This window comes from Cellulosimicrobium sp. 72-3, from assembly GCF_013127315.1.
In the GTDB taxonomy this organism is placed as follows: Bacteria; Actinomycetota; Actinomycetes; order Actinomycetales; family Cellulomonadaceae; genus Cellulosimicrobium; species Cellulosimicrobium funkei.
In genome coordinates this window covers 1605764-1662445 of sequence record NZ_CP053419.1, presented here as the reverse complement: position 1 = coordinate 1662445, position 56682 = coordinate 1605764, and the positions used below count along the sequence as shown (strand labels likewise).

At 75.0% G+C, this 56682-nt stretch carries 51 protein-coding genes and 2 tRNA genes (2 of these 53 only partly in view); 24 read left to right on the top strand and 29 right to left on the bottom strand.

Annotated elements, in window-relative coordinates:
- A protein-coding gene (locus HKK73_RS07510) for an SDR family oxidoreductase (protein WP_253705840.1) crosses the window boundary here: on the bottom strand, positions 1–654 show its 5' portion. The gene continues 186 nt to the left of window position 1, outside the view; 654 of the gene's 840 nt are visible here — the first part of the coding sequence; the start codon lies at positions 652–654; its stop codon lies beyond the left edge, outside the window.
- 196 nt (positions 655–850) lie between these two features.
- Here HKK73_RS07510 and HKK73_RS07505 point away from each other — a divergent pair, with 196 nt between their 5' ends.
- The 3 genes from HKK73_RS07505 to HKK73_RS07495 are packed head-to-tail and all read left to right on the top strand — an operon-like array spanning position 851 to position 3815.
- Positions 851–1906 carry a putative F420-0 ABC transporter substrate-binding protein gene (locus HKK73_RS07505; RefSeq protein ID WP_171467744.1) on the top strand — a complete coding sequence of 352 codons (1056 nt, stop codon included), beginning with the start codon at positions 851–853 and terminating at the stop codon, positions 1904–1906.
- Complete coding sequence (locus HKK73_RS07500; protein ID WP_171467743.1) at positions 1903–2997, top strand: putative F420-0 ABC transporter permease subunit; 1095 nt, start codon at positions 1903–1905, stop codon at positions 2995–2997. The genes HKK73_RS07505 and HKK73_RS07500 overlap by 4 nt, the downstream gene beginning before the upstream one ends.
- Positions 2994–3815, top strand: a complete 822-nt coding sequence (locus HKK73_RS07495) for a putative F420-0 ABC transporter ATP-binding protein (RefSeq protein ID WP_171467742.1) — start codon at positions 2994–2996, stop codon at positions 3813–3815. The genes HKK73_RS07500 and HKK73_RS07495 overlap by 4 nt, the downstream gene beginning before the upstream one ends.
- Before the next feature lie 7 nt (positions 3816–3822).
- Here the strand turns inward: HKK73_RS07495 and HKK73_RS07490 are convergent, their stop codons facing one another.
- The 4 genes from HKK73_RS07490 to HKK73_RS07475 all read right to left on the bottom strand — a co-directional run bounded on the left by HKK73_RS07490 (position 3823) and on the right by HKK73_RS07475 (position 6158).
- Complete coding sequence (locus HKK73_RS07490) at positions 3823–4248, bottom strand: TIGR03667 family PPOX class F420-dependent oxidoreductase (RefSeq protein WP_043654780.1); 426 nt, start codon at positions 4246–4248, stop codon at positions 3823–3825.
- Positions 4248–4691 carry a CoA-binding protein gene (locus tag HKK73_RS07485; protein ID WP_021483339.1) on the bottom strand — a complete coding sequence of 148 codons (444 nt, stop codon included), beginning with the start codon at positions 4689–4691 and terminating at the stop codon, positions 4248–4250. Before HKK73_RS07485 ends, HKK73_RS07490 begins: the two co-directional genes overlap by 1 nt.
- A gap of 67 nt (positions 4692–4758) precedes the next feature.
- On the bottom strand, positions 4759–5226 hold the full coding sequence (locus HKK73_RS07480) for a DUF1772 domain-containing protein (protein WP_034655933.1): 468 nt from the start codon (positions 5224–5226) through the stop codon (positions 4759–4761).
- Positions 5223–6158, bottom strand: coding sequence for an NAD(P)H-binding protein (locus HKK73_RS07475; protein WP_253705838.1), 936 nt, complete (start codon positions 6156–6158; stop codon positions 5223–5225). Before HKK73_RS07475 ends, HKK73_RS07480 begins: the two co-directional genes overlap by 4 nt.
- A 131-nt stretch (positions 6159–6289) precedes the next feature.
- Between HKK73_RS07475 and HKK73_RS07470 the strand changes: the two genes are divergently transcribed.
- A complete protein-coding gene (locus HKK73_RS07470; RefSeq protein ID WP_034655931.1) occupies positions 6290–7240 on the top strand; it encodes an AraC family transcriptional regulator in 951 nt (316 codons plus the stop codon).
- A 4-nt stretch (positions 7241–7244) separates the two neighbouring features.
- Here the strand turns inward: HKK73_RS07470 and HKK73_RS07465 are convergent, their stop codons facing one another.
- The gene (locus tag HKK73_RS07465; RefSeq protein ID WP_137280289.1) at positions 7245–7748 is read right to left on the bottom strand and encodes a metallophosphoesterase; all 504 of its coding nucleotides are present in this window, start codon (positions 7746–7748) and stop codon (positions 7245–7247) included.
- 50 nt (positions 7749–7798) lie between these two features.
- On the opposite strand from HKK73_RS07465, the gene HKK73_RS07460 reads away from it, so the two are divergent.
- The 4 genes from HKK73_RS07460 to HKK73_RS07445 all read left to right on the top strand — a co-directional run bounded on the left by HKK73_RS07460 (position 7799) and on the right by HKK73_RS07445 (position 10563).
- Positions 7799–8221 carry a nitroreductase family deazaflavin-dependent oxidoreductase gene (locus HKK73_RS07460; RefSeq protein WP_171467741.1) on the top strand — a complete coding sequence of 141 codons (423 nt, stop codon included), beginning with the start codon at positions 7799–7801 and terminating at the stop codon, positions 8219–8221.
- A 7-nt stretch (positions 8222–8228) separates the two neighbouring features.
- Positions 8229–8822, top strand: a complete 594-nt coding sequence (locus tag HKK73_RS07455; protein WP_137280287.1) for an HhH-GPD-type base excision DNA repair protein — start codon at positions 8229–8231, stop codon at positions 8820–8822.
- Positions 8823–8883: 61 nt separating this feature from the next.
- Positions 8884–10095, top strand: coding sequence for an AI-2E family transporter (locus tag HKK73_RS07450; RefSeq protein ID WP_171467739.1), 1212 nt, complete (start codon positions 8884–8886; stop codon positions 10093–10095).
- A 102-nt stretch (positions 10096–10197) separates the two neighbouring features.
- The gene (locus tag HKK73_RS07445) at positions 10198–10563 is read left to right on the top strand and encodes a VOC family protein (protein WP_085388142.1); all 366 of its coding nucleotides are present in this window, start codon (positions 10198–10200) and stop codon (positions 10561–10563) included.
- A 28-nt stretch (positions 10564–10591) separates the two neighbouring features.
- Here HKK73_RS07445 and HKK73_RS07440 read toward each other — a convergent pair whose 3' ends face one another.
- The 4 genes from HKK73_RS07440 to HKK73_RS07425 all read right to left on the bottom strand — a co-directional run bounded on the left by HKK73_RS07440 (position 10592) and on the right by HKK73_RS07425 (position 14996).
- On the bottom strand, positions 10592–10981 hold the full coding sequence (locus HKK73_RS07440; protein WP_085388143.1) for a hypothetical protein: 390 nt from the start codon (positions 10979–10981) through the stop codon (positions 10592–10594).
- Between the two features lie 66 nt (positions 10982–11047).
- Positions 11048–11971, bottom strand: a complete 924-nt coding sequence (gene cofE, locus HKK73_RS07435; protein ID WP_085388144.1) for a coenzyme F420-0:L-glutamate ligase — start codon at positions 11969–11971, stop codon at positions 11048–11050.
- The gene (locus HKK73_RS07430) at positions 11968–12966 is read right to left on the bottom strand and encodes a TIGR03557 family F420-dependent LLM class oxidoreductase (protein ID WP_085388145.1); all 999 of its coding nucleotides are present in this window, start codon (positions 12964–12966) and stop codon (positions 11968–11970) included. Before HKK73_RS07430 ends, cofE begins: the two co-directional genes overlap by 4 nt.
- A 101-nt stretch (positions 12967–13067) precedes the next feature.
- Entirely contained in the window at positions 13068–14996 is a 1929-nt protein-coding gene (locus HKK73_RS07425; protein WP_171467738.1) for a DUF4914 family protein, read from the bottom strand.
- A 206-nt stretch (positions 14997–15202) separates the two neighbouring features.
- On the opposite strand from HKK73_RS07425, the gene valS reads away from it, so the two are divergent.
- A complete protein-coding gene (valS, locus tag HKK73_RS07420; protein ID WP_171467737.1) occupies positions 15203–18010 on the top strand; it encodes a valine--tRNA ligase in 2808 nt (935 codons plus the stop codon).
- A 73-nt stretch (positions 18011–18083) separates the two neighbouring features.
- Here valS and HKK73_RS07415 read toward each other — a convergent pair whose 3' ends face one another.
- Together HKK73_RS07415 and HKK73_RS07410 are read right to left on the bottom strand one after the other, a co-directional pair.
- Positions 18084–19283, bottom strand: coding sequence for a Vms1/Ankzf1 family peptidyl-tRNA hydrolase (locus HKK73_RS07415; RefSeq protein ID WP_114553103.1), 1200 nt, complete (start codon positions 19281–19283; stop codon positions 18084–18086).
- A gap of 185 nt (positions 19284–19468) precedes the next feature.
- Positions 19469–19819: a chorismate mutase gene (locus HKK73_RS07410; protein WP_021482739.1), complete on the bottom strand. Its 351-nt coding sequence runs from the start codon at positions 19817–19819 to the stop codon at positions 19469–19471.
- Positions 19820–19926: 107 nt separating this feature from the next.
- Between HKK73_RS07410 and HKK73_RS07405 the strand changes: the two genes are divergently transcribed.
- Positions 19927–21744 (top strand): long-chain fatty acid--CoA ligase, encoded by a 1818-nt coding sequence (locus tag HKK73_RS07405; protein ID WP_171467736.1) that lies wholly within the window; start codon positions 19927–19929, stop codon positions 21742–21744.
- 119 nt (positions 21745–21863) lie between these two features.
- On the opposite strand, the gene clpX is transcribed toward HKK73_RS07405, so the two are convergent.
- From clpX to HKK73_RS07375, 6 genes are all read right to left on the bottom strand, one after another.
- Positions 21864–23150 carry an ATP-dependent Clp protease ATP-binding subunit ClpX gene (clpX, locus tag HKK73_RS07400; protein WP_085388150.1) on the bottom strand — a complete coding sequence of 429 codons (1287 nt, stop codon included), beginning with the start codon at positions 23148–23150 and terminating at the stop codon, positions 21864–21866.
- A gap of 202 nt (positions 23151–23352) precedes the next feature.
- Entirely contained in the window at positions 23353–24069 is a 717-nt protein-coding gene (locus tag HKK73_RS07395; protein ID WP_021482022.1) for an ATP-dependent Clp protease proteolytic subunit, read from the bottom strand.
- A 37-nt stretch (positions 24070–24106) separates the two neighbouring features.
- Positions 24107–24754: an ATP-dependent Clp protease proteolytic subunit gene (locus HKK73_RS07390; RefSeq protein WP_044144211.1), complete on the bottom strand. Its 648-nt coding sequence runs from the start codon at positions 24752–24754 to the stop codon at positions 24107–24109.
- 242 nt (positions 24755–24996) lie between these two features.
- Complete coding sequence (gene tig / locus HKK73_RS07385) at positions 24997–26406, bottom strand: trigger factor (RefSeq protein ID WP_085388151.1); 1410 nt, start codon at positions 26404–26406, stop codon at positions 24997–24999.
- Positions 26407–26573: 167 nt separating this feature from the next.
- Positions 26574–27530, bottom strand: a complete 957-nt coding sequence (locus HKK73_RS07380) for a DMT family transporter (RefSeq protein WP_171467735.1) — start codon at positions 27528–27530, stop codon at positions 26574–26576.
- A gap of 83 nt (positions 27531–27613) precedes the next feature.
- Positions 27614–27687: transfer RNA gene (locus HKK73_RS07375), tRNA-Pro, on the bottom strand.
- A gap of 188 nt (positions 27688–27875) precedes the next feature.
- On the opposite strand from HKK73_RS07375, the gene HKK73_RS07370 reads away from it, so the two are divergent.
- The 4 genes from HKK73_RS07370 (at position 27876) to HKK73_RS07355 (ending at position 31197) form a co-directional block, all read left to right on the top strand.
- A tRNA-Gly gene (locus HKK73_RS07370) sits at positions 27876–27946 on the top strand.
- 453 nt (positions 27947–28399) lie between these two features.
- Positions 28400–29335: a cysteine synthase A gene (gene cysK, locus HKK73_RS07365; protein ID WP_021482934.1), complete on the top strand. Its 936-nt coding sequence runs from the start codon at positions 28400–28402 to the stop codon at positions 29333–29335.
- Position 29336: 1 nt separating this feature from the next.
- A complete protein-coding gene (gene epsC / locus HKK73_RS07360) occupies positions 29337–29966 on the top strand; it encodes a serine O-acetyltransferase EpsC (protein WP_051028395.1) in 630 nt (209 codons plus the stop codon).
- 181 nt (positions 29967–30147) lie between these two features.
- Positions 30148–31197 (top strand): LLM class F420-dependent oxidoreductase, encoded by a 1050-nt coding sequence (locus HKK73_RS07355; RefSeq protein WP_137280278.1) that lies wholly within the window; start codon positions 30148–30150, stop codon positions 31195–31197.
- Positions 31198–31216: 19 nt separating this feature from the next.
- On the opposite strand, the gene HKK73_RS07350 is transcribed toward HKK73_RS07355, so the two are convergent.
- Positions 31217–31606 (bottom strand): MGMT family protein, encoded by a 390-nt coding sequence (locus tag HKK73_RS07350; RefSeq protein ID WP_081600192.1) that lies wholly within the window; start codon positions 31604–31606, stop codon positions 31217–31219.
- Between the two features lie 67 nt (positions 31607–31673).
- Here HKK73_RS07350 and eis point away from each other — a divergent pair, with 67 nt between their 5' ends.
- A complete protein-coding gene (gene eis / locus HKK73_RS07345; protein WP_137280277.1) occupies positions 31674–33014 on the top strand; it encodes an enhanced intracellular survival protein Eis in 1341 nt (446 codons plus the stop codon).
- Positions 33015–33051: 37 nt separating this feature from the next.
- Here eis and HKK73_RS07340 read toward each other — a convergent pair whose 3' ends face one another.
- Complete coding sequence (locus HKK73_RS07340; RefSeq protein WP_171467734.1) at positions 33052–34062, bottom strand: Fpg/Nei family DNA glycosylase; 1011 nt, start codon at positions 34060–34062, stop codon at positions 33052–33054.
- A 1-nt stretch (position 34063) separates the two neighbouring features.
- The gene (locus HKK73_RS07335; RefSeq protein ID WP_074810546.1) at positions 34064–34525 is read right to left on the bottom strand and encodes a ribose-5-phosphate isomerase; all 462 of its coding nucleotides are present in this window, start codon (positions 34523–34525) and stop codon (positions 34064–34066) included.
- Positions 34526–34585: 60 nt separating this feature from the next.
- Here HKK73_RS07335 and HKK73_RS07330 point away from each other — a divergent pair, with 60 nt between their 5' ends.
- Positions 34586–36640: a M13 family metallopeptidase gene (locus HKK73_RS07330; protein WP_171467733.1), complete on the top strand. Its 2055-nt coding sequence runs from the start codon at positions 34586–34588 to the stop codon at positions 36638–36640.
- Positions 36641–36709: 69 nt separating this feature from the next.
- On the opposite strand, the gene HKK73_RS07325 is transcribed toward HKK73_RS07330, so the two are convergent.
- Entirely contained in the window at positions 36710–37654 is a 945-nt protein-coding gene (locus HKK73_RS07325; protein WP_216608059.1) for a hypothetical protein, read from the bottom strand.
- On the opposite strand from HKK73_RS07325, the gene HKK73_RS18925 reads away from it, so the two are divergent.
- Entirely contained in the window at positions 37641–37985 is a 345-nt protein-coding gene (locus HKK73_RS18925) for a hypothetical protein (RefSeq protein ID WP_085388159.1), read from the top strand. The two genes, HKK73_RS07325 and HKK73_RS18925, sit on opposite strands and share 14 nt — an antisense overlap.
- Before the next feature lie 119 nt (positions 37986–38104).
- Here HKK73_RS18925 and HKK73_RS07320 read toward each other — a convergent pair whose 3' ends face one another.
- A complete protein-coding gene (locus HKK73_RS07320; RefSeq protein ID WP_369824871.1) occupies positions 38105–38749 on the bottom strand; it encodes a DsbA family protein in 645 nt (214 codons plus the stop codon).
- Between the two features lie 207 nt (positions 38750–38956).
- Here HKK73_RS07320 and pepN point away from each other — a divergent pair, with 207 nt between their 5' ends.
- Entirely contained in the window at positions 38957–41536 is a 2580-nt protein-coding gene (pepN, locus tag HKK73_RS07315) for an aminopeptidase N (RefSeq protein ID WP_085388160.1), read from the top strand.
- A 169-nt stretch (positions 41537–41705) separates the two neighbouring features.
- On the opposite strand, the gene malQ is transcribed toward pepN, so the two are convergent.
- A complete protein-coding gene (malQ, locus tag HKK73_RS07310) occupies positions 41706–43883 on the bottom strand; it encodes a 4-alpha-glucanotransferase (protein ID WP_085388161.1) in 2178 nt (725 codons plus the stop codon).
- Between the two features lie 90 nt (positions 43884–43973).
- Between malQ and HKK73_RS07305 the strand changes: the two genes are divergently transcribed.
- Positions 43974–45116, top strand: a complete 1143-nt coding sequence (locus HKK73_RS07305; protein WP_171467731.1) for a mechanosensitive ion channel family protein — start codon at positions 43974–43976, stop codon at positions 45114–45116.
- Positions 45117–45184: 68 nt separating this feature from the next.
- Here HKK73_RS07305 and HKK73_RS07300 read toward each other — a convergent pair whose 3' ends face one another.
- A complete protein-coding gene (locus tag HKK73_RS07300) occupies positions 45185–45466 on the bottom strand; it encodes a glucose PTS transporter subunit EIIB (protein WP_255181276.1) in 282 nt (93 codons plus the stop codon).
- Positions 45467–45673: 207 nt separating this feature from the next.
- Between HKK73_RS07300 and ptsP the strand changes: the two genes are divergently transcribed.
- From ptsP to HKK73_RS07275, 5 genes are all read left to right on the top strand, one after another.
- Positions 45674–47377 (top strand): phosphoenolpyruvate--protein phosphotransferase, encoded by a 1704-nt coding sequence (gene ptsP, locus HKK73_RS07295; RefSeq protein WP_051028506.1) that lies wholly within the window; start codon positions 45674–45676, stop codon positions 47375–47377.
- Positions 47378–47494: 117 nt separating this feature from the next.
- Positions 47495–47926 (top strand): globin, encoded by a 432-nt coding sequence (locus tag HKK73_RS07290; RefSeq protein ID WP_171468705.1) that lies wholly within the window; start codon positions 47495–47497, stop codon positions 47924–47926.
- A 141-nt stretch (positions 47927–48067) separates the two neighbouring features.
- Positions 48068–48916 carry an acyl-CoA thioesterase II gene (locus HKK73_RS07285; RefSeq protein WP_253705916.1) on the top strand — a complete coding sequence of 283 codons (849 nt, stop codon included), beginning with the start codon at positions 48068–48070 and terminating at the stop codon, positions 48914–48916.
- 33 nt (positions 48917–48949) lie between these two features.
- Positions 48950–49939: a DNA topoisomerase IB gene (locus HKK73_RS07280; RefSeq protein WP_114553454.1), complete on the top strand. Its 990-nt coding sequence runs from the start codon at positions 48950–48952 to the stop codon at positions 49937–49939.
- The gene (locus tag HKK73_RS07275) at positions 49936–51516 is read left to right on the top strand and encodes an SDR family oxidoreductase (RefSeq protein WP_171467730.1); all 1581 of its coding nucleotides are present in this window, start codon (positions 49936–49938) and stop codon (positions 51514–51516) included. Before HKK73_RS07280 ends, HKK73_RS07275 begins: the two co-directional genes overlap by 4 nt.
- A gap of 34 nt (positions 51517–51550) precedes the next feature.
- Here HKK73_RS07275 and HKK73_RS07270 read toward each other — a convergent pair whose 3' ends face one another.
- From HKK73_RS07270 to HKK73_RS07255, 4 genes are all read right to left on the bottom strand, one after another.
- Positions 51551–52048 carry a thioesterase family protein gene (locus HKK73_RS07270; RefSeq protein WP_043658693.1) on the bottom strand — a complete coding sequence of 166 codons (498 nt, stop codon included), beginning with the start codon at positions 52046–52048 and terminating at the stop codon, positions 51551–51553.
- Positions 52049–52238: 190 nt separating this feature from the next.
- A complete protein-coding gene (locus HKK73_RS07265; RefSeq protein ID WP_171467729.1) occupies positions 52239–53993 on the bottom strand; it encodes a GTPase in 1755 nt (584 codons plus the stop codon).
- Positions 53990–56104, bottom strand: a complete 2115-nt coding sequence (locus HKK73_RS07260; protein WP_171467728.1) for a GTPase domain-containing protein — start codon at positions 56102–56104, stop codon at positions 53990–53992. Before HKK73_RS07260 ends, HKK73_RS07265 begins: the two co-directional genes overlap by 4 nt.
- Before the next feature lie 144 nt (positions 56105–56248).
- Positions 56249–56682, bottom strand: partial view of a phosphotransferase family protein gene (locus tag HKK73_RS07255; RefSeq protein ID WP_034650493.1) — the end only. Its footprint extends 520 nt past the window's final position; the window shows 434 of its 954 coding nt (coding positions 521–954); the start codon falls outside the window, past its right edge; its stop codon occupies positions 56249–56251.

Genomic DNA, 56682 nt, shown 5'->3' with positions numbered 1-56682 from the left:
CACGACGCCCGCGTAGACGGCGTCGGCCCCCGCCTGGTCCCCGTGGTAGCGGTTGAGCGAGAACTCGGGCGTGTGCACGAGGCCCGGCGCGATCTCGATGACGCGGATCGGCTCGCCCACGAGCTCGAGGCGGAGCGTCTTCGCGACGCCGAGCAGCGCGTGCTTGGACGCGACGTAGCCGGAGCCGCCGACGTAGGTGTCGTGGCCCGCGGTCGACGTCATGAGCACGATGTCGCCGCGACGCGACGCGCGCAGGAGCGGCAGGAACTCCCGGGTCACGCGCACGGTGCCGAGCACGTTCGTCTCGTACATCGCGCGCCACTCGTCGATCTTCGCCTCGTCGACCGGGTCGACGCCGAGGCCGAAGCCCGCGATGTTGAGCAGCGCGTGCACGGGCCCGCGTGCACCTGCCTCGGCGACGAGGCGCGCGACGTCGTCGTCGGAGGTCACGTCGCCGACCACGGGGTGGGCGCCCGTGCGCTCCGCGACCTCGGCGAGCCGGTCCGCGCGGCGCGCGAACGCCACGACGTCCCAGCCCCGTGCGCGCAGGAACCGCACGCACGCCTCCCCGATGCCCGACGACGCGCCGGTCACCACGGCGCGCAGGGGCGAGGTCGCAGGGGCGGGGGCGGGCAGGTACGACGTCTCGGTCACGACGCACACTCTGTCACGGTCGCGTGTGTAGGCTGGACGACGGACCGCGAACCCCTCGATCGTTCGCCGGAGCGACCTCGTCCTTGGGTCGCGGGTCCGCCCGACGCGAGATGGCGCGTCCGACCCTGGAGAGCCCGCGTCCCCGCCCGGGGGCCGCCGTCCGGCTCTCTCCCCGCCTCGCACCCGGAGCAGCTCCGTGCCCTCGCGCCTCACGCCGTCCCCCGTCTCCCGCCGACCCGTCCGCGCCGCCGTCGGCGCGTCGGCCGTCGCCCTCGTGCTCGCCGCCTGCTCGTCCGGCACGACGCCCGGGGGCGACCCGACCTCTGCGGGCGGCGCGACGTCGTCGAGCACGCCCGGGAGCACCGCGTACCCGCTCACGCTCGACGACTGCGGGTTCAAGGTGACGTTCGACGCCGCGCCCGAGCGCGTCGTGACGATCAAGTCGAGCACCACGGAGATGCTCCTGGCCCTCGGGCTCGGCGACCGGATCGTCGCGAGCGCGTTCGCCGACGGGCCGGTGCCCGACTCGCTGGCCGACGCCGCCGCGGACGTCCCCGCCGTCGTGGAGCCGCTCTCGGACCAGGTCCCGGGTGCCGAGGCGGTCCTGGAGACCGAGCCCGACCTCGTCTACGCGGGCTGGGAGTCCAACCTCACGGCCGACGGCGCCGGCGACCGCGAGACCCTCGCGCAGCTCGGCGTCGCGACCTACGTCTCCCCCGCCGCGTGCAAGGCGCCGGAGTACATGCCGGATCCGCTGACGTTCGACGACGTGTTCGCCGAGATCACCGAGGTCGGCACGATCTTCGACGCGCAGGACGCCGCGGCGGACCTCGTCGCGGAGCAGCGCGCGACGCTCGACGGCGTCGTCCGCGACGACCGCGGCCTGACCGCCCTGTGGTACTCGTCGGGCGACGACATCCCGTACGTCGGGGCGGGCATCGGCGCGCCGCAGATGATCATGGACGCCGTCGGGCTCGAGAACGTCGCGGGCGACGTGCACGACACCTGGACGTCGTACGCGTGGGAGGAGGCGGTCGCCGCCGACCCGGACGTGCTCGTCCTCGTCGACGCCGCCTGGAACACCGCCGAGGCGAAGATCGAGCGGCTCGAGTCCAACCCGGCCACGGCCGAGATGACCGCCGTCCGCGAGGGCCGCTACCTGACGATCCCGTTCCCGGCGACCGAGGCGGGCGTGCGCAACGTCGACGCCGTCGTCGACCTCGCCGCGCAGCTGGAGGCGCTCGACCTGTGACGACCCTGCGCACCCGGCCCGCGCCCGCCGCGGCCGACCGTCGCCCGGACGGCACCGGCCCGGCCGGTCGCGCGCGGCGCGGCGCGGCCTGGTGGGTGCCGGCCGGCGTCGTCGCGCTCGTCGCGACGGTGCTCGTCACGGTGACGATCGGGCCGGCGGACCTCGCCGTGGGCGAGGTGTGGCGCTCGGTCGCGACGCACCTCGGGCTCGGCGGGCCGCTGGGCCTGGAGCCGCTCGGCGCCCTGCAGGACGGCATGGTGTGGCAGCTGCGGCTCCCCCGCGTGCTCACGGCGGCGGCCGTGGGCGCCGGGCTCGCGGTGTGCGGCGTCGTCATGCAGTCGCTCACGCGCAACCCGCTCGCCGACCCCTACCTGCTCGGGCTGTCGTCCGGCGCGTCGCTCGGCGCGGTGCTCGTGCTGGTCGCGGGCTGGACGGTCCTGCTCCCGGTCGCGGCCTTCGGCGGCGCGGTGCTCGCGCTCGTCGCCGCGCTCGGGCTCGCGGGCGCGCTCGGCGCGCTCACGCCCACGCGGACCGTGCTCGCCGGGCTCGCGGTGAGCCAGCTCGCGGCGGCCGCGACGAGCTTCGTCATCTTCTGGTCCGCGACCGGCGACTCCTACCGCGAGATCCTGTCGTGGCTCATGGGCTCCGTCGCGGGCGCGACGTGGACCTCGGTCGCGGTCGCGGGCGGCGCGACGCTCGTGCTCGGGACGCTGCTCGCGTCGACCGGCTCGGTGCTCGACGCCTTCACCTTCGGCGACACGGCGGCCTCCGCGCTCGGGGTCGACGTCGCGCGCGTGCGCTGGACGCTCCTCGTGGGCGTCGCGCTGCTCACCGGCGCGCTCGTGTCCCAGTCGGGGTCCATCGGGTTCGTCGGCCTGATCCTGCCGCACGCGGTCCGGCTCCTCACCGGCGCGCGGCACCGGCTGCTCCTCCCGCTCTCCGCGCTGTTCGGCGCGACGTTCCTCGTCTGGGCCGACACGCTCGCGCGCACGATGTTCGCGCCGCGCGAGCTGCCCGTCGGCATCGTCACCGCCGCGATCGGCGCCCCGGTGTTCGCCCTGCTGCTGTGGCGCGGACGGAGGACCGCGTGAGCGCCCTCGCCGTCGTGGGCACGACCGGGCTCGACGCGGAGCGCGTGTCGTGGTCGGTCGACGGTCGCCTCGTCCTCGACGGCGTCGACTGCACCGCGCCTCCGGGTGCGGTGAGCGGGCTGCTCGGCCCGAACGGCTCCGGGAAGTCCACGCTCCTGCGCGTGCTCGCGGGCGTCCGGGCGCCGGCGGCGGACCCGGGCCGGGACGGCGCCCGCGTGCGGTTCGACGGCGCCGACCTGCTCGCGCTGCCGCGCCGCCAGCGGGCGCGGGTGCTCGCGCTCGTCGAGCAGGACGCGACGACCGACCTCCCGCTCTCCGTGCTCGACGCCGTGCTGCTCGGCCGCATCCCGCACCGGTCGCTCCTCGCGGGCGACTCCGCGACCGACCGCGACCTCGCCCGCGCGGCGCTCGCCCGCGTCGGGATGGCGGGGTTCGCGGACCGCGAGGTCGCGACGCTCTCCGGCGGCGAGCGCCAGCGCGTGCACCTCGCGCGCGCCCTCGCGCAGGAGCCCGCCCTCCTGCTGCTCGACGAGCCGACCAACCATCTCGACATCGCCGCGCAGCTCGACACGATGCGCGTCCTGCGCGACCTCGCGGACGACGGCGTCACCGTGCTCGCCGCGCTCCACGACCTCAACCTCGCGGCCCAGACGTGCGACCACGTCGTCGTGCTGGCGGACGGCCGCGTCCTGGCGGCAGGCGACGTCCACGACGTGCTCGTGCCCGCCGTGCTGGACCCCGTCTACGGCGTGCGGTGCGAGGTGCTCACGCACCCGCGCACCGGCAGGCCGGTGCTGACGTTCGAGCCCCCGGCCTGAGGAACCCTCAGAAGCCGCGCAGTCGTTCGAGGCGCACGCGCAGCGTCACGGCGTAGTCGTCGTGGAAGCCGTCGGGCGTCGTGCCGAGGCCGCGGATGCCGTCGTCGTACTTCGCGTCGTACGCCGCGCGCTCCGCGTCCGAGAGACCGTCGTCGTCGACCGACGCCGTGCCGGTGAGCACGACGACGTCGCCGCCCGACGGGGTGCTGTTGAGGTGCACCGCGACGCGGGGGTTCGCGCGGACGTTGCGCAGCTTGGCCGTGCGCGGCTGGGACTTCACGACGACCTCGTCGGCACCGTCCCAGCGGAACCAGACCGGCGTCGGCTGCGGCGTGCCGTGCGGGTCCACGGTGACGAGCCACACGACCTGCTCGTCGGCGAGCCGCGCCGCAGCGCGTGAGCCGAGGCGCGTCGTGGTGTCGACCGCCGGCATCAGGCCTCCTCGGCCGCGGCGAGGCGCGGCAGCTCGATCGCGGGGCAGCGGTCCATGACCATGTCGAGGCCCGCGTCGCGCACGCGCCGCGCGGCGTCCTCGTCGATCACGTCGAGCTGGAACCACACCGCCTTCGCGCCGATCGCGATCGCCTGGTCGGCGACGTCGCCCGCGAGCTCGGAGCGCACGAACACGTCGACGACGTCGACGGGGAACGGGACGTCCGCGAGGCTCGCGTACCCCTGCTCGCCGTGGACGGTCTCCGCCGACGGGTGGACGGGCACGACCCGCTTGCCGTGCTGCTGCAGCACGCGCGCGACCCCGTACGCGGCGCGCGCGGTGTTGTTCGACAGGCCGACGACGGCCCAGGTCTCGGTGCCCTCCAGGACCCGACGGACGGTGTCCTGCTCGTCGGCCGGCACGGCCGCTGTGACGTCGCTCATGTCGTGCGCAACCGGGTCCCGGCCGCGGCTATTCCGCGGCCGGACCCGGCGCGGGCAACCGCGCACCTCAGAGCAGCGCGAGGGCGAGCAGCGCGCTCGACGCCGCACCGGCCACCGTCCGCACGTGGTTCCACGCGAGCCAGCGCGGCAGGAACGCCGTCCACGCCGCCGCCAGGTCGCCCTCGCGGGCCGCGGCGTCGAGCCGCTCGTTGAGCGGGACGTTGCCCACGGCCGTCACGCCGAGGATCCCGACGACCGCGACAACCGCGCCCGCGAGCGCCCGTCCCGCCCCGGAGTCCCCGCCGACGAGTCCGACGACGGCCGCCGCCGCGGGGAGCAGGACGCTCGCGGCGAGCAGGAGCATCAGCGGCGGCCGGAGCGCGTCGCGGTTGATCGCGACCATCGCGGCGCCGCCCTCGCCCGGCGGGAGGCGGCGCAGCCCACCCATCACGAACGTCGAGAACGCGAAGAGCACGCCGCCCGCGAGCCCCGTCGCGACGGCGGCCGCCACGACGAGGGTCGCGAAGGCAGTCACGGCGTGGTCTCCACCGTGCGCGTGCCGGCGACGGTGCCCGCGACCCACGCGCCCGCCTCGCGCGCCGCGTACTCGCGGAAGTCCCGCGGCTCGCGGCCGAGCGCGACGCGGACGCCGTCGGTCACGGGGGTCCCGCGCCCGTCGAGCACCTCGGTGAAGAGGTACCGCATGAGGTCGACGACGTCATCGGGCAGCCCGGCCGCAGCAAGGCCCGCGACGAACGCCTCCATGGCGACGGGCTCGTAGCGGACGTCGCGCCCGCTCGCGGCGGCGATCTCCGCGACCGCTTCGTGGAACGTCAGCGCGCGCGGCCCGGTGAGCTCGAGGACGCGCCCCGCGAGGGCATCGTCCGTGAGGGCCGCGACCGCGACGTCGGCGACGTCCTCGAGGTCGACGAACGGCTCCGCGACGTCGTCGACCGGGAGCGCGAGGACGCCGTCGAGCACGGGCCCGAGGAGGAAGCTCTCGCTGAAGTTCTGGTCGAAGAACGCGCACCGCACGACCGTGCGCGCCGGGAACGCCGCGCCGACGAGCTCCTCCGCGCGCTGCGCCTCCTCCTCGCCGCGCCCGGAGAGCAGCACGAGGCGGCGGACGCCGGCGTCGTGCGCGCGGGCCGCGAGGCGGGCCACGGTCTCCGGGGCGCCGGGGACCGCGAGGTCGGGCGCGTACGCGACGTACACGGCCGCGGCGCCCGCGAGCGCGGGCTCCCACGTCGTGTCGTCGTCCCAGTCGAAGCGCACGTCGCCGGAGCGCGACGCCCGGCGCACGGGGACGCCGGCCGCGTCGAGCCGGTCCGCGACGCGGCGGCCGGTCTTGCCGGTCGCGCCGAGCACGAGGACGGTGCCGGGCGCAGGTGCCGGTGCGGCGGTCGGCGCCGTCGTGCGGGCGGGCGCCGCCGACGGGGCGGCGGTGGGCGGGGTCGAGGCAGGCATGGTGTCTCCCGAGGTGCGAGTGGTGGAGCGGTACGGGTCCCACCCAACCGCCGCGCCGCGAGACGTTCCATGGCCGACCGGCTCGCGCGCATACGTAATCGTCTCGCCACGCCCCGGCGTACGCTGGCGCGATGGACGTCGTCGCCGGGCTGCTCGACGGGCCGCGCGCCCGCGGGGCCTTCCTCCTGCGGAGCCACCTGCGCGCGCCGTGGGGCATGCGCATCGAGGACGAGGCGCCGCTGACGATCGTCCCCGTCCTGCGCGGGTCCGGGTGGGTCGGCCCCGGGGCCGGGGGCACGTCGTCCGACCCGGGCGAGCACGTCGCCGCGGGCGACGTCGTGCTCCTGCGCGGCCCGGACCACTACGTCGTCGCCGACGCGCCGACCACGGCGCCCCAGGTCGTCGTCGGCCCGGCGTCCGACATGTGCCGAGCGGTCGACGGCGGCCCCTCCCCCATGACCGTGCTCGGCGTGCGGTCGTGGGGCAACGACCCGGACGGCGAGACCGTCATCGTCACGGGCACGTACCCGCTCGACGGCGAGGTCGGGCGCCGGGTGCTGCGCGTCCTGCCCCAGCGCGTGGTCCTGCGCCGCGGGGACGTGGACGGGACGCTCGTCGAGATGCTCGCCCGGGAGGTCGTGCAGGACCTCCCCGGCCAGGAGGCGGTGCTCGACCGCCTCCTCGACCTCCTCCTCATCTCGTGCCTGCGCACGTGGCTCTCGCGCGACGACGCGCCGGGCTGGTACCGCGCCGATGCCGACCCCGTCGTCGGGGCCGCGCTGCGGCTCATCCACCACGACCCGGCGCGTGCCTGGACCCTCGACGCGCTCGCGCGGGAGGTGGGGCTGTCGCGCGCGGCGTTCTCGCGCCGCTTCACGGCGCTCGTCGGCGAGCCGCCGATGGGCTACCTCACCGGCTGGCGGCTCGACCTGGCCGCCGACCTCCTCCTCGAGCCGGACGCGACGCTCGCCGCGGTCGCGCGCGCCGTCGGGTACGCGACGCCGTTCGCGCTCAGCGCCGCGTTCAAGCGCGTGCGCGGCGTGAGCCCGGCGGAGCACCGGGCGCGCGCCGGCGCGGCGTGAGCACTCAGCGCGCGACGGGCACGAGCTCGACGTCCCGCAGCGCGCCGTCGTCGACGACGGCCGTGAGGAACGTCCCGACCGGCTGCCGACGGCGGTCCGTCGGCGAGCCGGGGTTGAGCAGGCGCAGGCCGCCCGGCGACGTCGTGTCCCAGGGGATGTGGCTGTGCCCGAACACGAGCACGTCCACGTCGGGGAACGCGGCGTCGGCGCGACGCTCGCGCCCGTCCTTCCCGCCCGTCTCGTGCACGACGGCGAGCCGCAGCCCCTCGACCGTGGCGCGCGCCACCTCGGGCAGGCGCGCGTGCAGGTCGGGGCCGTCGTTGTTCCCCGCGACCCCGACGAGGCGTGCCGCGCGCGCCTCCAGCGCGTCGAGCAGGTCGACGCTCACCCAGTCGCCTGCGTGCACGACGACGTCCGCGTCGTCGACCGCGCGCCACACCTGGTCCGGGAGCGCCCGGGCGCGGACCGGGACGTGCGTGTCGCTGAGCAGGAGGAGTCGGGTGGGCACGCCGCCACGATAGGTCGCGGTCCCGGGGCACGCCGGGTGACGATGGGCCCATGCCGATCCCGCGCTGGGTGACCCGCAGCAACAGGCGCTTCCTCAACCCCGTCATGCTCCACGTCGCGACGGGCGTCGGGCCGATGGCCGTCGTCCGCCACGTCGGGCGGCGCAGCGGGCGGGAGTACCGCACCCCGGTCTTCGCGTTCGCCTACCGCGACGACCCGACCGGTCCGGTCCGCGTCGCGTTCGCCCTCACGTACGGCCCCGACGTGGACTGGGTCCGCAACGTCGAGGCGGCCGGGGAGTTCGTCCTCGAGCGGCGCGGCGTGGAGTACGTCGTCGACGACGTGCGTCGCGTGACCGGCGCGGACGGCCTGCGGCTCCTGCCCGGCTGGACGAGCGCGATCCTGCGGCGCGCGGGCGTCGACGAGTTCCGGACCGGACGGCTGCGCCGGGCACCCGGCAGCCGGCTGCCATGATGGGGGCATGACCGACCAGCTCTGGATCACCGGCGACCCCGACGCGGACGCGCTGCTCAGCGACGACGCGTTCGCGCTCCTCGTGGGGATGCTGCTCGACCAGCAGTACCCGATGGAGCACGCGTTCGCCGGGCCCCGCAAGATCCGCGACCGCCTCGGCTCGATCGACCCGCGCACCGTGGCGGACACCGACCCCGACGCGTTCGTCACGCTCGCCACGACGCCGCCCGCGATCCACCGCTACGGGCGCTCGATGGCGGGCCGGGTGCAGGAGCTCGCGCGCGTCGTCGTCGACGAGTACGACGGCGACGCGACCCGGATCTGGACCGCACCGGGCGCGGACGGCGAGCCGACGGGCGCGGAGGTGCTCGCGCGCCTGCGGGCGCTGCCCGGGTTCGGCGACCAGAAGGCGCGCATCTTCCTCGCGCTCCTGGGCAAGCAGCGGGGCGTGCGTCCCGCGGGGTGGCGCGAGGCCGCCGGCCACTACGGGGACGAGGGCTCGCGCCGGTCCATCGCCGACGTCACGAGCCCCGAGTCGCTCGCCGAGGTCCGCACGTTCAAGAAGGCCCAGAAGGCCGCCGCCAAGGCCGCGAAGGGCTGACCCGCCGCGCCGCGCGCGGACGCCCGGGTGCGCGACGCACCCCGGCGGCTATCGTCGGCGCGTGACCACGACGACGCCTCCCGCCCCGGGGCTCCCTCCCGCCACGCGCACGCTCCTGGCCCTCGCCGCCGGCGTCGTCGTCCTCGCCGGGGTCCACGCCGCCCGCGAGGTCCTCGCCCCGATGTTCCTCGCGGCGGTCATCGTCATCATCTGCCACCCCGTGCGCTTCCCCCTGGAGCGCCGGGGCTGGCCGCGGTGGGCAGCGACGGCCGCCGTCGTCACGGTCGCGTACCTCATCCTCGCGGCGCTCGTCGCGATGCTCGCGTTCGCGGGCGTCCGGTTCGTGGACCTCGTCCGCGAGTACCTCCCGGCCCTCGTGCGCGCGGTCGACGACGTGGTGGACCAGCTCGCCGCGGTCGGCATCGACACGGACATCGCCGAGGCGGCCACGTCGTGGCTCGACCCGGGACGCGTCGTCAGCCTCGCGGGCAACGTGTCCGGCATGGCCCTGGGCATCGCGACCGCGTTCTTCTTCGTGCTCGCCTACGCGATCTTCATGGCCGCCGACGCCGCGCGGTACTCCACCGCCGGCTCGGTGTTCGGCGCCGAGCGCGCCGCGACGGTCGACCGGGCGACGCGGTTCAGCGGCGGGGTGCGCCGCTACTTCGTGGTCAACGCGTCGTTCGGCGCCGTCGTCGCCGTGATCGACGGCGTCGCCCTGTGGCTCCTGTCGGTCCCGGCCCCGACCGTGTGGGCGATCCTCGCGTTCGTCACGAACTTCATCCCGAACATCGGCTTCGTCCTGGGGCTCGTGCCGCCCGTCGTCATGGCGTTCGTCGTCGGGGGCTGGCAGCTCGCGCTCGCCGTCGTCGCGGTCTACTGCGTGGTGAACGTCGTGCTCCAGGTGCTCGTCCAGCCGAAGTTCGTCGCCGACGCGGTGAACCTCAGCCTCACGTTGAGCTTCGTCTCCGTCGTCTTCTGGACGTTCGTCATCGGGCCGCTCGGCGCGATCCTCGCCATCCCGCTCACGCTGCTCGTCCGGGCCCTCGTGCTGGAGCCCGACCCGGGCTCGGGCTGGCTGCGCTGGCTCTCCGGGGACGACGCGCCGCGGCCCGCCGAGGACCCGCGGGGCACGGGCTCCCCTCCCGCCGCCGACGCCGTGCCGGACGAGGACGACGCCGCCCCGGCGGAGCCCGCGGGCCCCGAGGCCGACCCTCAGGTGGAGCCTGAGGGTTCCGCCGTCGAGCGCTCCCCCGCGCCGGACGAGCGCTGATCCCCGCCGCACGGTCCGCCCCGGGCCCTGGTGCGCGCGCCACCGCCCTCCCTAGGCTGGTGCTCGGCGGGTGTCCGCCCGTCACCGGCACGGGGAGGAACCATGGCGCACGGAGACATCACGCACATCGACATCCCGGTGAGCGACAACGGCAGGGCCACGCAGTTCTACGGCGAGCTCTTCGGCTGGGAGATCGCGGAGGTGCCCGGCTTCGAGGGCTACCCCATGTGGCAGGCCCCGAACAAGATCAGCGGCGGCGGCCTCGCCCCGCGGTCCGAGGGGTTCACGAGCCCGCGCAGCTACGTCGAGGTCGACTCCATCGAGGAGACGCTCGCCAAGGTCCGTGAGCTCGGCGGGCGGGTCGTGCTGGAGAAGTCGGAGATCAGCCCCACCTCGTGGTGGGCCGCGTTCGAGGACGCCGACGGGAACCAGATCGGTCTCTACGAGGGCACGACGGACGCGGGCTGACCGCGCGCGGCGCGCAGCCGCACGGCCGTCAGGGTCGGGGCGACAGCACGCGGCCGTCCGGGTCGTCGGGCCGGCGCGGCCGCAGCGTGGGCGGGGGCGGCCACGGGAGGTCGTAGCGCTCGACGGGGACGTCGATCGCCCCGAAGTCGTCCGTCTGCACGACGACGCCGTCCGGCGTGACCTCGACGAGCCGGACCCGCAGCGGCGGCGCGTCGTCCTGCTCGAGCACCCAGACGTCGGCGAGCCACGCGAGGCTGCTCGCGTCGAGCGCCTCCTCCGCCTCGAGCCAGTCGACCGGGCCGGTGAGCTCGTGCCCGAGCAGCGACACGGCCACCCAGGCGTCGCCCTCGGGGCGGATCCAGCCCACGTGCTCGCGGTCGTCGGGGCGGCGGTGCGCGATCCAGTCGGAGGGGAGCATCCGGGCAGGCTAGCGGCGACGACGGGGCGCACGCCAGGGGTTTCGCCGCCGCGGGCGCGCCCCGCCTCAGTCCGCGACCGGCTCGTTCCCGGAGCCCTCGCGGTACCCCTCGGCGAACCCGGCCCGGTAGCCGTCGGCGTACGCGGCCTCCCGCGCGGCGTCGTCCCCCTGCTCGCGGCGCGCGTCGGCCTGCCCGCGGGCGTACGCCTCGGCGCTGCCCTCGCGGAACAGGTCGTCGCCCGAGCCGCGCACGAGCACGCGGGCGCCCGGACCGTCCTCGCTCCCGACGTACCGGCCGAGCCCGCGCACCACGGCGACGGGCCGCCCCGCCGCCTTGCCGCGCACGAGCTCGCTCGCGGCCGCCACCTCGTCGACGACGGCGGTCACGGTCACCGACAGCGGCCGCCCGTGGGAGTCCACGCCGCCGCGCAGGTCCTCCGCGACGACGACCCCCGCTGCCCCGATGCCGATGTCGACGAGGCCGTCGCGCCACGCCCGGCCGGAGGTGTCCGTCACGACGACGCCCAGCCGGTCGAGGCCGAACCGCTCGCGGAGCGCGCCGCGCAGCGCCCGCGCGGAGGCGTCGGGGTCGAGCGGGAGCAGCAGGACCGTGCCCTCCGGGGTGTTCGAGGCGTCGACACCCGCCGCGGCCATGACGAGGCCGAGCCGGTTCTCGACGATGCGCAGCGGCGGCTGGCCGGGACGCTCGCGCGTCGCGACGACGCGCACCGTCTCGTCCGTGATCGCCTGCTCGCGGTCCGCCGCGGCGACGACGCGGCCCTCGGCCTTCGAGACGATCTTGCTCGTCACGACGACGACGTCACCGTCCACGAGCGCCTCCCCCGCCAGCAGGTCACCCACGAGCGCGGCGAGGTCGTCGCCCGGCCGGACCTCGCCGAGGCCCTCGGGTGCACACACCGTGAGGCGCGCGGACCGATCGGGGCCCGCGCCGCCGTCGGGCCCGCCGGGTGCGGCGTCGTGCTCGCTCATCGCGCGAGCTTCGGGAGCACCTCGCGACCGAAGACCTCGATCCACTCGCGCTGGTTGCGGCCGACGTTGTGCAGGTAGATGCGGTCGAACCCGAGGTCGACGAACTTCTGGATGTACGCGCGGTGCTCGTCCGGGTCGGCGGAGATCACCATGCGACCCTCGAAGTCCTCCGGGCGCACGAGCTTGGCCATCTGCTCGAAGTCGTGCGGCGAGCGGATGTCCGCCTTGGGGAACTTCATGCCGCCGTTGGGCCACTCGGTCATCGCGTTGGCGAGCGCCTCCTCGTCGGTCGCGGCCCAGGAGAGGTGGAGCTGGAGCACCTTGGGCATCGCCTCGGGGTCGCGGCCGGACTCGCGCACGCCGTCGTCGAACTTGCCGAACAGCATGGAGATCTTCTCGAGCGGCGCCCCCACGGTGATGAGACCGTCGGCGTGACGCCCCGCGCGCTTCGCGGTCACCGGACCGGCGGTCGCGACGAGGATCTCCGGCGCCACCTCGGGCATGGTCCACAGCCGCGTGGACTCCATCTTGTAGAACTGCCCGGAGTGCTTGACGTCCTTGTTGTCGAGCCCGGACTGGAACAGCTTCTTGATGACGTCGATCGCCTCGAACATGCGGTTGATGCGCTCGGGCGCCTCGGGCCAGTAGCCCGCGACGACGTGCTCGTTGAGCGCCTCGCCCGAGCCGAGCCCGAGCCAGTGCCGGCCGGGGTACATCGCGGCGAGCGTCGCTGACGCCTGGGCGACCATCGCGGGGTGCCAGCGGAACGTCGGCGCGGTGACCCCGGGGCCCAGGTCGCCCCGGGTCCGCTCGCCGAGCGCCGTGAGCACGTTCCACACGAACGACGACTCGCCCTGCGCCGGGACCCACGGCTGGAAGTGGTCGGCCGCCATGGTCCCGGAGAAGCCGTGCTCCTCCGCGTAGGCCGAGAGCGCGACGGCCTCGGTCGGGTGGAACTGCTCGAGCATGGCGGCGTAGCCGATCGTCAGACCCATGGGCCGACCTTAACCCTCCGCGGACCGTCCTGGGCGAGCGGGCGCCGGCGCCCGTCCCGCACCGGTCCGGTCCTCGCCGGGCGAGGACCGGACGGGGCGCGTCAGACGTACAGCGGCGTCAGGTCCGCGTACTCCTCGACCGAGCCGCCGCGCAGGCAGACCTCGATGATCCGGCGACCCAGCGGGTCGAGGTCGTCGGTGAGGAACTGCCGGAGCTCGCTCGCGAAGAAGTCGGTGATGATCCGCGCCCCGGCGTCGTAGGCCTCGACCCCCACCTGGGACTGCAGCTCGGGCCGCAGGAAGGTCGGGCGCACGAGCTGGCCGTCGATCTTCATCTCCGTGAGCGTGTAGCCGAACAGGGGGCAGCGGGCGGGCGTCAGCTCGTCCGGCCGCAGCCGGCCCCCGCCGCGGCGCGCGAGGTACTCGCGCGTGAGCCACTCGGCCGCGAAGTCCACCCGGTAGGCGCCGATGTGCTGGTTGGGGGTGAGCACGTAGCGCGTCCGGCGAGTCTCCACGAGCTGGCGCAGCAGGAGGTTCGCCGCCGCGACCTTCGTCCCCGTCGCGAACGGCCAGTACGACCCGACGCCCTCGGCGACCATGCCGCCGTGGGCGAGCGCCTCCGTCGCCGTGCGGGACTCGCCGATCGACGGGTTCTTGTCGCCGCGCGGCGCGACGAGCCGCCAGATCCAGGCGAGCGCCGCGGGCACCACGTGGGTCATGCCCATGATCCCGTAGGTGGGGTGGTCGCGCGTGCAGGCAGGCATCCGGGCGCCGAACGTGCGCACGTCGACCTCGGCCGGCCCGGCGACGTCGGTGAGCAGGTGCCGCGGCACGACGACGCGCGGGTTGGGGCACCGCCGGCCGTCGGCGTCGAGCGAGTGCTCCCAGGGCAGCACGGTCGCGTCGGGGACGCCGTCGATGTTGAAGAACACGAGCGGCACGTCGGGGTGGATGCACGCACGCTCGAGGTGCGCGTCCTGCCCGTACCCGGTGAGGTTGTCGACGCGCACGAACCAGCCCTCCTCGGCGTCGGTCACCACGAGGCGGCCGTCGCCGGTCTGGAGCGCGGCGTGGCACAGGGTCATGTCGTCGGTGACGGGGGCGAGCGCGCTCGTCTCCCCCAGCGTGATGACGTAGGGCTCGCGCGTGACGACGTTCGTGCCGAGCAGGATCCTGCCGTCCTCCTGGCGCCGCAGGTCCTGGCACATCTCCGACTTGCCGCCGCCCGAGGCCCCCTCGTGCATGATCACGGTCTCGTTCTCGTACGGCGTGGTGACGCGGACCGACGACGCGTGCGCCGTGACCCAGCCCTCCCGCTCGCCCACGTCGAGCAGGACCGAGAACACGCCCTTCTTGGCGCTCGGCCCCGGGTAGAGGTTGTAGGCGAACACCTCGTGGAGCGTCTCGGAGCGGTCGTGCACGACGACCTGGCGCCCGCCGAACCGGGTGTGACGCAGCGGAGGCGCGACGTAGAGGATCGAGCGCGGCGCGAACGGGCCGAGCTCGTCGAACGTGGCCCAGCCCTGGAGGTCGACGAGGGCGAGCGCGAAGAACGCCGCGTTGACGGGGCAGACGGCGAGCGACGGGTAGCCGTGCGTGCGCCCGCCGGCGCGGAACGGCACGACGACGAGCTCCTGAGCGGCGAGCCACGCGAGCGTCTCGTCCTTGACCGGGCCGAACTCCGCACCGAAGACGTCCCGGTAGCGCGGCTTGTCGGTCGGCAGGTCGTCGGCGATCCGCATGCAGTCCGGGTCCCGGCGGCGCATGTAGTCCTCGGGGTAGTTCACCGCGATCCCGTTGCGGCACCGCACGACCTCCGCCTCGACGACGCGCTCGCCCCCGGCGTCGTACTCGACGGCGAACCGCGGGCCGCCGTCGGGCCCGAGCGCGAGGCGGTAGAGCTCCTCGCGCGACGCCGGGACGACGAGGCGCGGGCACGCCGCGAGGGCGGCGGCGAGGGCGGGCGGCAGGACGACGCCGGGCGGGATCGCCCCGTCGGCGCGCGTGCGGTCGGTGGTCGTGACGGTCATGGGTGCTCCAGGGGTCGGCGCGGGGATCGGGTCGAGGTGCGCCCACGAGCACCTGTCGCTTTGCGTGCAGATTACGACTCGATGACTATTCGACCCAGGGACCTTCGACCCGTCTCGGTCCGCACGCCGCGGACGGCCGCCTCGACGCCCGCCGGACGCCGAGACGGCGTCCGGCACGGCCGCGGGATCTGGGAGAATGGGCGACCATGAGCGACTTCCCGACGAACGCGCCGACGGGCGCGGCCGAACCCGCTGCAGCAACGACCTCCTCCGCCGGGCACGTAGCCGGTGACGTCGTCCGCGCGGTGGTCGCGGGAGTACCCGACCGGGTGAGCCTCGACGGGCTCGAGGACACCTACGACGCGCGCTGGGCCGAGCAGGGGACGTACGCGTTCGACCGCTCGAAGACCCGCGAGCAGGTCTTCTCCATCGACACCCCGCCGCCGACCGTCTCGGGCTCGCTGCACGTGGGCCACGTGTTCTCCTACACGCACACCGACGTCGTCGCGCGGTTCCAGCGCATGCGCGGCCTCGAGGTGTTCTACCCGATGGGCTGGGACGACAACGGCCTGCCCACCGAGCGGCGCGTCCAGAACTACTACGGCGTCCGCTGCGACCCCACGCTCCCCTACGTCGAGGGCTTCGAGCCCCCGCACGAGGGCGGCGAGGGCAAGTCCGTCAAGGCCGCCGACCAGGTACCGGTGAGCCGTCGCAACTTCATCGAGCTGTGCGAGCGGCTCACGGCCGAGGACGAGAAGCAGTTCGAGGCGCTGTGGCGCCGGCTCGGGCTCTCGGTCGACTGGGCGCAGCACTACCAGACGATCGACGCACGGTCCCGCACCGCGGCGCAGCGCGCGTTCCTGCGCAACCTCGCGCGCGGCGAGGCGTACCAGGCCGAGGCCCCCGGGCTGTGGGACGTGACGTTCCAGACCGCCGTCGCGCAGGCCGAGCTCGAGGCGCGCGACTACCCGGGCCACTTCCACAAGGTCGCGTTCCACCGGGTCGCGCCGGGCACCCCGGACGACGGCGCACCCGTCCTCATCGAGACCACGCGCCCCGAGCTGCTCGCGGCGTGCGTGGCGCTCGTCGCGCACCCCGACGACGAGCGGTACCAGCACCTGTTCGGCACCTCGGTGCGCTCGCCGCTGTTCGACGTCGAGCTGCCCGTCCTCGCCCACCCCGCCGCCGAGCGCGACAAGGGCGCGGGCATCGCGATGTGCTGCACGTTCGGCGACCTCACCGACGTGCAGTGGTGGCGCGAACTGCAGCTCCCGACGCGCTCGATCATCACGCGCGACGGCCGGATCACGCGCGAGACGCCGGACTGGATCACCTCGCACGCCGGCCAGGGCGTGTTCGCCGAGCTCGCGGGCAAGACGACGTTCTCGGCGCGCCAGGTCGTCGTCGACGCGCTGCGCGACGCGGGCGACCTCGACGGCGAGCCCGTGCCGACCCAGCGCAAGGCGAACTTCTTCGAGAAGGGCGACAAGCCCCTCGAGATCGTCACGTCGCGCCAGTGGTACATCCGCAACGGCGGCCGCGACTGGACGACGGCCGACGGCACGACCCGCGACCTGCGCCAGGAGCTGCTGAACCGCGGCAAGGAGCTCGCGTTCCACCCCGACTTCATGCGCGTGCGCTACGAGAACTGGGTCGGCGGTCTCAACGGCGACTGGCTCATCTCGCGCCAGCGCTTCTTCGGCGTCGCGATCCCGCTGTGGTACCCCGTGCTCGAGTCGGGCGAGGTCGACCACGACCACCCGATCGTGCCGTCCGAGGACGCGCTGCCCGTCGACCCGTCGTCCGACGTGCCGGCCGGGTACACCGAGGACCAGCGCGGCGTGCCGGGCGGGTTCGTCGGCGAGAACGACATCATGGACACGTGGGCGACGTCGTCGCTCACGCCGCAGATCGCGGGCGGCTGGGAGGTCGACCCCGACCTGTTCGAGCGCGTCTTCCCCATGGACCTGCGCCCGCAGGGCCAGGACATCATCCGCACGTGGCTCTTCTCCACGGTCGTGCGCTCGCACCTCGAGTTCGGCTCGCTGCCGTGGAAGAACGCCGCGATCTCCGGCTGGATCCTCGACCCCGACCGCAAGAAGATGTCGAAGTCCAAGGGCAACGTCGTCACGCCCATGGGCCTGCTCGAGGAGCACGGGTCGGACGCCGTGCGGTACTGGGCGGCGTCGGCCCGCCTCGGCACGGACGCGGCGTTCGAGGTCGGGCAGATGAAGATCGGCCGTCGCCTCGCGATCAAGATCCTCAACGCGTCGAAGTTCGCGCTGTCGTTCGGGATCGACGCCGAGACCGGGACGGGCGAGATCGTCCTCGACCCGGCGCTCGTCACCGAGACGCTCGACCGTGCGATGCTCGCGGGCCTCGCGACCGTCGTCGAGAAGGCGACCGAGGCGTTCGAGGCGTACGACCACACGCGCGCGCTCGAGGTCACCGAGACGTTCTTCTGGACGTTCTGCGACGACTACCTCGAGCTCGTCAAGGACCGCGCGTACGGCGCCGGCGCCGCGGCCTCCGACGTCTCCCCCGAGACCCGGTCCGCGCGCGTCGCGCTCGCCATCGCCCTCGACACGCTCCTGCGCCTGTTCGCGCCGTTCGTGCCGTTCGCGACGGAGGAGGTGTGGTCGTGGTGGCGCGCGTCGGAGGGCTCCGTCCACCGCGCGCCGTGGCCCACGCCCGACGTCGCGCGCGCGGCCGCCGGCGACGCCGACCCGGCCGTCCTCACCGCCGCGGGCCACGCGCTCGCGGCGCTGCGCAAGATCAAGTCGGAGGCGAAGGTGTCGATGCGCACCCCGATCCTCGCGGCGCAGGTCGCGGTGCCGGCGGCGTCGATCGCCGGCGTCGAGGCGTCGGTCGTCGACGTCCGCAACGGTGGGCGCGTCACCGGCACGCTCGACCTCGTCGCGGCGGCCGAGGGCCAGGGCGACCCGGCCGTCCAGGGCGGGATCGTCGTCGTCTCCTCCGAGCTCGGCGAGCCCGAGGCCCGCAAGAAGGGCTGACCCGCACGACGACAGCACCACGACGCCCTCCCCGGCCGCGGCCGGGAAGGGCGTCGTCGTCGGTGGCCGGGGCCTAGATGATCTCGCCGCGCAGTCGCGAGTCGTCGCCGGACATCGTCGCCGCGACCTCGCGCGGCGTCCCCTCGTCCGCCCAGCGGAGCGTGGCGCCCACGCCCTCGATGAGCTCGACGCTGCCCTCGGGCGCGAACGTCAGCCCGGCGTCCTGCCCGACGGCGGCCCGCACGAGCGCGACCGTGGCAGGCAGCTTCTCCAGGCCGTCCGTCACGCCGAGGGACTCGATCTCCTCGCGGGTCGCCGCGATGTGCAGCGGGCTGGGCCCGATCCACAGCGAGCGGTCGTCGAGCGCGCCGTCCTGCCCGTACTCGTCGGCCAGCACGAGCTCCTTGACCTGGCCGCGCGCGAGCACCGCGACGACGTCCTCCACGGACGTCACCGCGCCGGACTCACGGCCCTGCTCCTGGCGGAACTCCGCGAGGACCTTCTCGCGGCGACGCTCCCGGTAGCTGTCGAGCGCGTCGGCCACGTTCGCCTCGAACGAGGCCTCGTTGATGCCCGCGCCCCGGCCGCCGCCCGGGACCTCGACCACGAGCTCGGAGATCGCGTGCCCGAGCGCGCCCCGCACGAGCGGCACGGCGCGCACGTCACCGGTGAGCAGCACGAGCTCGGGCCGGTACTCGGCCGCCTGGCGCTCCAGCTCCGCGGCGACCGCCTCGGCGTTGCGCTCCCAGGAGTCCTCCGCGCGGGACTCGATGCGCTTGTGCGAGAGCCCGCCCGTGCGGACCTTGTTGATGACGTCGTGGCCGCCCTCGACCGTCTCCGGCTCCGAGTAGGGCAGGTGGCCGCCCGCGACGGACCACGTGAGGTCCGCGCCCTGCCGGTCGACGACGACGCGCACGTAGTCGACCGACTCGTCCGCCGCGCGGGCCGCCTGCAGCAGCGCGGGCACAGGCCCCCAGGAGCCCTTCGTGAGCGCCGGCGGGTCCTTGACGACCCGGTCGACGAGCACGCCCGTGTCGTCGGCGATCAGCACGCGCCCGTGGGTGCCCCCGACCCGCGTCGGCCGCAGCACCACCTCCTCGAGGTCGTCGAGGACCGCGTCCGGCGCGCCCTCCTGGTGCAGCTGGCGCCGCACTCCCTTCCAGCGGTTCTCGACCTCGCGGTCCCCGGCCTCGTTGGCGCGCGTCGCGTCGATGTACACCGTCGCGAAGGGGCCAGGATGGCCGAGGAGGGGCTTGAGCCAATCGATCTTCATGCGAACACCTCATGACGTCCGTCGGCGTGGCGGGAGGGCCGCCCGACGCGGCGGTGCCGACGCCGGGGGCCCGCCCTGGGTCCCCACCAGGGTCCGTCAGATCGACGGGGGTCGCCACCGCGCGTCGGGCCCGGGAGGCGCCTCGCGCCGGCCTCCGGACCCTCGCCCGGCCCGCTGCCGGGCCGTCAGGAGTAGGTGTCGAGGACCGGGGTCCCCTCGCCCGAGGCGGCGTGCTCGGCGGCGATGCGCTCGTGGTGGCGGATGACCTCGTGGACGATGAACGCGCGGAACTGCTCGGCGAACTCCGGGTCGAGACCGGCGGAGCTCGCGATGCCCGTGAGCCGGGCGATCTGCTGGCGGTCCCGGTCCGGGTCCGCGGGCGGCAGCCCGCCCTGCGCCTTGAGCTCGCCCACGCGGCGCGTGAACTTGAACCGCTCCGCGAGCAGGTGCATGAGCGCCGCGTCGATGTTGTCGATGCTGTCGCGCAGGCGGAGGATCTCGTCGGGGACGGCGGGCTGCCCGGGGTCGTTCGTCACCCACCGATCCTAGGGGTGCCCGTCGGGCGTCGAGGAACTCGATACTCGGAGTACGGAGTAAAGTGGCTCGCCGTCCCTCCCTACCGTCCCACTCAGCGGAGAGTTTCATGACGGAACACACGTCGCCGAGCCTCGTCGAGGTCTCCCCCACGGCGACCATCAGCACCCTCCTCACCGACCGTGTCGCGCGCGACGCCCGGGCGACGCTCGTCGAGCGCCGCACCACCGCCGACGGTCCGTGGGAGCGCGTCACCGCGCAGGAGTTCGAGGACGACGTCGTCGCGGTCGCCCGCGGCCTCCTCGCGCGCGGCATCGAGCCCGGCGACCACGTCGCCATCATGTCGCGCACCCGCTACGAGTGGACCCTCCTCGACTTCGCCGCCTGGGCCGTGGGTGCCGTGCCCGTCCCCGTCTACGAGACGTCGTCCGCCGAGCAGGTGCACTGGATCCTGTCGGACGCGGGCGTCCGGCTCGCCGTCGTCGAGACGGCCGCCCACGCGGCCGAGGTCGCGACCGTGCGCGACCGCCTGCCCGGCCTGGAGGACGTCCTCGTCGTCGAGGACGGCGCCGTCGACGCCCTGCGCGCCGCCGGGGCCGACGTCCCGGCCGCGGAGGTCGAGCGCCGTCGGGCCGCGCAGCGCGTCGACGACCTCGCGACGGTCATCTACACGTCCGGGTCGACCGGGCGCCCCAAGGGCGTCGAGCTCACCCACCGCAACTTCGTGCACCTCGCGCTCAACGGCCGGGCCGGCCTCGCCGAGATCCTCGACGCCGACGGCGCACGCACCCTGCTGTTCCTGCCGCTCGCGCACGTGTTCGCCCGGTTCATCCAGGTCGTCGTCGTCGCGTCGAACGCGGTCCTCGCGCACTCCTGGGACACGAAGAACCTCGTCGCGGACCTCGGCTCGTTCCACCCGACGTTCCTGCTCGCCGTGCCGCGCGTGTTCGAGAAGGTCTACAACACCGCCGAGCAGAAGACCGGGACCGGCGCCAAGCGCAAGATCTTCCACTGGGCGGCCAAGGTCGCCATCACCTGGTCCCGGGCGCTCGACGCCCCGGGCGGCCCCGCGCTCGGGCTGCGCCTCCAGCACGCCGTCGCGGACCGGCTCGTCTACTCGACGCTGCGCGCCGCGATGGGCGGCCGGCTCACGTACTCCATCTCCGGCGGCGCGCCGCTCGGCGAGCGGCTCGGCCACTTCTACCGCGGTGTCGGGCTGCGCATCCTCGAGGGCTACGGCCTCACCGAGACCACGGCCCCCACGGCCGTGAACCTGCCCGGCCTGACGAAGATCGGGACGGTCGGGCCCGCGTTCCCCGGCACGTCGCTGCGCATCGACGCGGACGGCGAGCTCCTGGTCAAGGGCGACCACATCTTCCGCGGCTACCGCAACCAGCCCGAGCTCACCGCCGAGGCGCTCCAGGACGGCTGGTTCCGCACCGGCGACCTCGGCGCGTTCGACGACGACGGCTACCTGCGCATCACCGGCCGCAAGAAGGAGATCATCGTGACCGCCGGCGGCAAGAACGTCGCGCCGGCCGTGCTCGAGGACCGGCTGCGCGCGCACCCGCTCGTGAGCCAGGTCGTCGTCGTGGGCGACCAGCGCCCCTTCATCGGCGCCCTCGTCACGCTCGACGCCGAGATGCTGCCGGGCTGGCTCGCGACGCACGGCCTGCGTCCGATGGACGTCGAGACGGCCGCGCACGACGCCGACGTGCTCGCCGCGCTCGACCGCGCCGTCGCGCACGCCAACGAGGCCGTCTCCCGAGCCGAGTCGATCCGCAAGATCACCGTGCTCACGACGGACTTCACCGAGCAGAACGGCTACCTCACGCCGTCGCTCAAGGTGAAGCGCCGCCTGGTCATCGACGACTTCGCCGACACGATCGACACGCTCTACGGCTCGAAGGTCGCCGCCGACGCCTGAAGCCCCACCGTCGGCCCCGGTCACGGGCCGAGCAGGTGGTCCTGGTGCGTCCGGGTGACCGGACGGACCAGGACCACCTGCTCGGCCGAGCTACATCGCCTGGTCGGCGGTCGTCGGGGTCAGGCGGACTTCTCGCGCGGGGTGCGGGCGCGCGCGGTCGTGGTGCGCGGCACGATCGTGGGATTGACGTTGTCCAGCACGACCTCGCGCGTGATCACGACCCGCTCCACGTCATCACGCGACGGCACGTCGAACATCACCTGCTGCAACACCTCCTCCATGATCGCGCGCAACCCCCGCGCCCCCGTCCCACGCAACAACGCCTGCTCCGCGACCGCCTCGACCGCACCCTCGGTGAACTCCAGCTCCACCCCGTCGATCGCGAACATCCGCTGATACTGCTTCACCAACGCATTCCGCGGCTGGGTCAGGATCCGCACCAACGCCTCCCGGTCCAACGCCGCCACCGACGCGATCACCGGAAGGCGCCCGATGAACTCCGGGATCAACCCGAACCGGTGCAGATCCTCGGGGCGCACCTGCGCGAACAGGTCCTCCCCCGCACCCGTCTCGATCGGCGCACCAAAACCCACACCCCGCTTGCGCGCCCGCGCCGCCACGATGTCGTCCAACCCCGCAAAAGCCCCCGCCACGATGAACAGCACGTTCGAGGTGTCCACCTGGATGAACTCCTGGTGCGGGTGCTTACGACCACCCTGCGGCGGCACCGACGCCGACGTGCCCTCGATGATCTTCAACAACGCCTGCTGCACACCCTCACCCGACACGTCCCGCGTGATCGAGGGGTTCTCCGCCTTGCGCGCCACCTTGTCGATCTCATCGATGTAGATGATGCCCGTCTCAGCCTTCTTCACGTCGAAGTCCGCCGCCTGCACCAGCTTCAGCAGAATGTTCTCCACGTCCTCACCGACATACCCCGCCTCGGTGAGCGCCGTCGCGTCCGCGATCGCAAAAGGCACGTTCAACATCCGCGCCAACGTCTGCGCCAGATACGTCTTGCCCGTCCCCGTCGGACCGATCAACAAGATGTTCGACTTCGCCAGCTCCACGTAGTCCGCGTCGTCCGGGTTCGAGGGCTTGGCCTGCTCGCCCGCCTGCACGCGCTTGTAGTGGTTGTAGACGGCGACGGCCAGGGCCCGCTTCGCGGCGTCCTGGCCGATGACGTACTGCTCGAGGAACTCGAAGATCTCCTTGGGCTTGGGCAGCTCCGTGAGACCGAGCTCCGTCGCCTCGGCGAGCTCCTCCTCGATGATCTCGTTGCAGAGGTCGATGCACTCGTCGCAGATGTACACGCCGGGGCCCGCGATGAGCTTCTTGACCTGCTTCTGCGACTTGCCGCAGAACGAGCACTTCAGCAGGTCGGCACCGTCTGAGATACGAGCCACTACGCGTCTCCTTGTCCCGGTGACCGGTCCTCCGCCCGTCGGGTTCGACGGCGCGGGGCCCGGGCACGGCCGAGCGGGTCCTGCTCCCCATTCCACACCACGGGGCCCCCGTTGTCAGGTGGGCTCTCCGCACGGGGTGCAACGTGTCGCGCCGCCGACCCCGGCGGGGACGGCGGCGCGGCGCGTGGTCAGGCGGACCGGGTCACGGCTTGTTGACCGCGACAGCCTTGCGGCTCTCGAGGACCTGGTCCACGAGGCCGTACTCCTTCGCCTGCTCGGCGGTGAGGATCTTGTCGCGCTCGATGTCCTGGCGGACCTGCTCGACCGACTTGCCCGAGTGCAGCGCGAGGGTGTCCTCGAGCCACTCGCGCATGCGGATGAGCTCGTTCGCGTGGATCTCGATGTCGGACGCCTGCGCGTAGCCGCCACCTTCCATCGCGGGCTGGTGGATGAGCACGCGCGCGTTGGGGAGCGCGAGCCGCTTGCCCGGCTGGCCCGCGGCGAGCAGCACGGCCGCGGCGGAGGCCGCCTGGCCGAGGCAGACCGTCTGGATCTGGGGCTTGATGTACTGCATCGTGTCGTAGAGCGCGGTCATCGCAGTGAACGACCCGCCCGGCGAGTTGATGTAGAGGATGACGTCGCGGTCCGGGTCCTGGCTCTCGAGCACGAGGAGCTGGGCCATGACGTCGTCCGCGGACGCGTCGTCGACCTGGACGCCCAGGAAGATGATGCGGTCCTCGAACAGCTTGGTGTAGGGGTCCTGGCGCTTGAAGCCGTAGGCGGTGCGCTCCTCGAACTGCGGGAGCACGTAGCGGGCGGATGGCGCACCGCCCGGCAGGGCGATGCCGCCGGGGCGGGCCGCAGGGCCGGCGAGGCGCTGGGCGGTGGACAGGTACTGGGACTCGGCGCTGAAGCTCACGGGTTCTCCTCGGTGAAGTCTGGTGTCCGGTGCGGGGTCAGGAACCCGTGGTGCCGCCGCCGCCGGTCACGGACGACGCGTTGGTGACGACGTGGTCGATGAAGCCGTACTCCAGCGCCTCCTGCGCGGTGAACCAGCTGTCCCGGTCGTTGTCCTTGAGGATCTGCTCGAGCGGCTTGCCGGTCTGCTCGGCCGTGAGCTCGGAGAGCACCTGCTTCATGTGCATGATCAGCTGCGCGTTGATGCGCACGTCGGTCGCCGTGCCGCCGATGCCGCCGGACGGCTGGTGCATCATGACGCGCGCGTGCGGCGTCGCGTACCGCTTGCCCTTGGTGCCGGACGAGAGCAGGAACTGCCCCATCGACGCCGCCATGCCCATGGCGATCGTCGCGACGTCGGGCTGGATGTACTGCATCGTGTCGTAGATCGCCATGCCGGCCGTGATCGAGCCGCCGGGCGAGTTGATGTAGAGCCAGATGTCCTTGTCCGGGTCCTCCGCGGCGAGCAGCATCATCTGGGCGCAGATGGCGTTCGCGTTCTCGTCGCGCACCTCCGAGCCGAGCCAGATGATGCGCTCCTTGAGGAGCCGGTTGTAGATGGAGTCGTTGAGTCCGAGGCCCGGACCCTCGGCGCGGTTCACCGGGGCCGTCGCGTCGGACGGCAGGTACAGCTCGTTCACATCCATCTCCTTCGTCGCTCCCGCGGGTCGCCCCCGCCTGCGCTGCCCTGGCCGGCCGGGACGGCGTCCCGGTCCAGCCGTGCTGCAGTGACCCTAACGCGGTCCGTGCCCGCCGTTCGTCCCGGCAGGCCGCGTTTTCGCTGACGGCGCACCAGGCACCACGCCCTTCGCCGACGACGACGGCCCGCACCCTCGCGCGGAGGGTGCGGGCCGTCGTGGGGACCGTCCGGCCGGGGGCCGGCGACGCGTCAGGCCTTCGTCGCGTCCTTCTCGTCGTCCTCGACCGGGGCGTCGGCGGCGGGGGCGGCCGAGTCGTCCACGAGCGCCTCCTCGACCGGCTCGCCCGCGACGTCCTCGACGGGCTCGTCCGCGGCGGCGTCCTCGTCGTCCGAGCCGATGAACTCGGTCAGGTCGACGACGTTGCCGGCGGTGTCCTTGACCTCGATCTGGCGCAGCGCGACGGCGAGCGACTTGGAGCGCGCGACCTCGCCGACCATCGCGGGGATCTGCCCGCCCTGGTCGAGCGACTGGATGAACTGGTTCGGGTCCATCCCGTACTGGCGCGAGGCGCTCACGAGGTACTCGAGGAGCTCGTTCTGCGCGACCTTGATCTCGAGCTGCTCGGCGAGGGTGTCGAGCAGGATCTGGTTGCGCAGGGCGTCGGTCGCCTCGACCGTGACCTCGGCGCGGTGCGTGTCGTCCTCCAGGCGGCCCTCGGACTCGAGGTGGCGGTGCACCTCCGCCTCGACGGCGCCCGCGGGGACGGGGATCTCGACGGCGTCGTTGAGCGCCTTGAGGAGCTCGTCGCGCGCGGCGACGGCCTGGTTCGACGTCTTGATGCTCGCGACCTGCTCGCGCAGGTCCGCCGTGAGCTCCTCGAGCGTGTCGAACTCGGAGGCGAGCTGGGCGAAGTCGTCGTCGGCCTCGGGGAGGTCGCGCTGCTTCACGGAGGTGGCGGTGACGGTGACCGCGGCCTCCTTGCCCTCGTGCTCGCCGCCGGCCAGCGGCGCGTTGAACGTGGTCGTCTCCTCGGCCGACAGGCCGGTGAGCGCCTCGTCGAGGCCCTCGAGCATGTTGCCCGAGCCGATCTGGTAGCTCACGCCGGAGACGGAGTCGACCTCCTCGCCGTCGATCTCGGCCTTCAGGTCGAGCACGACGAAGTCACCCTCGGCCGCGGGACGGTCGACGCCGACGAGGGTGCCGAAGCGCTCGCGCAGCGCGTCGAGGCGCTCGGTGACGTCCTCGTCCGTGACCTCGGCGGGCTCGACGGTGATCGCGAGCGAGTCGAGCGCGGGCAGCGTGATCTCGGGGCGGACCTCGACCTCGGCGGTGAAGACCAGCTGGCCCTCGCCGGCCTTCGCCGGGATCTCGGTGACCTCGACCTCGGGCTGGCCGAGGGGGCGCAGGTTCTCCTCGCTCGCGGCCTGGCGGTAGAAGCCGGAGAGCGCGTCGTTGACGGCGTGCTCGATCACGGCGCCCCAGCCGACGCGCTGGTCGATGACGCGGGGCGGGACCTTGCCCTTGCGGAAGCCGGGGATGTTCACCTGCTCCGCGATGTGCTTGTAGGCGTGGTCGATGCTCGGCTTGAGCTCGTCGTACTCCACCTCGACGGTCAGCTTGACCTTGGTGGGGTCCAGGGTCTCGACGGCGCTCTTCACTTCGATGATCTCCAACTGATCGGGGCGGGCCGCGGGCGGCCGGGGACGGCACCGCACGCGGGCGTACGGGCAACCGTCCCATCGTACGCGAGCGGTCAAGCGCGCCCGACGCGCGGACCCGACCTCGATCCTGACCCCGACCCTGCCCTCGATCCCGACCTCGATCCTCACCCCGATCCGGGCCGTGGTCCCGGCCGGGGCACGACGAGCAGCACCGCGAGCGCGACGACCGCGGTCGCGACGACGGTCGGCCAGCGCAGCCCCACGACGCCGAGCACGTCGAGCAGGACCGCCATGACCATCTGGCCCCCGACGACGGTCAGCGTCAGGACGAACGTGCCGAGGTGGCGCACGGCGAACGCGGCCGCGACGGTGACGACCGTCCCGAGCGGCCCGCCCAGGTAGAGCCACCACTGCGGGGGCAGCACGACGCCGTCGAGCACGCCGAACGGGACGCCGAGCGCGCACACGAGCGTGATCCCGGCGAGCCCGCCCGTGACCGAGGTGAGGGTCGCCACGACCGGGTCGCCCGTGAGCTGCGTGACACGGCCGTTGCCCGCCTGCTGCCCGCACAGCACCGCGCCGCCCACGAAGAGCGCCGCACCGGCCGCGACGACCGCCCACCCGGGACCGCCGGCGCTGCTCCCGAGCACCGCGATGCCCAGACCGGCGAGCGCCGCGAGGCCGGCGCCCGCACGACGCGGCGTGAGCCGCAGCGGCGCGGGCAGGCCGACGCCCCGCGCGTCGAGCGCGAGCCCGGCGACGGTCTGGCCGGCCACGGAGCAGACGGACGCGACCGCGACCCCGACGAGGGGGATCCCGGCGGCCATCGCGACGACGATCGGCACGCTGCACAGCCCGACGGCGAACCACCACCACGAGGCGGACGAGCGCACGACGGTGAGCGTGGACCGGACGCGGCGGCGGGCGACCACCACGAGCACGGTCGCGAGGAGGGTGCCCACGTAGGAGAGCCACGCGGCGAGGACGGGCCCCGTGCCCGCGGCCCCGAGGTCGCCGTTGAGGCGTCCCTGGAGCGAGAGGACCGCACCGCTGCCCGCGGCGACGAGCGCGGCGAGGGTCACGCGGGCTGCCGGACCGGCGGTCGCGGAGGACGGGGTCAACGGGCACCTCCCGGGACGGGACCGCCACGGCGGCCCGGACGTCGACGACGTCCCGCGGCGCCCCGCAGGGCGCCGCGCGAAGGTCGGGGTGACAGGATTTGAACCTGCGACCTTCCGCTCCCAAAGCGGACGCGCTACCAACCTGCGCCACACCCCGTCGTCCGCCACGGCGGGCGGACCAGGGGCAAGTGTACTGGCGGGACGGGGCGCGACCGACGGGCCGCCGCGTGGGGAACGCCGCGGCACGGGCGGCCCGCCGACGTTTGCTAGGGTGGCGGCCGCAGGTCGGTGGCACGCCGTCCCGGGCAGCCGCACAGGCCGACCGCCGGGCGAGCCGAGGCCCGCGCGGGCGTAGCTCAATGGTAGAGCCCCAGTCTTCCAAACTGGCTACGCGGGTTCGATTCCCGTCGCCCGCTCCGTTCGTCCCACGACCCCACGGGCGCCCCGCCTCCCCGGCGAGGCGCCCGTCGTCGTTCCTGGGCCCCGCGGACGGCGTTGCAGGGCCGCGCCACGGACCGATAGCCTCGGGGCACGCGCGCCGTCGGCCCGCCCGGAGCTCCGGGCGACTCCCCCGGCGCGACCGACCAGGAGGAGCGAGGAATGACCGCGACGACCGCGCGTCCTGCATCGCTGCACCGCGCCGCGCCGCGCACCTCCTGTTGTCGCTGTCTCGGCTGCTGCTGACGACGGCCGTCCCCGCGCGCCCCGGCACGCCCGCGCACGCCCCTCGTCCCGCCCGAGCCCGTCCCGTCGCCCGCGCGCGCCCGCGCCGCCCCCGCGAGACGCTGGACCCCGGCCACCGGGCGCGCCCCGCTCCCCATCGGTACCCCCACCCGGCTCACCCCGAGCCGTCGACAGAAGAGGAAGACATGGCACGCATCTACGACGACGTCACGCAGCTCGTCGGCAACACCCCGCTGGTCCGGCTCAACAAGCTCACCGAGGGGCTCGGCGCCACCGTGGTGGGCAAGCTCGAGTTCTACAACCCCGCCAACTCGGTCAAGGACCGCATCGGCGTCGCGATCATCGACGCCGCCGAGGCGTCCGGCGAGCTGAAGCCGGGCGGGACGATCGTCGAGGCGACGTCCGGCAACACCGGCATCGCGCTCGCGATGGTGGGTGCGGCGCGCGGGTACGACGTCGTGCTGACCATGCCGGAGACGATGTCGAAGGAGCGCCGCGCGCTGCTGCGCGCGTTCGGTGCCGAGCTCATCCTCACGCCGGGCTCCGAGGGCATGAAGGGCGCGGTCAGCCGCGCGGACGAGATCGTCGCCGAGCGCGAGGGCGCGATCCTCGCCCGCCAGTTCGCGAACGAGGCGAACCCGGAGATCCACCGCCGCACGACGGCCGAGGAGATCTGGGCCGACACCGACGGCGCGGTCGACATCGTCGTCGCGGGCATCGGCACGGGCGGCACCATCACGGGCGTCGGCCAGGTGCTCAAGGAGCGCAAGCCCGGCGTGCAGATCGTCGCCGTCGAGCCGGAGGAGTCGGCCATCCTCAACGGCGGCCAGCCCGGCCCGCACAAGATCCAGGGCATCGGCGCGAACTTCGTGCCGGAGATCCTCGACACCTCGGTCTACGACGAGGTCATCGACGTCAACGCCGAGACCGCCGTCGAGTACGCGCGCCGCGCCGCCAAGGAGGAGGGTCTGCTCGTCGGGATCTCCTCGGGCGCCGCGATCGCGGCCGCGCTGCAGCTCGCCGCGCGTCCCGAGAACGCGGGCAAGCTCATCGTGACGATCATCCCGTCGTTCGGCGAGCGCTACCTGTCCTCCGTCCTCTACGCCGACCTGCTGGACTGACGTGACCGACCCCCACCCCCGCGCACGGACGGCCGGCCACCGGCTGCGCCGGTTCGTGCGCGTGCTCGGCGAGGACCTCGAGGCGGCCCGACGGCGGGACCCCGCCGCGCGCAGCCGCCTCGAGGTCGCTCTCGCGTACCCCGGCGTGCACGCCGTGTGGGCCTACCGGCTCGCGCACCGCATGTGGCGCGAGCCGCTGCTGCGCCTGCCGGCGCGGCTCGTGTCGCAGGCGGCGCGCGCGCTCACCGGCGTGGAGATCCATCCCGGCGCGCGCATCGGCCGACGGCTGTTCATCGACCACGGGATGGGCGTCGTCGTGGGCGAGACGGCCGTGGTCGGCGACGACGTCGTGCTGTTCCACACGTCGACGCTCGGCGGGCGCTCGATGAAGCGGGGCAAGCGGCACCCCACGCTCGGCGACCGGGTCGTCGTCGGCGCCGGGGCGAAGATCCTCGGGCCGGTGTGGGTCGGCGACGACGTCCAGGTCGGGGCCAACGCCGTCGTCGTCAAGGACGTGCCCGCGGGCGCGGTCGCCGTCGGCGTGCCGGCCACCGTCCGGATGCCGGCGGGCGCGCCCGCCGCGCGGGAGGCCGTCGAGGACCCCTCGCTCCTCATCGAGTACGTCATCTGAGGAGGACGCCGGGGGGCGGCCCCGGATCGGCTAGTGTGGTCGTGGGCGGTACCTGAGACCGCGCGTACCGGATACCCCCTGCCCGGTGCGCCCTCGGGTACCGCCCGCTCACCGCCGGCCGCAGCCGCCCGTCCGTGGCAGCCGGTCCCGGCACCACGACCCTCGACGAGGAGGAGCGCGCATGCGCCTCGGCATCCACACCGGCTACTGGTCCGCCGGTCCCCCCGACGGCATCCAGGACGCGGTCGTCGCGGCCGACCGCCTCGGCGTCGACTCGGTCTGGACCGCGGAGGCCTACGGCTCCGACGCGTTCACGCCGCTGGCGTGGTGGGGCTCGCGCACGACCCGCATCCGCCTCGGGACCGCCGTCGCGCAGGTCTCCGCGCGCACCCCGACCGCGACGGCGATGGCCGCGCTGACGATGGACCACCTCTCGGGCGGCCGGTTCGTCCTCGGCCTCGGCGTCTCCGGGCCGCAGGTGGTCGAGGGCTGGTACGGCCAGCCGTACGCGAAGCCGCTCGCACGGACCCGCGAATACGTGCAGGTCGTGCGCGACGTCCTGCGCCGGGAGGCGCCCGTGACGTCGTCCGGCCCGCACTACCCCCTCCCCCTTCCCGACGGCGTCGGGACCGGGCTGGGCAAGCCGCTGCGCTCGACCGTCCACCCGCTGCGCGCCGACCTTCCGATCCACCTCGCGGCCGAGGGGCCGAAGAACATCGCGCTCGCCGCCGAGATCGCGGACGGGTGGCTCCCGCTGTTCTACTCGCCGCGCATGGACGCGACGTTCCGCGAGCTCCTCGCGGACGGCTTCGCGCGCCGCTCGCCCGAGCGCTCGCCCGAGTCCGCGTTCGAGGTGAGCGCGACCGTCCCCGTCGTCGTGCGCGAGCACGTCGAGCAGGCCGCGGACCAGGTGCGCCCGTTCCTCGCGCTGTACGTCGGCGGGATGGGCGCCAAGGGGGCGAACTTCCACCGCGACGCGCTCGACCGCCTCGGGTACGCCGAGGCGTGCGACGAGATCCAGGCGCACTACCTCGCGGGACGCAAGGACCTCGCGGCGGCCGCCGTCCCGACGGCGATGGTCGAGGACGTCGCGCTCGTCGGCCCGCCCGAGAAGATCGCGAGCGACCTCGCGGCGTGGCGCGAGACGGCGGTGACGACGCTCCTCGTCCAGGGCGAGGCGACGGCCGTGCAGACGCTCGCCCCGCTCCTCGCGGCCCCGACCCCGGGCTGACCGGCCCGGCGCCGCGCGGTCAGCCGTCGGCGCGGGGGAACCACACCGCCCGGCGCAGGTCCACGCGACGCCCGTCGCGCGACAGCGGGCAGCCCTCGGCGCGGAGCTCCGCGAGCGCCGCGTCGAGGTGCTGCGCGGGCGGCGACCCCGCCGCGTTGACGATCCGCCACCACGGCACGGGGGTGCCGTCGTCGTCCACCCCGGACGACCCGGCGAGCACCTGCCCGACCTGGCGCGGGCCGCCCCGCCCCAGCGACTCCGCGACGATCTCCGCGACGAGCCCGTAGGTCATGGCCCGCGCGGGCGGGACGCGCCGCACGAGGTCGAGCACCGCGGTCGCGTACTCCTGGGCGAGGGCGCGAGGGTCGGCGCGGTCGTCGCCGCCGCGTCCGGGGGTGCGTCGTGCCATGGCGCCCGACCCTAGCCGTCGCGAATGTCCTGGCGCGAGCACGGCCCGGGACAGGAGGATCAGGGGCATGAGCGACCACCGACCCGCACGCCTCCCCGACGGCTACGAGCTCGTCCCCCTCACGTCCGCCGACCTGCGCGACGTGCTCGACCTCGACACCACGACGTTCCCCTCGCCGGTGGAGGTCGACGAGCTCGTCGACCTCCCGTTCCCGCTCACGTGGGAGCGCGCGCTCGGCGTGACGGTCGAGCGCGAGGACGCGGACGCGCCGCCCGTCGACGGCGCGCGTCCCGTGCGGCGCGAGCTCGTGGGGATGCACGCGTCGTACCCGTTCGCGCGCTTCCCGGTCCCCGGCGCGACCGCTCCGGTCGCGGGCCTCACCTGGGTGGGCGTCCACCCCGCGCACCGGCGGCGCGGCATCCTCAGCGCGATGATCGACACGCACCTCGCCCGGTGCCGCGAGCGGGGCGAGCCGGTCTCGGCGCTCTTCGCGGCGGAGGCCGCGATCTACGGCCGGTTCGGGTACGGCAAGGCGGCCGACGACGTGCGCCTCACCGTCCCGCGCGGCGTCGCGCTGCGCGACGTCCCGGGCGCGGAGCGGCACACCGTCCGCATCGAGCGCGCGGACCGCGCGCGGCACGGCGAGCTCGTCGCGACGATCCACGAGCGCGCGGGCGCCGACCCGACGGGCCAGGGCGCGGGCATCAACCGTCCGGGGTGGGCGACACGCGAGACCCCCGAGCTCCAGGCGACGTTCTGGGACGACGCCAAGGTCTGGCGCAAGGACCGCGAGCCCACGCGCATCGCGATCGTCGAGCTCGACGGCGAGCCGCGCGGGTACGCGCGCTTCCACCGCAAGCTCTCCTGGGAGGCGACGGGCCCGCGCGGCCCGGTGAGCACGGGCGAGGTCGTCGCGCTCGACGCCGCGGCCGCCCGCGCGCTGTGGGGCGTGCTCACCGACCTCGACCTCACGCACGAGGTGACGCCCTTCATGCTGCCGGTGGACGACGTCGTCACGAGCCTGCTCGTGGACCCGCGCTCCGCGTCGCCGCGCCTCGCGGACAACCTCTGGGTGCGGGTCGTGGACGTGCCCGGCGCGCTCGCCGCGCGCCGGTACGCGGCGGACGTCGACGTCGTGCTGCACGTGACCGACGAGCGCCTGCCCGACAACGCGGGGCGCTGGCGGCTGCGGGCGGAGGCCTTCGGCCCGGCGACGGCCGAGCGGACCGACGACGCGGCGGACGTCTCCCTCGACGTGCGCGAGCTCGGCGCCGCCTACCTCGGCGGGACGTCGCTCGCGGCCCTCGGCGCGGCAGGTCTCGTCACCGAGCACTCCCCCGGCGCGCTCGCGCGCACGAGCGCGGCCCTCGGCTGGCCCGTCGCCCCGGTGTGCAGCTGGGTGTTCTGACCGGTCGGGCGCACCCGGGTCCCGGGTGCGCCCGCCGTCACGTCTGGCAGACGCCGCACCAGAAGAGGTTGCGCCCCGCGAGCTCCTTGAGGAGCACCGGCGTGCCGCACACCCGGCACGGCAGCCCGTCGCGGTGGTACACGTAGAACGCCTCGTCCGCGGGCACGGCGTCGGGAGCGACGTCCGTGTTCTGCCGCACGCGCCGCCGCCCGGTCGCCGCCTCGTCGGGGGCCTGCCCCGCGCCGTCGTCGCGGTGCTCGGGGCGCGTCGTGACGATCGCGCCGGTGCGCGCGCCGTCGTGAATGAGCACGACGAGGTCGTCCCACAGGGTCCGCAGGTCCTCCGCGGGCACGTCGCGACCGGGGCGCATCGGGTCGAGCCCGGCCCGGAACAGCGCCTCCGCGCGGTAGATGTTCCCCACGCCCGCGACGACGTCCTGGTTCATGAGGAGCAGCCCGACGGGGCTGCGCGAGCGCCGCACCGCGGCGACGAACGCGTCGCGCGGGTCGGGCTCGCCCGGGCCCGGGTCGCGGATCGGGTCCGGCCCGAGCCGGTCCTCGACCGCGCGCTTCTCGTCGTCCGTGACGACCACGCACGCCGTCGGGCCGGTGAGGTCCGCGACCGCGTGCGCGCCGACGAGCCGGACGCGCACGGCGCCACGCGGCGGAGGGGGCGACCAGGCGTCGTCGGGCCTCTGCGACGGCGTACCACCCGGGGCCGCCGGGACGGTCTCGCGCTCGCCGATCCGGCGCCGGGGCGCGCCGATCGCGTGCACGACGGCGGTGCTGCCGTCGCCCGCGAACGTCCACGCCCCGTAGAGGCCGAGGTGCACGCGGAGCCAGCGGACGTCGTCGGACGCGCCGCCCGGCCCGGCGAAGCCGAGGAACATCTGCTTGCCCCACGCCTCGCTCGCGACGAGCACGCGGCCGTCGAGCAGGGCGGCTCCCGCGGCGAACCGGCCCTGCGGGCTGCTCACCGCGAGCGGCTCGCCCGCGAACAGCTCGCCGAAGGCGCGCGCGAGGCGGTGGACGGTGTGGCCCTCGGGCACGTCAGGCCGAGGTGCCGCGCGCCGCCTCGTACGCCGCGAGCTGGTCGATGCGGCGCTGGTGGCGCGGGTCGCCGCTGAACGGCTCCGCGAGGAACGCGTCGACGAGCTCGACCGCCTCGTCCACCGAGTGCTGGCGCGCGCCCACCGCGACGACGTTCGCGTCGTTGTGCTGGCGCCCGAGGCGCGCGGTCTCCAGGTTCCAGGCGAGCGCCGCGCGCACGCCGACGACCTTGTTCGCCGCGATCTGCTCGCCGTTGCCCGAGCCGCCGATGACGACGCCCAGCGAGCCGGGCTCCGCCGCCACCGCCTCGCCCGCCGCGAAGCAGAACGACGGGTAGTCGTCCTGCGCGTCGTAGGTGTGGGCACCGTGATCGACGACGTCGTGGCCCGCCGCCCCCAGGTGCTCGACGAGATGGGTCTTGAGCTCGTAGCCGGCGTGGTCCGCGGCGATGTGAACGCGCATGGGCTCATCATGCCCCAGCGGGCCCCCTCGCCGCCGGGGTGAGGCCGTAGCCTGAGACGCATGACACAGACCTCCCCGACGTCCACGCCTCCGTCCTCGTCCGGCCCGGCCGACGCGGCGCGCTCCGGCATCGACCTCGACGCGCTGGACCCCGCGGTCCTCCCGCAGGACGACCTGTACCGCCACGTCAACGGCCGCTGGCTCGCGACGCACGAGATCCCCGCCGACCGCGCGATGGACGGCGCGTTCCGGGCGCTCTACGACCAGGCCGAGGTGCACGTCCGCGAGATCATCACGGACCTCGGGGAGCAGGTCGCGGCGGGCGGCGCGGACGTCGGGCCGGACGCGGCGAAGGTCGGGGCCCTCTACGCGAGCTTCATGGACACCGAGCGGATCGAGGCGCTCGGCACCACGCCGCTGCAGCCCGACCTCGCGCTCATCGCGTCCGCCACGACGCAGGCCGAGCTCACCGGGGCGCTCGGCGCCCTCCAGCGCACGGGCGGCGCGGGCGCCGTCGGCTTCTGGGTCGACAACGACGCGAAGGACCCCGAGCGCTACGTCGCCTACCTCTACCAGTCCGGGCTCGGCCTGCCGGACGAGGCGTACTACCGCGAGGACCAGTACGCGCCCGTGCGCGAGAAGTACGTGCCGCACGTCGCGCGCATGCTCGCGCTCGCGGGCGTCACGTCCGAGACGTGGGGCGCGTCGCCCGAGGACGCCGCCGAGCGGATCATGGCGCTCGAGACGAGGCTCGCCGCGAAGCACTGGGACGTCGTGCGCGACCGCGACGCCGACCTCACGTACAACCCGCGCACGCTCGCCGCGCTCGTCGAGGAGGCCCCCGGGTTCGACTGGCGCGCGTGGGTCCTCGCGCTCGGCGCGCCGCAGGGCTCGCTCGACGACGTCGTGGTCCGCGAGCCGGACTTCGCGGCCGGGTTCGCCGAGCTCTGGGCGAGCGAGCCGCTCGAGGACTGGAAGCTGTGGATGGTGTACCACCTCGTCACCGCCCGGGCGCCCTACCTCTCCGAGGACCTCGTCGAGGCGAACTTCGACTTCTACGGGCGCACGCTGTCGGGCGCGCAAGAGGTGCGCGAGCGCTGGAAGCGCGCCGTCTCCGTCGTCGAGGGCGCGCTCGGCGAGGCCGTCGGCGCGCAGTACGTCGCGCGGCACTTCCCGCCCGCGCACAAGGCGCGCATGGAGGAGCTCGTCGCCTCCCTCGTGGCTGCCTACCGCGAGTCGATCACCACGCTCGACTGGATGACGGACGAGACGAAGGAGAAGGCGCTCGCCAAGCTCGAGGCGTTCACGCCGAAGATCGGCTACCCCGTGCGGTGGCGCGACTACTCGGCGCTCGTCGTCGACGCGCACGACCTCGTGGGCAACGTGCGCCGCGCCCACGCGTTCGAGCAGGACCGCGAGCTCGGCAAGATCGGGCGCCCGCTCGACCGCGACGAGTGGTTCATGACGCCGCAGACGGTCAACGCCTACTACAACCCGGGCATGAACGAGATCGTCTTCCCCGCCGCGATCCTGCAGCCCCCGTTCTTCGACCCCGAGGCCGACGACGCCGTGAACTACGGCGGCATCGGCGCGGTGATCGGCCACGAGATCGGTCACGGCTTCGACGACCAGGGCTCCAAGTACGACGGCGCGGGCCGCCTCGAGGACTGGTGGACGGCGCGCGACCGCGAGGAGTTCGAGAAGCGCACGACGGCGCTCGTCGCCCAGTACGACGCGTACCGCCCCGCCCAGCTCGGCGAGGACGGCCCGCACGTCAACGGCGCGCTGACCATCGGCGAGAACATCGGCGACCTCGGCGGCCTGTCGATCGCGCTCAAGGCCTACCGCATCGCGCTCGGCCGTCCGCTGGACGAGGCGCCCGTCGTCGACGGGCTCACGGGCATCGAGCGCGTGTTCCTCGGCTGGGCCCAGGTGTGGCAGTCGAAGGGCCGGGACGAGGAGGTCGTGCGCCGCATCGCGACGGACCCGCACTCGCCCAACGAGTTCCGCTGCAACGGGGTCGTGCGCAACGTGGACGAGTTCTACGACGCCTACGACGTGCAGCCGGGCGACGCGCTCTACCTCGCCCCCGAGGAGCGCGTGCGCATCTGGTGACGCCGGACGCACGAAGGGCCCGCGGCGGGTCGTCCCGCCGCGGGCCCTCCTGCGTGGTGGTCGGGCCGGTCAGAGCGTCCGGATGCCCGCGCGCGCGATCGTGAAGCCCTTGCCCGTGGCGTCGTCGCGGCACGTCATGCCGGTCTCGGCGCTGTCGCACGTGAAGGGGCCGACCGTCTTGGAGGTGCCGTAGTCGAGGATCGCGGTGTCCCCCGGCGCGGGCTGCGGCTGCTCGGCCGCGGGCACGCACGGCTGGTCGACGCTGCCGTCGGCGTCCAGGACGACCTTGTAGCCGACCGTGCCGTCGCACCCGTCGACCGGGGCGGGCTGCGTGCCGAGCTGGGCGATCACGCACGTCGCGCTGACGTCGGTCACCTCGCACGTGATGTTCCGCGACTCCGACGCGAACGTCTCGGACACCGTGGGCTCGGCCGGGGCCGGCTCCTCGGCGCCGTCCGTGGCGGTCGCCGCCGGGGACGTCGACGCCCCGCCGAGCGGTTCCTCGTCGCCCCCGCCGAGCAGCGAGATCGCGAAGACGATCGCCCCGAGGACGAGCAGCGCGTCGACGACGATGAACGCGATCCACCCCGCGCCCAGCCGGTTCGAGCCGCGACCGCCGCCGTCCCCGCTGCGCCGGTCGCGCCGGCCGGTCGACGGGCCGGACGGGGCGCCCGTCCCTCCCGACGTGGCGCGCGGGGCGGCGGCGGCCGGGGCTGCCGAGGCCGGCGGGTGGTAGGCGGGCTGCTGCGCGGGCGGCGTGGCGGCCGCGTAGGCGGGCTGGGCGGTCGGCTCGTACGCCGCCGTCCCGCCCGCGTACGGACCGGCCGCAGCGTGACCGGCCGCCGTGTCGCCCGGCGCGTAGCCGGGACGGCCCGCGGCCGTCCCGACCGGGGCCGCGACGCCGAACCCGTTCTGCTCGGTCGCGTAGCGCACGCGCTGCGGCGGCACCGGTGACGGCGAGGGCGCCGGGACCGCGGGCTGCGCGGCCGTCGGGAGCTGGGTGATCGGCGTCACGTGCTGGACCGTCGTCGCCTGGAAGGACGCCGCCGACGCGACGACGGTCGGCTGGCCGTCCGCGGGCGTCGCGCGCGGCGCCTGGGCCGTCGGGCCGCTCGTCGGGGCGAACGAGGGCGGCCCCGAGGTCGCGTGCGCGGGCACGGGGGCGAACGCCGTGGTCGGCTGGGCGTCGTCACGACCGACCGCGGCCCCCGGGACGCCGCCGGGGGGCGGCGGCGGCGGTGGCACGGGTGCGTTCGGGGACATGCTCGGCTCCTCGCGGGCTTCCTCGGCGGACTCGCCCGGCGCGACCGGGCGGCGGGCGCTCCTGACACCGCCCGCGAACTGACGAAGCATGGCACGAGCCACCCGCACCGGTCGAACCCCGGGAGCCCCACGACGCCCTCGCCCCCGGGGTCTGCACGACGTCCGCACGGCGTCCGCGCGACGGCGGCGCCGTGCCCGACGTCAGTCGAAGACCGGACCCTGGGTGCGCGTGCGCTTGAGCTCGAAGAAGCCCGGCGTGCTCGCGACCAGGACGCACCCGTCCCACAGCCGCCCGGCGGCCTCGCCCTTCGGCGCGGGCGTCACGACGGGACCGAAGAACGCCGTCCCGCCGAACGCGACGACGGGCGTCCCGACGTCCTCGCCGACGCGACCGATGCCCTCGGCGTGCGACGCGCGCAGCTGCTCGTCGTAGGCGTCGGAGCCCGCGGCGTCGGCGAGCGACGCGGGCAGGCCCACCTCCGCGAGCGCCTCGAGCAGCACCGCGTCGTAGTCGGTGCGGCCGCCCGGGTGCAGGCGCGTCCCGATCGCGTCGTAGAGGGGCTTGACGACATCCTCGCCGTGCTCGACGCGCGCGGCGGTGACCACGCGCACCGGGCCCCACGCCTTCGCCATGAGCTCGCGGTACTCCTCCGGCAGGTCGCGGCCCTCGTTGAGCACCGCGAGGCTCATCACGTGCCAGCGGACGGTGACGTCGCGCACCTGCTCGACCTCGCCCATCCAGCGGCTCGTCATCCACGCCCACGGGCACACGGGGTCGAACCAGAAGTCGGCGACGCGCAGGTCGTCCTCGGTAGCGGTGGGGTCGGTCGTCGCGGTGAGCGTCACGGGGCGGTCTCCTTCGTCGTCGGGCGCGCCCGGGGTCCGGGTCGCCGGGGCGCGGCGGCCGGGCCGACGGCGTCCCCACCCCGTTCCGACACCGCGCGACCGCAGCGTATTCCCGGGAGCGGGCGCGGGCACGCGTGGGATGATCGTCCGTGGCCCACAGGCCGCCGTCGAGGCCGACCGGCCCGACCACGAGACCGAGGAGATGCAGTGCCCGGAGAGAACCTCACCCGCGCCGAGGCGAGCGAGCGCGCGGCGATCGTCGACATCCAGTCCTACGAGGTCGACCTCGACCTCACGACGGGGGCGACGACGTTCGCGTCGACGACCGTGGTGCGGTTCACCGCGACCGAGGGCGCGAGCACGTTCGTCGACCTCGTCGCGCCGACCGTGCGCGAGGTCGTGCTCAACGGCCGTGCGCTCGACCCGGCGCAGGTGTTCGCCGACTCGCGCATCGCGCTCGACGGCCTCGCGGCCGACAACGAGCTGCGCGTCGTCGCCGACTGCGCGTACACCAACACGGGCGAGGGCCTGCACCGGTTCGTCGACCCGGTCGACGGCGAGGTCTACCTCTACACGCAGTTCGAGGTCCCGGACTCGCGGCGCGTGTTCGCCGTCTTCGAGCAGCCCGACCTCAAGGCGACGTTCGCGTTCACGGTCACCGCGCCCGCGGCGTGGGAGGTCGTGAGCAACCAGCCGACGCCCGCGCCCGAGGCGCTCGGCACGAAGGCCGACCCGACCGGCACGGGCGCCGGCGACGTCGAGGTCGCGCGCTGGGCGTTCGAGCCGACGCCGCGCATCTCGTCGTACATCACCGCGCTCGTCGCGGGGCCGTACGTCGTGGAGCGCAGCGAGCTCACGTCGTCCGACGGCCGCACGATCCCGCTCGGGGTCTTCTGCCGCGCGTCGCTCGCCGACCACATGGACGCCGACTACGTGTTCGACAAGACGCGCGAGGGCTTCGCGTTCTTCGAGTCCGCGTTCGAGCACCCGTACCCGTTCGACAAGTACGACCAGCTCTTCGTGCCCGAGTACAACATGGGCGCGATGGAGAACGCCGGGTGCGTGACGTTCACCGAGACGTACGTGTTCCGGTCCAAGGTCACCGACGCCGTCAAGGAGCGTCGCGTCGTGACCATCCTCCACGAGCTCGCGCACATGTGGTTCGGCGACCTCGTGACCATGAAGTGGTGGAACGACCTGTGGCTCAACGAGTCGTTCGCGGAGTACGCGTCGACGCTCGCGACCGCCGAGGCGACCGAGTGGCGCGAGGCGTGGACGACGTTCGCCGCGATGGAGAAGTCCTGGGCCTATCGCCAGGACCAGCTGCCCTCCACGCACCCCATCGTCGCGACGATCAACGACCTCGAGGACGTGTTCGTCAACTTCGACGGCATCACCTACGCCAAGGGCGCGTCGGTGCTCAAGCAGCTCGTCGCGTGGGTCGGCAAGGAGCAGTTCCTCGCCGGCGTCGCGGCGTACTTCCGCAAGCACGCGTGGGGCAACACCGAGCTGCGCGACCTGCTCGTCGAGCTCGAGGCCACGAGCGGCCGCGACCTCACCGAGTGGTCCGCGCTGTGGCTCGAGACCGCGGGCGTGAACACCCTGCGGCCCGAGTTCGACCTCGACGCCCACGGCCGCTTCACCACGTTCTCCGTGGTGCAGACGGCGGCGGCCGACCACCCGACGCTGCGTCCGCACCGGCTCGGGATCGGCTTCTACGACCTCGTTGACGGCGTGCTCACGCGCGTGCACCGCACCGAGGTCGACGTGGCCGGGCCGCGCACCGAGATCCCCGAGCTGCTCGGCCTCGACCGCCCGCAGCTCGTCCTGCTCAACGACGACGACCTCGCGTACGCGAAGATCCGCCTCGACCCCGCGTCCCTCCAGGTCGCGACCGAGCACCTCGCGGACCTCGCCGACCCGCTGGCCCGCTCGCTCGTCTGGGGCTCCGCGTGGGACGCGACGCGCGACGGCGAGACGCCGGCCAGCGACTACGTGCGCCTCGTGCTGGGCAACATCGCCCGCGAGACCGAGTCGACGACGATCCGCACCACCCTCAACCAGCTCGCGCTCGCCGCGAAGACGTACGTGGCCCCGGAGCGCCGCGAGGAGACGCTCGCGCACGTCGGCGACGTGCTCTGGTCGCTCGCGCAGGACGCGGCCCCCGGCTCGGACCTGCAGTTCCAGCTCGTGAAGTTCTTCGCGCACCTCGCGTCGACGCCCGCGCACGGCGAGGCGCTCCGGTCGCTGCTCGACGGCTCCGCTGCCCTCGACGGGCTCGAGATCGACACCGACCTGCGCTGGGAGATCCTCGAGGGGCTCGTCCTGCTCGACCTCGCGGACGACGCCGAGATCGAGGCGACGCTCGACGCCGACTCGACCGCGACGGGCCAGCAGTCCGCCGCGCGGGCCCGCGCGACGGTGCCCACCGCCGCGGCGAAGCGCGCCGCGTTCGACCGCCTCGTCGGCTCGGACGACGCCCCCAACGCGATCGTCCGCGCCACCACGCTCGGTTTCCAGCACGTCAACGACCCCGAGTCGCTCGCCCCGCTCGTCGGCGCGTACTTCGACGCGCTGCTCCCCCTGTGGGACCAGCGGTCGTACCACATCGCCGAGGCGCTCGTCACGGGCCTCTACCCGGCCCCGCTCGCGAGCACCGTGCTGCGCGACGCGACGCAGGAGTGGCTCGACGCCAACGCCGACGCCGCCCCGGCGCTGCGCCGGCTCGTGGTGGAGAACCTCGCCGGCGTCGAGCGCGCCCTCGCGGCCCAGGCCGCCGACGCCTGACCCCTCGGTCAGCACCCCTCACGACCGCGCGCCGGGTCGCTCCGTCCGACGGAGCGGCCCGGCGCTCGTCGTCCCGCGCGGGTCCGCGACCAGGTGGTACCGGCGCGGCGAGCAGGCGATCCCGGCGCGTGCGGCGAGCGGGACGGGCCAGGACGGCCTGCTCGGCCGGTCAGAGGGAGTCGTTCATCGCCTTGGCGAGAGAGCGCAGGCGGGCGGAGTCGAAAAGGTCCTCGAGCAGGACGAGGTTGCCCGACGAGTCGCCGAGGGGCACCTTCCAGTTCGGGTACTCCTGGTCCGTGCCCGGCTGGTTCTGCGAGCGGCGCTCCCCCACGGCGTCGGCCAGCGAGACGCCGAGCAGCACCGCCGGGGTGCTGCGGACGAGGCGGTGCAGGGCCTCGACGAGCTCGCGCTCGGACGGGTCCTCGCCCACGAGCGACCGCTCGCGCAGGAACGCGATCATCGCGTCCCGCTCGGCGCGCGCGGCCCGCCGCACGTCGGCGACGTCCTCCGTGAGCACGCCCAGACGGTCCCGCAGCTCGACGTGCTCGCCCGCGAGGTAACCCGCCGTGGGCGGCAGGTCGTGCGTCGTGACGGTCGCGAGCGCGAGGCGCCGGTAGTCCTCCGGGGGCAGCGGACGGCCGTCGTCGGTCTTCTCGAACCACAGGACGGACGTGCCGAGGACGCCGCGGTCCGCGAGGTAGTCACGGACCCAGGGTTCGAACACGCCGAGGTCCTCGCCGATGACCATCGCGCCCGCGCGGTGCGCCTCGAGGCACAGGATGCCGACGAGGGCCTCGTGGTCGTAGCGGACGTACGCGCCCGCGTCGGCACGCGCCCCGCCCGGGATCCACCACAGCCGGAACAGGCCGATGACGTGGTCGATCCGGATCGCGCCCGCGTGCCGCAGGACGGTGCGCAGCATGTCGCGGTACGGGGCGTACCCGGCCCGCGCGAGCGCCCGCGGGTGCCACGGCGGCTGGGACCAGTTCTGGCCCTGCTGGTTGTACATGTCCGGCGGCGCCCCGACGGACACCCCGGTGGCGAGCACGCCGCGGTGCGACCAGACGTCGGCGCCCTCGGGGTGCACGCCGACCGCGAGGTCGTGCATGATCCCCACCGACATGCCCGCCTCGCGCGCGGTGCGCTGCGCGACGCGGAGCTGCTCGTCGGCGACCCACTGGAGCCAGCAGTAGAACTCGACGCGGTCGGCGAGCTGCTCGCGCAGCGCCGCGACGGTCGGGCCGTTCGGGTCGGACGCGCCGGGCGGCCAGTCCCGGTCGCCGTAGTGGTCGGCGAGCGCGCACCACGTGGCGAAGTCCTCGAGCCCCTTGCCCTGCTCGGCGCGGAACGCGTCGAGCGACGCCTGGCGGGCGGTGGACCGGGGCGCGGTGAACACGACCTCCAGCGCCGCCTTCTTGGCCTCCCACGCGGCGTCGCGGTCGATGGGACCGGGGTCGGTGTCGAGGTCGCGCACCGGGTCGAACGCCCACTCGACCAGCGAGCGGTCGGCCGCGGACAGGTACCCCGTCTCGCGGATGTCCTCGACCCTGATGTACAGCGGGTTGACGAAGCGGCGGCTCGTCGGGAGGTAGGGCGAGGGCGTCATCGGCGTGCGCGGCTCGGCGGCGTGCAGCGGGTTGACGAGGACGAAGTCCGCGCCGGCCTCGTGCGCGGCGAGCCAGGCGAGGTCGGCGAGGTCGGCCAGGTCGCCGACGCCCCACGACGCGCGCGAGCGCACCGAGTACAGCTGGGCCATGAAGCCCCACGCGCGCCGTTCCGCGACGGCGGCGGGCAGCTCGAGCCGCTGCGGCGTCACGACGAGCGTCGCGCGCGCGTGGGCGCCGTCGCTCTCGGCGTGCAGGTCGTGCCACCCGAGGGGCAGGTCGGCCGGGATCTCGAACGTCGCGCGGCCGACGCGCCGGCCGTCGACGGTGCGCGGCTCGACGAACACGTCGAGCTGGCCGAGGTGGCGGCGCTCCCGGGGGGCGCGCGCGGCGTGGTGCCCGGCGACGCCGGAGCGGCCCTGCTCCGCCTCGAGCTCGACCCAGACGTCGACGGCGGCGCCGTCCTGCACGTGCACGGGGACCGGCACGGCGTCGCCCTGCCGCACGACGACGGTCGGGGGCAGCATCTGCCGCCACGCGTCGTCGCGCGAGTGCTCGAGGCTGACGGCGACCTTCTCCGGGGACGACGCGGGGACGCCGAGGGCCTCCAGCACGGCGACGAGGGTCGAGGCCCGGACCTGGCGGCGCGTCCCGTCGAAGTCCCAGAAGTCGGACGCGACGCCGTGGGCGTCGGCCAGCTGCACCAACGGCTCGGGCAGGTCCGTCTGCGGGGGTTCGCTCACGCCTGCATCCTGCCAGACCAGGGCCTTGCGGGCAGGACGATCGCCCGGCGTGCCCGGGTCGCTCTCATGTGCCCCGGGTACCCTGCCCGCATGTCCCTCCCCCTTCTCGCTCCTGCCGTGCGCGCGCCCGCGGAGGTCCCGGAGGAGCTCGCCAACGGCTTCGACGCGAGCAACCCCGACGACTGGTTCGAGTGGTTCGTCGGCCTCCCGTTGCGCGTGCTGCTCATCGTCGTGATCGGCGCGCTCGTCCTCGCGGTCGTGCGCCGGCTCATCCGCCGCGTCTCCGAGCACATCGCCGAGGGCACGCCCACGCTCCGCGGCAAGCGGCTCAAGGGCCTCGGCGGGTCCGAGGTCGGCACGGTGCTGCTGCGTGCGAACCCGCTCGCGAGCGCCCGCCGGGCCCAGCGGGCGCGGACCGTGGGCTCGGTCCTGCGTTCGACGGCGAACATCGTCATCGGCGCGACGATCGTGCTCATGGTGCTCACCGAGCTCGGCGTGAACATCGCGCCGTTCCTCGCGTCGGCCGGCATCGCGGGCGTCGCGCTGGGCTTCGGCGCGCAGAGCCTCGTGAAGGACTTCCTCTCGGGCACGTTCATGCTCCTCGAGGACCAGTACGGCGTCGGGGACACGGTCGACTTCGGCGAGGTCACGGGCACCGTCGAGGAGGTCGCGCTGCGCGTGACGAAGGTCCGCGACGGCAACGGCACGCTATGGTTCGTCCGCAACGGCGAGATCCTGCGGACGGGCAACAAGACCCAGGAGTGGGGTCGCGCGGTGGTGGACGTGCGCGTCGCGTACTGGGCCGACGTCGAGGCCGTGCGCGCGGCGCTGCTCGCGGCCGCGGAGGAGGTCGGGAGCGACCCGGTGCTCGGCACGTACTTCCTCGAGCCGCCCGAGGTCACGGGCATCGAGGCCATGACGGCCGAGGCGCTGCAGCTCAAGGTGCAGGTGAAGACGCAGGCCGCGATGCAGTGGGAGGTGGCGCGCGCGCTGCGCTCGCGCGTCCGGCAGGCGCTGTCCGACGCCCGCATCCCGCTGGCCGGGGCGCAGCAGGTGGTCGTCCTCGACCACTCGCCGTCGCTGCCCGACGACCGGGCCGACGACCGAACCGACGCGCGGCCCGACGACCGGCCCGACGACACGGGCGACCGGTCCGCGCAGGCGGCCCGCGAGAGGCGCGGCGCCGCCGCGGCGACCGTGGTGCAGGACGCGGCGGGCGGCCCGGCGTCCTGAGCCGCGCGGCGCCGTCGGGCACGACCACGACGGCGCCGGTCCCTCCGTACGGAGGGCCCCGGGGGGACTCAGCGCAGGCCGTCGAGCTCCGCGGCGAGGTTGTCGGCCTCCGGGCCGACGATCACCTGGACGACGCGGCCCGAGCGCACGACGCCGAACGCGCCCGTCGCCTTGAGGCGCGCCTCGTCGACGAGCTGGGGGTCCGTGACCTCGACGCGCAGGCGCGTGATGCACGGCTCGAGGTCGACCACGTTGCCCTGACCCCCGAGGGCGTCGAGGATGTTCTGTGCCTTCTGGTCCGAGGGGGTGCTCATCGAAAGTGTCTCCTGAGGCGAGTCGCGGGTGGGGATCCGCGCGGGGGATCCGGGGTGTCGGGGTGCCGAGCACCTGGGAACAGCCTAGTCTCCTGGCGAGGTTGTCACCGGATCGACGCGGCCCCGCAACGCCCCCGCAACAGGGACGTGCACGGCGCCTGGCGGTCGGACCGTGACGGGCACGCGTGCGCACCGGCCCGGGCACCCGGGTCGCACGCCCGAGGCGGACGAGGAGCGAGGGTCGTGACGGGCGGAACCGAGGACGAGGCACGGCAGGTCATCACGGGCATCGGCGTGTGCCCCGGCACGGTCGTCGGGCCGGTGGTGCTCATGCCGGAGGCCATCGACGAGCCGGCGCCCGGGCTGCGCATGGGCCCGCGCGAGGACCACGAGGCGCAGGCGCGGCGCGTCGACGCCGCGGCGGAGCAGGTCGCGGGCGACCTCCAGCGCGCCGCGGACGCCGCCGACGGCGACGCGCGCGACGTCCTCGAGGCGACGGCGGCCATGGCGGCCGACCCCACGCTCGCGGCCGACGCGCGGCGCCGCGTGCTCGACGAGCACCTCGTGCCCGAGCGCGCGGTGTGGGAGGCCGCGGAGGAGGTCGTGCGGCAGTTCACCGAGCTCGGCGGGTACTTCGCCGAGCGCGCCCGCGACGTCGCGGACGTCCGCGACCGGCTCGTCGCGGCCCTCACCGACCGTCCCGCGCCCGGGGTGCCCGAGCACACCGAGCCGTTCGTCCTCGTCGCGTACGACCTCGCGCCGTCGGCCACGGCCGCGCTCGACCCCGCGCGCGTGCTGGCGATCGTCACCGACGGCGCCGGGCCGACGTCGCACACCGCGATCGTCGCGAACGCCAAGGGCATCCCCGCGGTCGTCGCGGCCACGGGAGCGAGCGCGGCGCTCGCACCGGAGGACGTCGTGCTGGTCGACGGCGCGGCCGGGACGGTCGTCGTGCACCCGTCGCCCGAGCAGGTGGCCGCGGCGCGGGCCCGGTCGCAGCAGGTGCGCACGTTCGACGGCACCGGCCGCACGCGCGACGGGCACCGTGTGCAGCTCCTCGCGAACGTCGGCGACCCGGCGGGCGCCGCGGCGGCGGCCGCGTCCGGCGCCGAGGGCGTCGGGCTGTTCCGCTCCGAGTTCTGCTTCCTCGACCGCGAGCAGCCGCCGACCGTCGAGGAGCAGGTCGCCGCCTACCGCACCGTCTTCCGCGAGTTCGGCGGGCGCAAGGTCGTGATCCGCACCCTCGACTCCGGCGCGGACAAGCCGCTGCACTTCCTCACCGTCGACGACGAGGAGAACCCGGCGCTCGGCGTGCGCGGGCTGCGCACCGCCGCGCGCTGGCCGGAGCTGCTCGAGCAGCAGCTCGACGCGATCGCGCAGGCCGCCGCGGCCGAGGAGGCCGAGGTGTGGGTCATGGCGCCCATGGTCTCGACCGTCGGGGAGACCGAGTGGTTCGTCGAGCGCTGCCGCGCGCACGGCCTCGACGTGGCGGGCGTCATGGTCGAGGTCCCGAGCGCCGCCCTGCTCTCCGGGCCGATCCTGGCGCGCGCGGCGTTCGCGTCGATCGGCACCAACGACCTCACGCAGTACACGATGGCCGCGGACCGGCTCCTCGGGTCGCTCGCGGAGCTGAGCGACCCGTGGCAGCCCGCCGTGCTCCGGCTCGTCGAGGCGACGTGCGCGGGCGGAGCCCAGCAGGGCCGGCCCGTGGGCGTGTGCGGCGAGGCGGCGTCCCAGCCGGTGCTCGCCGTCGTGCTCGTCGGGCTCGGGGTGTCGTCGCTGTCCATGACGGCGCGCGCCATCCCCGACGTCGCGGCGCTCCTGCGCGAGGTCGACGTCGACGAGTGCCGACGGCTCGCGCGCCTCGCGGTCGACGCGGAGAGCGCGGCCCAGGCGCGCGCCGTCGTGCGCGAGAACCTGCCGGTGCTCGCCGAGCTCGGGCTGTGACGTGCGCCCGGACCGCCCCGGGCGGCGGCTCCGGGCTCGGGAGCGCGCCGCCGCCGGTGCGATGATGGGCCGGTGACGACCGAGCCCACCCCCCGCCCGACGCTGCCCGTCGCCGGACTGTCGAACGGCGCGCCGGCCGACCCCGCGGGCACGACCGCGCCGGTCCGCCCGAGCCGCACGTTCTACGACGAGGTCGGCGGGCACGAGACGTTCGTGCGCCTCGTCGACGCGTTCTACGAGGGCGTCGCGGACGACCCGGTCATGCGGCCCATGTACCCCGAGGAGGACCTCGGCCCGGCGCGCTGGCGGCTCACCGCGTTCCTCGAGCAGTACTGGGGCGGCCCGACGACGTACAGCGAGCAGCGCGGCCACCCGCGCCTGCGCATGCGGCACGCGCCCTTCAAGGTCAACCCCGACGCGCGCGACCGCTGGCTCGCGCACATGCGCGCCGCCGTCGACACCCTGGACCTGCCGCCGATCCAGGAGGCGACGCTGTGGGACTATCTGGAGCGCGCGGCGCACTCCCTCCTCAACACCTTCGAGGACTGACCGACCCGCCGCCCGAGCGAAGGAGCCCCAACCGTGACCCCCGAGCCCACCCCGCCGTCGACCTCCTCGGCCTCACCCGGCCCGACGTCGGACGCCGCCCCGCGCGAGCAGGTCCCGAACCCGCTGCACCACCTCCTCGACGTGCTGCGCCTCGAGCGGGTCGGCGACGGCGACGGGTCGGCCGCCGACCCGGAGCACTTCCGCGGGGTCTCCGTGCACCAGCCGACGGGCCGCGTCTACGGCGGGCAGGTGCTCGCGCAGGCGGTCCTCGCCGCGGGCCGCACGGTCCCCGAGGGCCGGCTCCCCCACTCCCTGCACGGGTACTTCCTGCGCCCCGGCGGCCTCGACGTGCCGATCGACCTCGCGGTCGAGCGGCTGCGCGACGGGCGCTCGTTCAGCGCCCGCCGGACGCACGCGATCCAGCACGGCAAGCCGATCCTGTCGATGATCTCCTCGTTCCAGGAGGAGCAGGGCGGCATCGAGCACGCGTCCGAGATGCCCGACGCCCCGGCCCCCGAGGAGGTGCCGTCCGCTCTCGACGTGCTCGGCGGCATCGACCACCCCATCGCGCGGTTCTGGTCGCACCACTCGGCGTTCGAGCTGCGGCACGTGGGCGGGTCGCTCTACCTGCACCCGGACCACGAGCCCAAGGACCACCAGATGGTGTGGATGCGGGCGCGGGGCGACGTCGGCGACGACCAGCTGCTGCACCGAGCGCTCATGGCGTACGCGTGTGACCAGGTCATGCTCGAGCCGATCCTGCGCCAGGCGGGCACGAGCTGGGTCACGCCCGACATGTCGATCGCGAGCCTCGACCACGCGATGTGGTGGCACCGCGACGTGCGCGTGGACGAGTGGCTGCTCTACGTGCAGTCGGCCCCGAGCGCCCAGGGCGGCCGCGGGCTCGGCGCCGCGCGGGTGTTCGCGCAGGACGGCACGCTCGTCGCGTCGATCGCCCAGGAGGGCATGGTCCGCCTCCCCGCGCTCTGACGGGCGACGGACGCGCGTCGGCCCGACACTGTCCTGGTGCGACTGCGCCGCGTGACCGTGACCTCGCCGGGGTACACCCGCCGCCCGAAGGGCGACGCGTGGGTGTTCCTCGACGTCGAGGGCCTGCCCCTGGCCGACGAGGAGGAGGTCGCGCGCTGCGAGCGCCTCGCCGTCCCGCCCGCGTGGTCCGACGTCTGGATCTGCCGGTACCCCAACGGGCACATCCAGGCGTTCGGCCGGGACGTCGCCGGGCGCGGCCAGTACCTCTACCACGAGCAGTGGCAGGTGCGGCGGGCCCGCCGCAAGCACGACCACGTGCTCGACGTCGGCCGTCGCCTGCCCGCCGCCCGGCGCCGGGTCGCGCGCGAGCTCGAGCTCCCCGGCATGCCGCGCGAGAAGGTGCTGGCGCTCGCGTTCCGGCTGCTCGACCTCGCGTACTTCCGGGCGGGCGGCGAGATCTACGCGAAGCAGAACAACAGCTACGGCCTCGCCACGATCCGCAAGGAGCACGCGCGCGTCCGCCGCGACGGGAGCGTGCACTTCCACTACCCGGCGAAGTCGGGCCAGGTGCGTGACGTGGTCGTCGAGGACCCGGTCGTCGCCGAGCTCGTGACGACGCTCAAGCGGCGCCGGGGCGGCGTCGAGCTGCTCGCGTGGCGCGACGTGGACGCGACCGGCAGCGCGGTGTGGCACGACGTCACGAGCGCCGACGTCCAGGCCGGCATCAAGGAGCGCCTGGGCGACGACGCGACGCCCAAGGACTTCCGCACGTGGCACGCGACGGTGCTCGCGGCGCGCGCCCTGGCCGACGCCGGCACGGCGCCCGCGTCCGAGCGCGCCCGGCGGCGGGTCGTCACGGGGATCGTCAAGGACGTCGCGGAGGAGCTCGGGAACACGCCCGCCGTGGCGCGCTCGTCGTACATCGACCCGCGGCTGTTCGACCTGTGGGAGCGGGGCGAGACCATCGGGTCGACGCGCTCGCAGACGCGCGCCGAGCGCGAGGTCCTGGAGCTCCTCGGATGAGGGCCGCGGTCACCGGGGTCACCGGGTACGTCGGCGGGCGTCTCGTGCCCGAGCTGCTCCGCGCCGGCTTCGATGTCCGCGCGCTCGCCCGGCACCCCGAGCGGCTCGCGGGCCGCGAGTGGGCGGACGACGTCGAGCTCGTCGAGGCGGACGCGAGCGACCTGGACCAGATCCGGGCGGCGCTCCAGGGCGCCGACGTGGCGTACTACCTCGTGCACTCGCTCGGCACCGGGCGCACGTTCGAGGTCCGCGACCGGCGCACCGCGCTGACGTTCGCGCGCGCGGCGCGCGAGGCCGGCGTGCGGCGCATCGTCTACCTCGGCGGGCTGTTCCCCGACGTCCCGGAGGGCGAGCTGTCGCCGCACCTCGCGTCGCGCAAGGAGGTCGGGGAGATCCTGCTCGCGTCGGGCGTCCCGACGACGGTCCTGCGCGCCGCGGTCATCCTCGGCTCGGGCTCGGCGTCGTTCGAGATGATGCGGTACCTCACCGAGCGGCTCCCGGCCATGACGACCCCGAAGTGGGTCGACAACCGCATCCAGCCGATCGCGGTGCGCGACGTGCTGCGCTACCTCGTCGGCTCGGCCTCGATGCCCGACGACGTGTCGCGCGGCTTCGACATCGGCGGCCCCGACGTGCTCACCTACCGCGACATGATGCAGCGGTACGCGCGCGTGGCGAACCTCCCCCGGCGGCGCATCGTCAGCGTGCCGGTGCTCACACCGCGGCTGTCGTCGCACTGGGTCGGCCTCGTCACGCCCGTGCCGAGCGGCATCGCCCGCCCCCTCGTCGAGTCGCTCCAGCACGAGGTCGTGTGCCACGAGCACGACATCGCGCAGTACGTCCCCGACCCGCCCGAGGGGCTCATCGGGTTCGACAGGGCCGTCGAGCTCGCGCTGGAGCGCATCCACGACGGCGAGGTCACGACGCGCTGGTCGTCCGCGTCGGTGCCCGGGGCGCCGTCGGACCCGCTGCCGAGCGACCCCGACTGGGCGGGCGGCTCGCTCTACGTGGACGAGCGCCGCACCGTCGTGGACGCGCCGCGCGAGGTGCTCTGGCGCGTGATCGAGGAGATCGGCGGGCAGGGCGGCTGGTACTCGTGGTCGCTCGCGTGGCGCGTGCGCGGCCTCATGGACCGGGTCGTCGGCGGGCCGGGCCTGCGCCGCGGCCGGCGCGACGAGCGCTACCTCCGCGTCGACGACGAGCTCGACTGGTGGCGCGTCGAGGCGATCGAGCCCGGGCGTCGGCTCCTGCTGCGCGCCGAGATGCGGCTCCCGGGCCTCGCGTGGCTCGAGCTGCGCGTCGACGAGGCGGCGGCCGAGCTCCCCGACGCGACGGACCCCGACGCCCCGGGGCCCTCGCCGGAGGACGCCAGCGGGCCGGGGCGGACCTACTTCGCGCAGCGCGCGCTGTTCCACCCGCACGGGCTCGCGGGCCAGCTCTACTGGTGGGCCGTCAAGCCGTTCCACGGCGTGGTGTTCGGCGGGATGCAGCGCAACGTCGCCGAGGCCGCCGAGCGCGCCGCGCGCAGCGGTCGCCCCTCCGCGGACCGGCCACGGGACGACCGAGAGCCGGGCTGACCGGAGCGGCGACGCACGCCGCCGCTCCGGGGGCTCAGCGGCGGCGGCGGAACGTCAGCGGCTCCTCGACGAACGGCTCCCACGCGGCGCGCTCGGCCTCGCTGATGCGCCGGGGCGAGCCCGTCGCGGCGTCGACCACGACGATCGTCGTCGCGGCCTTCGCGTACGGGGCGCCGCCCGAGGTGGGGCCGGTGCGCTCGAAGCGCGCTGCGCCGTCGTGCACCTCGTAGCAGACCTCCAGGCTGGCCCCGCCGAGGTGCCCGATCCACAGCTCGACGCGGACGGGCGTGCGCGTGAAGCCGAGCGGGCGCAGGTACTCGATCTCCTGGCGCGCGACGAGGGTGTGGCTCGTCGCGTGCGGGCCGGTCTCCAGGACGGCCGTCGGCCAGGCGTCCTCGCCCGCGTCCGGGTGGGTCCAGAACGCGGTGATGCGGGCGTCCTCCAGCAGGCGGAACATCTCGACGTTGTTGACGTGCGCGTACGCGTCGAGGTCCGACCACCGCAGGGAGACGGGGACGTGCAGACGGGTCATGGAGGGTCCTCTCGCTCGACGGTGCGGCCCGGCGCGACCGGCGGGACAGGTGCCCCGGTCACCGGACCGGGTCCATTCTCCACCGGCCCGCCGACCACGAGGCTCCTCCGCGCCGAGCACGAGTTTGCCGTCGTCCTGGCGCCCAGGGCGACGGCAACCTCGTGCTCGGCGCCAGGAGGGGGCGGGGCGGTCAGGACGCGGCGACGAGGGCCGCGGCGCGGCAGCTCGCGAGCGCGGAGAGCTCCTCGCCCACGGGGAGCCGCACGAGTCGGTCGGCCACCTGGCCGACGGCGTCGCGCAGCCGCCGTCGGGCGCGCGCCGCCCGCCGTCGTCCGCCCACCGCGGCCGCGGCGCGCGAGACGAGCGCGACGAGCACGCCCACGACGATCCCGCCGAGGGCGAGCAGCGTCGGCCACGGCAGCTCCGGGGCGCCCGGGCCGCCGAGCGTGAGGACCGGCGTCGGCGGCTCGGGCAGGCGCAGGTAGGTGAACCCCCACAGCGCGGCGAGCCACAGCAGGCCCACGACGAGCGCCGCGAGCACGAGCCACTGGAACGCGCCGACGACGCGCCACCACACCGGACGGCGGGCCGCCTCGAGCTCGGTCCCCGCGACGGCCTGGTCGAGCGCGTCGGCGAGGTCCGCCGCGCCCTCGGACGCCCGACGGCGCACGGCGAGCGCCCAGTCGTCCGGCACGCCCGCGGTGGCCTCGGCCGCGTAGTCGCGCACCGCCGTCTGCGCGCCGGCCCGCAGCGCGGCACCGACCGCCGGGAGCGAGGTCCGCGCGAGCTCGGGCCGGCTCGCGGTCTCGGCCGTGCCCAGCTCCTTCGCCGCCCGCGCGCGCGCCGAGCCCGGGGCGGGCCCGGTGCGCAGCCCGATGCGGCGCAGCGGGTCGGGCCGGAACCGGCCGACCCAGCGCGTCACGGGCCAGCCCGTCGCGGCGCGCGCGTCCCGCACGGCCGAGCCGCGCACGGCGGCGACGACCGTCGGGACGCCCGCCGCGGCCTCCAGGGCGTCGACGAGGCCGTCGCGAGCGCGGCGCGCCGCGCGCTCCGGGACGGGCTCGCCGCACGCCGCCACGACGCGGCGCGCGACCGCGCGCACGTCGGCCGCGAGCCGGTCGTTCGACGCACGCCGCCGGGCCGCGGCGTCCGCGAGCAGCCCCCGTAGCTCGTCCAGCCCTTGGCCGGTGCGGGCCGAGACGCCGAGCACGCGCGCGTCGGCGAGCCCGTCCTCGGCCGCGAGCCGGCGCAGGTCGGCGAGGCACGCGTCGGCGTCGGCGGGCGTGAGCCGGTCCACCTGGTTGAGCACGAGGACGACGACCGAGCCGTGCCCCGCGAGCGGGCGCAGGTAGCGCTCGTGCAGCGCGGCGTCCGCGTACTTCTGCGGGTCGACGACCCACACGAGCAGGTCGGCGCGCTCGACGAGGCGTTCCGCGCGCACGCGGTGCTCGACGACGACTGAGTCGTGGTCGGGCAGGTCGAGCAGCACGAGGCCGCTCGTCAGCTCGCCCGCGCGGCGACCGCGCAGGAGCGCGCGCAGGCCGCCGCCCGCGCGCGCGTCGCCCGGGTCCCCGGAGGTGAGCGGGGTGCCCATCTCGTGCCGTCGCCGCACCTCGAGCCAGTCGAGGAGGGCGGCCGGTCCCGCCGGGCCGGCGGCGGGTCCCGACGCGCCCCACACCGCGGCGAGCGGGTGGGACGTCGTGGGCCGCTGCACCCCGACCGTCGCGAGCTCGGTGCCCGCGAGCGCGTTGAACACCGACGACTTGCCGGAGCCGGTCGCACCCGCGAGCGCGACGACGGTGTGGTCGGCCGACAGCCCGGCCCGCTCGCGCGCGCGGGCGACGACGGTCCGCGCGTCGGCGAGCAGGTCGGCGTCGACGCGCCCCTCCCCCGCGCGCACGGCGGTCTCCAGCGCGGTCGTGCGCGCCGCGAGGTCGATCGTCATGCCTGCTCACCCCCCAGCAGGCGGCGCCAGAACCCCGGCCGCCGGGCCGGCTCTGCCGCCTCGTCCCCCGGCGCGACCGCGGACTCGTCCGGAGGCGGCGGGGTCCACCCCGCGCCGCGCAGGAGACGCGCGGCGTGCCGACCCACGGCGGTCCGGCCGCCGTCCGCACCGACCGCGACGGCGGGGCGTGCGGACCGCTCGACCCGGGCCGCGGCCTCGACCGCGCGCGCCGCCTCGAGGACCGAGCGGGCGGTCTCGTCGGCGTCGGCCGTCCCGAGGGCGTCGAGCTGCGCGGTGTAGCGCAGCGCCTCGTCGTCGAGCACCACGCGCACCCGCTCCGCGAGCCGCTCGCGCGCGGTCCGCGTGAGGCGCCGCACCGCGTCGTCGCCGAACACGGCCTCCAGGAGCTTCTGCGCGAGGATCGCCGTCCCGCCCGCGATCCCGACCTCGGCGCCCGTCAGGCCGCCGGTCGAGGCGAACACGACGACCATGAGGCTCAGCCCCAGCCCGTTGATCCCGAAGGACAGCGCCCGAGCGGCGCCGCGCTTGCCCGCACCCTGCTCGCGCACGAGGTCGAGGACGTCGGACTGCCAGCCCCGGATCTCCTCCGCGACGCGCGCCCGCACGCCCGCGGACGACCGCGCCAGGTCGAGCCCGTCGAGCAGGGCCGACCCCGCGGGGTCCGCGCGCCACCCGCCGTAGGCGCGCTCGGCCGCGACGTCCGTCGCGTCCAGGATCACCGCCTCCAGCCCGTGCGCGATCGCCTGCTCGACCTGCGGCGCCTGCGCCGGACGCCCGCGGAAGAACGCCGCGAGCGCGTCGCGGACCCGGCCGACGCTCTGCTCGACGGAGCGGAACAGCTCGCTCGTGCCCACGAAGTCCTGCCAGCGCGCGAGCACCTCGCCGCGCAGCAGCGCGCCGTCGCTCGTCGCGGCGTCCACGGTCGTCGCCGCCTCGTCGTACGCGCGCTCGACGACGCCGCGAAGGCGCGCGTCCGACGCCGCCTGCGCGTCGGCGGCGCCCGCCACGAGGACCGCCCGGCGCACGAGGTCGTCCACGACCCCGTCTCGCGTCGCGGTCGCGACCCGGTCCCGCTCGTCGCCGTCCGCACCCAGCGCGGAGAGCCACGACGCGACCGCGGCGACCGCCCGCTCGGGGAGGAAGCCGTCGACGAGCTCGGACTCCCCCACGACGAAGAGCGTCGCGGCGTCGAGGCCGTTCTCGTCCATCATCCGGCGCAGGTCGTCCGCCACGGCCTCGGTGCCCGGGTCGACCCGGTCGAGGACCATCGCGACCTGCGCACGGCGCTCGGCGGCACGGTGCAGGAGGTCCCACGGGACGGCGTCGGCGTAGCGGGCGGCCGTCGTGACGAACAGCCACAGGTCGGCCGCGGCGAGGAGCTGCGCGGCGAGCTCGCGGTTCGCCGTCTCCACGGAGTCGACGTCGGGCGCGTCCACGAGCGCGAGGCCCTGCGGCAGCGCGTCGCTCGCCACGAGGCGCAGCGTGCGCGTCGGGTCGGGCGGCGTGGCGGGCTCGCCGGGCCTGGTCCCGGTACCGGGACCGGTCGCCGTGCCGGTCGGGGTGCCGGGGGCTGCGGGCCGCGCGCCGTGCTCGCTCACGCGCGCGAGCCCGGGCAGCACGCGGTCGGTCGAGAACCAGCGCTCGTCGAGCGGGTGGTGGACGAGGACGGGCGCGCGCGTCGTCGGGCGGAGCACGCCGGGCGCTGAGACGTGCTCGCCGAGGAGCGAGTTCACGAGCGTCGACTTCCCCGCTCCGGTCGACCCGCCCACGACGACGAGCAGCGGCGCCGCGTGCGAGCGCAGCCGGGGCAGCAGGTAGTCGTCGAGCTGGTGGACCGCCAGGCCGAGGTCCTCGCGCGCGAGCGCCGCGCCGGGCAGGTCGAGCGGGAGCCGCGTGGCGGCGAGCCGCCCCCGCAGGATCTCCAGCGCCTCGACGAGCCCCGTGGTCGCCGAGGCGCCCGCCGCGACCCCACCGGCGCGCGGGCCGTCGGCGGGCAGGCCGTCGGGGCGCGGGCCGTCGGAGCGCAGGCCGTCGGGGGTCGACGCGTCCGGACGGACCGCGTCGTCTCCGGAGTCACCGCTGGCCGTCATCCCGTCAGTCTGCCGGAATGCCGCTGGCCAGGCCCGATGGGACACGGCAGGCCCGTCCCCCGCACCCGGCGAGATCGACGCGCACGGGTCGAGACCGCCCCTGCGAGGGTCGACCGCGACCGCACGAGCCGGTCTCGCGGAAGGTCACTCCCCCAGGCGGTGGCGGAGCCACGCGACGCCGACCTCGGCCTGCGCCCGCTGGAACGCGCGCAGGTGCGGGATCCCTGGCGGCGCCGGGTCGAGCGAGGACTTGAGGAAGTAGCCGGTCAGCGCGGCGAGGTAGGAGGTCACGGCGTCGGGCTCGACGTGGCGCGGCAGAGGGTGACGCCGCAGCACCTCCTCGGGCGGCGGACCACCCTCGACCTGCACGGCCGGAAGCATGCCGACCGCGTCGCAGAACGCGGCACCCCGCGCGGCGCACGGCCAGTCGACCGCGACGGCGGCACGGTCGACGAGCACCGTGTTGTCGCCCCGGAGGTCGCCGTGGACGAGGTGGTCGCCCGCCGTGGCCTCGGGCCACGCCTCCGCCAGCGCGGCGAGGCCGTCGAGGCGGGCCGCGACCCACGGGTCGTACGCGC

Excerpts from the sequence above, each read along its gene's own strand:
- HKK73_RS07490 (WP_043654780.1), bottom strand. The coding sequence starts at position 4,248 with ATGCCGGCGGTCGACACCACGACGCGCCTCGGCTCACGCGCTGCGGCG.
- HKK73_RS07485 (WP_021483339.1), bottom strand. The coding sequence starts at position 4,691 with ATGAGCGACGTCACAGCGGCCGTGCCGGCCGACGAGCAGGACACCGTC.
- HKK73_RS07475 (WP_253705838.1), bottom strand. The coding sequence starts at position 6,158 with ATGCCTGCCTCGACCCCGCCCACCGCCGCCCCGTCGGCGGCGCCCGCC.
- HKK73_RS07470 (WP_034655931.1), top strand. The coding sequence starts at position 6,290 with ATGGACGTCGTCGCCGGGCTGCTCGACGGGCCGCGCGCCCGCGGGGCC.
- HKK73_RS07460 (WP_171467741.1), top strand. The coding sequence starts at position 7,799 with ATGCCGATCCCGCGCTGGGTGACCCGCAGCAACAGGCGCTTCCTCAAC.
- HKK73_RS07455 (WP_137280287.1), top strand. The coding sequence starts at position 8,229 with ATGACCGACCAGCTCTGGATCACCGGCGACCCCGACGCGGACGCGCTG.
- HKK73_RS07445 (WP_085388142.1), top strand. The coding sequence starts at position 10,198 with ATGGCGCACGGAGACATCACGCACATCGACATCCCGGTGAGCGACAAC.
- HKK73_RS07440 (WP_085388143.1), bottom strand. The coding sequence starts at position 10,981 with ATGCTCCCCTCCGACTGGATCGCGCACCGCCGCCCCGACGACCGCGAG.
- cofE (WP_085388144.1), bottom strand. The coding sequence starts at position 11,971 with ATGAGCGAGCACGACGCCGCACCCGGCGGGCCCGACGGCGGCGCGGGC.
- HKK73_RS07430 (WP_085388145.1), bottom strand. The coding sequence starts at position 12,966 with ATGGGTCTGACGATCGGCTACGCCGCCATGCTCGAGCAGTTCCACCCG.
- HKK73_RS07425 (WP_171467738.1), bottom strand. The coding sequence starts at position 14,996 with ATGACCGTCACGACCACCGACCGCACGCGCGCCGACGGGGCGATCCCG.
- valS (WP_171467737.1), top strand. The coding sequence starts at position 15,203 with ATGAGCGACTTCCCGACGAACGCGCCGACGGGCGCGGCCGAACCCGCT.
- HKK73_RS07415 (WP_114553103.1), bottom strand. The coding sequence starts at position 19,283 with ATGAAGATCGATTGGCTCAAGCCCCTCCTCGGCCATCCTGGCCCCTTC.
- HKK73_RS07405 (WP_171467736.1), top strand. The coding sequence starts at position 19,927 with ATGACGGAACACACGTCGCCGAGCCTCGTCGAGGTCTCCCCCACGGCG.
- HKK73_RS07390 (WP_044144211.1), bottom strand. The coding sequence starts at position 24,754 with ATGGATGTGAACGAGCTGTACCTGCCGTCCGACGCGACGGCCCCGGTG.
- cysK (WP_021482934.1), top strand. The coding sequence starts at position 28,400 with ATGGCACGCATCTACGACGACGTCACGCAGCTCGTCGGCAACACCCCG.
- HKK73_RS07355 (WP_137280278.1), top strand. The coding sequence starts at position 30,148 with ATGCGCCTCGGCATCCACACCGGCTACTGGTCCGCCGGTCCCCCCGAC.
- HKK73_RS07350 (WP_081600192.1), bottom strand. The coding sequence starts at position 31,606 with ATGGCACGACGCACCCCCGGACGCGGCGGCGACGACCGCGCCGACCCT.
- eis (WP_137280277.1), top strand. The coding sequence starts at position 31,674 with ATGAGCGACCACCGACCCGCACGCCTCCCCGACGGCTACGAGCTCGTC.
- HKK73_RS07335 (WP_074810546.1), bottom strand. The coding sequence starts at position 34,525 with ATGCGCGTTCACATCGCCGCGGACCACGCCGGCTACGAGCTCAAGACC.
- HKK73_RS07330 (WP_171467733.1), top strand. The coding sequence starts at position 34,586 with ATGACACAGACCTCCCCGACGTCCACGCCTCCGTCCTCGTCCGGCCCG.
- HKK73_RS07305 (WP_171467731.1), top strand. The coding sequence starts at position 43,974 with ATGTCCCTCCCCCTTCTCGCTCCTGCCGTGCGCGCGCCCGCGGAGGTC.
- HKK73_RS07275 (WP_171467730.1), top strand. The coding sequence starts at position 49,936 with ATGAGGGCCGCGGTCACCGGGGTCACCGGGTACGTCGGCGGGCGTCTC.
- HKK73_RS07270 (WP_043658693.1), bottom strand. The coding sequence starts at position 52,048 with ATGACCCGTCTGCACGTCCCCGTCTCCCTGCGGTGGTCGGACCTCGAC.
- HKK73_RS07265 (WP_171467729.1), bottom strand. The coding sequence starts at position 53,993 with ATGACGATCGACCTCGCGGCGCGCACGACCGCGCTGGAGACCGCCGTG.
- HKK73_RS07260 (WP_171467728.1), bottom strand. The coding sequence starts at position 56,104 with ATGACGGCCAGCGGTGACTCCGGAGACGACGCGGTCCGTCCGGACGCG.